The sequence below is a fragment of the Methylomonas lenta genome (genome assembly GCF_001644015.1).
Classification (GTDB): Bacteria; Pseudomonadota; Gammaproteobacteria; order Methylococcales; family Methylomonadaceae; genus Methylomonas; species Methylomonas lenta.
Genome location: NZ_LUUI01000022.1, coordinates 1 through 57671, shown reverse-complemented (window position 1 = coordinate 57671; position 57671 = coordinate 1). Strand labels below are relative to the sequence as shown.

The following is a 57671-nucleotide window of genomic DNA, read 5'->3' as shown; positions in this document are numbered from 1 at the left end:
TAGCTACGCTCACTCAGATCGGATGCAGCAATACTCAGCCGCAGGAAACTGACGCCGATACCGTCAGCAGCAGGCGCGAACAATTCCTGTAGTAGTGCATTTTTGACTGCGTCAGGCAAACGACTGATAAGCATGGCACTGCCGCCGGTCAAAGAAAAACCAAAGCCTTCCATAACTTGAAATGTCTGCTCAGCATCTACCATGATCGCCGGTAAATCATAGCTAATATTGCTGAAACGAAGATCCTGCGCTTGGCGTTGAAACAATGCACTTTGATCCGCGCAAGTTAACCAAACCGCCAAGGAATAAGCATCCTCAACAAGCGACTCAGCGGGCAGCAAAACATTCGATTTTTCCGACATAAAAGCACTCTTTACGAAATATTATTTAGCATGACTGCCAGAATCCATCTGCAGCAACACATCGACACGCCGAAAACAGCCGAGGCGAATCGCTTCCGCGGCTTGATCTTCCAGCTTGTTGGCTTCCACTGTCTGTTTACTGTCGTCCCGCCCATACAACTGATAGCGCCAGGGTTGCACGGCATTGTCGCCAAAAGTGTCCTGGCGTGTGGGGTTGAGGTAAACCAGTAACGTCGTGCCCAAAAAAGCACACGCAGCTGTGTTGGCTGGCAATAATTCTTTAACATCGAAAAAATCGACGTATTGCGCGTCCGTTGAGAAAAATGTCTTAGACAGCGCGGGCTGTGGTTTAAACACTAAGCGGCCAGCTTCTAATACGAAGGGCGCCGGTCCCAGGAATAAATGAATCCATAGGTGCAAAAATTCTACGGTAGCGCCGGAAAGTCGCGCAACACAACCCCGCCCGTGTTGTCGAGGGTCAACCGCAAATCCACTACTGACCAAAAAACTGCAGTTTTCGATGGGGTTACGCCCATACTCGTTGGGATCATGAAACGCCACCAGCAGTTTATCCATGTCGCGGTAAAACGCCTCGATTAGCCCGGCCCGCACCATTTCCAACACAAACTTATAATGCATATGCAAAAAAATTGAGCCATTCTCTAACCAGCCATAATTGAATACACCGATCCGCCCCAGTGCCAGGGCATTTTCGCCCAGCGGGACATTCAGGCGATACATGCCCAATTTCTGATCGAAGAGTTCGGAATTACGCACTGCAGCAAATAACGCCTGAACTTCCTGAGGTTTTGCAACGCGCAGGGCGTGCACAAAGCCTTCCAGAAATAACGCTAGCGGCTGTTGACGAAAGCTGACGACCTCAGCCCGGCCATCCTCAATTTCGTGATATTGCTCTGCCTGATAGGCAAAATAAGTCACGATCCCTTCTGGTGTGTAGGCCTTGGCAATGGCCGTATCCAGATAACTGGATACTTTTTCTAAAAAGCTCTGCACAGCGGTAAATGATAAGTCGCGCTCAGCCCCGGCAAAGCCCATGAATACTTTTTCCCGATAAGCCTGTTTCTGAAGCCCGCTTTGCTGCCAAAACAACTCTGGCGTCAGCTTAGGTTGCTGTAAAAGAGTATCCAAAACCGACACAAAATCCGCCAATTCCACCGGCAAGCACAATACACCCTCAATCTCGGCCAGGACGGTCCGGCTAAAATCCACCAAGCGTTTCAGCTCAATGGTTTCGTTCACGGAAGATCCCAAAATACCCGGCAAACCATTCAAAGCATCACACCAGCCCGGGCGATCCGCCTCCATTTCTATCCCTACCCCGAAGGGATCGAGTGTGGCCAGTTTATTAACCACCAGCGTAATGATTTTGCCCAGTAGCGTGGTATTGACAATCTCGCCTTGGCCAAATCCTGCTCTTACCTGGTAACGACGCCGAGACCGGGACTCGATCAAGGCTTGCTTTTCCGGCGATGCCTGCACTGCGCCGAACTGCCTGACGCCATCAGGCGTCAGCAGATATTTTCCGGATCGGGGCAGCACAAAATGGCTGGAATCAAAAAAACTGTAAGTATTTTCCTGAAACAAGCCTGCCAGCCGGTCTGGGTAAATTGCTGCATAGCTAATAAGTAAATCCACCAAATAAGTCCAGTGATCCGACCAATAGCCGCGGTCGAATTCGGCATCTTCCACTTCTTCGGCTTGCGCCAGAATGTCTGCAATAATGGATTCAGGATTTTCGTTTACAGATGCGAGCGCCAGCCATAATTCTGCGTATTTGAATTCACGCGTCAGCAAGGCTTCCAGGTCGGCAAAGCGGGGAAAATAATGCGCAAAGTCTGCAGGTGTGTCCACCACAAAACGTGAGTTTCTTAACAAGCAGGGGTTGTAGCCGTCCGGCTGAATCAGGTTGAAAAAATAGCGGATGTTTTTGCTATCCAGAGCAGGATCAAAGAACAAATCCAGCCGACGGTTTTGCAATACATCGCGAAAATCACCGTTACCTTCAGAGTAGGGAGAATCCTGTAATAGGAAATCGTTATAATCTCTTTCCAGATCGCCATGCTTGCGACCAAACAAATACAACAGCGGCCCGCCCGGCACACGGGTAGGAAATCCACCGCGCAAACCGTTGTCTAGATAACACTGCCTAACATGCGCGTCGAAAAGCGGTTGCGCCGTCGCGCTAAAAACCCGCTGCGTGATGCCTTCAATCAAGCCACGATTGTCCGCTCGTTTGGCCTCGAAATAAGCTTCCCAATCGGTATCCGAATCAGCCAGAAATTGTTCAAGTACCGCCCATGACTCTGCATGGCCGTATAAACCATAAAACACTTGGCTTTCGCCCGGTTGTAATGTCAGTGTCATAGCCTGAAAAGCCGAGGGAGTTTGATTAGCTGTCACCTGATGATCGAAATCCAACGCATCGGCGGAAAAAAATCTTTCCGGCCGTGAAAAATCACCTGCCAAACCAAAAACCCTTTCCGGGTCCACTAACACGCGGGTGCGCTGGCCGCGCAAAAATCCGGCAAAGAAATTGCCTGGAATTACCGGCTCTACTTGCGGGCTATCAGTTGGCCACACCTTCAAGCGGTAAAAGGCCAGATTTTGCTCAACAGCCTCGACCCGCATGAAGGCTTCCGAGGTTCGACTCATGAATTTCACCCCCCATTGATTTTGGCCATAGGGCAGCACTTGCGGCAAACCATCCACAATTTCTATCGTTTGGCTCTGGCCTGAGGTATTCACCAGTTCGACTCGACGTAGCAACCCAGCCACGGCAGCCTCGGGCAGCGTCAACATATCGGCCCGAATGCTCAGCCCCAAGCCTGGATTGATTTCTTCCACGCCAACCTCATGAGGCGAAACATACAGGCGTTGAGATACTGCTGAATCGGCTCCGCGCTGAAACGGTTCATGGCTGAGCAGGCTATCGCCGCTGGTGATTTTGAGAAAAGTGCGAAAACCACGCGCAGGCGTCAGCTGATAGGCTTTATCGGCAGGATAAAACTCCAAAAACGCCCCGTCTTTGTTACGCACGCCGAAACTGGCAATGGCCTGGCCGCGGTTGACATAAAAAACCCAGGCCGGGCGACCCTTGGTACCGGCAATACCGGGCAAAAAACTGGCGAAGGCCGCGCGGTCGTTATACTGCTCGATAATAAAGCGATTATCGCCATCGCTAAGATAATAGGGTTTAGTCATATCGTTACACCGTCATTTTGAATAGCCAGTAAGGCATCGTAAGGCCCCGAAACAGAATTACCCATGCTGATAAGAAGGTACGAAATATTATGTGTAATCCAGCAATTCGACGCCTATTTGGATTGGCTGCATCAGCAGTCTTCAAAAAGCAACGTCTTGATTCCACGAGCAGGTATTGAGGTCTTGGCCTCCAATCCCTGGACTTTTAGTAAAAAGTCGATTGCTTGCTCGCTGCGATTCAGCACTACCACGGCTACTGTGCCATCGGTATTCAAAAATGCGGTCGACTCCAGGCTATCGTGTGTTTTGGCGCAAGCCACTCGGCAGGCGCCGGGGCGAATAAATCGGCAGAAATGGCCTATGTAGTAATAAGAACTTTGATAGAGTATTTTTGCATTATGGGTGTCGGCAATGATGGGAGCGCTACATAAATTGTTCACATGATTGGGTCCGCCGGTTTCATCCAGCACCATATTCCAATCCACCCATGCCTCTGTCCAGCGATTCAGATCGTTAATGATGGAACGCGCATAACGCTCTCCGGTATCCCACGAACCCAGATGCGGCCCGCCTTCCTGGCATCCTTCGGTAAATATCAGGTGCTTGTCGGGATAGGCCTCATGCGTCATTTGCACATTATCGAAATGATCGCCGCAATACCAATGAAAACCGACACCCCATACATACTGGGCGGCATTTGGATCGTCCAGGACCAGCTTGGCTCGCTCAAACATTCGGTCTCGATTGTGATCCCAAATAATCACATTAATGCTGCCAAGTCCGGCCGACTGGAGCGTTGGGCCGAGATAGTCCCTGACAAAATCCCGCTCTTCTTCGCCGGTATACAGACAGGAATCCCAGGACTGAGCGGCCTCAGGTTCATTCTGCACCGTCAAACCCCAAATCGGTATCCCCTCCTCCGCATACGCTTCAATGTAGCGCACATAGTATTCGGCCCAGGTTTGCCGATATTCCGGTTTCAGCTTGCCACCACGATTCATCATGCCATTGGTTTTCATCCAGGCTGGCGGACTCCAGGGGGAAGCGAAAAGTTTTAATTGACCACCTGACAGCTTAATAGCCTGATGAATCATTGGAATCAGCGCTATTCTGTCACGATCAATGCTGAAATGTTTCAGATCAACATCACCCGCCCGCTCAGCATAGGCATAATTTCCCAGCGCAAAATCGCAGCTATTGATGTGGGTCCGGCACAAACTATAAGCGTGGCCATTGGTCGGCGAAAAATAGGCCTCCATTATTTCTTGCTGCAAGTGGCGAGGCAGATTGTCCAGCGTCACCGCCGCAGCTTCTGTAAAAGCGCCACCAAACCCTAGAAACTCCTGAAATCTAACCGTAGTATCAATGAATACTGCGGGGTCGGAAGCATTCGAGGCGGTCACAAACACTAGCGGCTTCTGCTCCGATAGCCGTTCGCTTGTGTCACGCGCCGTACAAAATTGCTTTAGCAGTCGTCGTTCCGTCATGCTGTTAACTCCGATTGAACTATTGAGTAATGAAGGCTAGTTCGAACATGTGTCCTTTCTATTATGAATTACAGTTTGATAAGATCAAATCAAGCCATATAGCTTACACTATTCACTTAAATGCAAGGCTTACTCCAACTTGTTTTCTACTGGCTGCGCTATGTTTTTTGGCTTCATAAGGAAACGATATGACAACTAAATACGGATTATTATTGAATCATGCCGACGATATTGACCTGGTTGACTTACATAAGCGGGTTTCGGTGAATGCTTACTACAGGGCGGAAAAAAGAAACTTTACCCCCGGTCATGACGAGGATGACTGGCAAGCAGCGGAACTGGAAATAGCCCGTCAGTTTCGCCGTGTCAGGCAGGGCACAAAAATGAATGGCAACTGATTAGCCCGGCATGTCTTGGACGATTATTGTTACAAACCCTGCAAAAAGACCCACGAATAACAACAGGATTTACTGAGATATAGATTTTATACATAATAATCTGCCTATAAGTTTCTGACATATCACCTCACCCAGCTCGTAGGCTCTTATGTTATAAAGCCTTTAACTATTCAGCAGATTTCACCGTATTTGCTCTTGGTTTATGGCAAGAGATGGCCCATATCTTGAATGCATTATTGTTCAACAACATTTAGAACTAGGGCTTGTAATGAACAATCGACAGCAAAACGCAGACCAAATAGACGCATTTAGCCGTTATCTTGCCGAACGCAAACCTATGCTGAAACAGCAGTACGAACAGCGACTGGCGCATGATCTGTCTCGACAGCAATGGCAGGGTTGTTTTCAACGCAATGTGTTAGCGGTATTGACGGCATTTTATGATGAGGCTTTTTATCAGTTACATGCCACACCGTTTGAGACTCGTCAATATCCGGTGAATAACGGCATGTCTGAGCTAACTCGGCAGTTGCTGACAGCATTTCAGGGCTTTATTGACGAATTTCTGCTGTTTGTGGTGGATAAACATCGCACGTCTTGCGCCTTATCCAACTTTCCCGACGAACATAAGCCAGATAAGGACTATATAAATGATGTTAAACGCGAGATTGCCGAGCTTTGGCGGACTTTTGCCCTCAAACTGAATACCCATTTTCTGGACCGCATATGATGAAGTTTTATTTCACGCCGGGCGCTTGTTCGATCGGCATTCATATTTTGCTGGAAGAATTGGAGCTAATTTTCGAAGCCTATGTTATCGATCTGTTAGCAGGCGACCAGCATAAACCCGAGTTTTTAGCTATCAACCCTAAAGCCAGCATTCCAACCCTGGTCCGAGATGACAACACAGCATTAACCGAATTTCAGGCGATAGCCTATTGGTTGGCACGCAGTCATCCCAAAGCTGACTTACTGCCCGGTGATGCTGACGGCGATACGCGGGCCATCGAACTGATGGATTTTGTGGTGGGCACCTTACATGGACAGGGTTTTATGCGTATCTTCGTACCGGAAAAGTTTGTCCCTAATACGATGGATTATGACTTCACCCAACAACAAGGGCGAGAAATAGTGCAAAATGGTTTGACTATTGTTAACCAGCAACTGCCGACAACCGGCTATGCCTTCGACAATTTTAGCATAGCCGATGCCGCGTTGTTTTACGTCGAGTTTTGGGCGGACAAAGCCGGTATCGAATTGCCAGTCAAATGCCGACAACACTATCAGTTGATGCTCATTCGACCGGCAGTCAGACGAGTATTGATGGAAGAAGGTTACAGAGTGAATGCGAACGTTTAGCGAGACATTATCATGAGTTTGACAGAAACAATACGACGTCTCAGCATCGACTATCAACCGATCGATCGGGATCATGCTGAATTCATCAATTTGCTGAATCAATTAGACGGTGCCAGCAATGCCGATTTTCCAGCTTTGTTCCAAGCCTTGTATCTACATACAGTAGAACATTTCGAGCAGGAAAATCAGTTAATGCAGCAATCGGCATTTCCTGCCTTCAGCGAACACAACGGTGAGCATCAGCGAGTTTTGAGCGAGTTTAAGCAATTCCAGTCCAGTGTCGATAAGGGGATGATCGCTTTTGGTCGCGGCTTTATCAAACAGCGCCTGCCGGCTTGGTTTGTGCTACATGTATCGACCATGGATAGCGCGCTGGCGGCACATATTAAAAGTGCTGGTTTAGCTCCTGAATAATGGCGACTAAGCCTGACATTGAACAGATTGCGGGCTTTTACCAACCGGCCGAAAGCGATCAAATTCTTCGATACTTTCAACAAGAACATGACTGGCCGGAGAATCGATACAGATACAGTGGCAGGCAGTTTGTGTTACCTCGCTTACAAACCTGGCATGCCGACGCCAATATTCGTTATAGCTACAGCAATAATCTGCTTGAAACCAGAGCGTGGACACCGTTGCTATTGGCTATTCGGACCAAAGTCGAGCTATTTCTGGCCAATTCTTTCAATGCGGTGCTGGTAAATTATTATCGCGATGGCGAAGATCATGTCGGCTGGCATGCCGACGACGAACCGGAACTGGGCAAGCAACCGCTCATCGTTTCGCTGAGTTTTGGCGCCGAGCGCCGCTTTGAATTCAAGCATAAACTGAGTTCGAAGACGGGCTCCGTTGTATTGAGTCAAGGTTCATTATTGATTATGCGGCCTTCATTTCAACACCTTTGGTTGCATCGGGTTCCTAAGACACATGATGTCTGTGCTGGCAGGATTAACTTAACCTTTAGGCAGGTGGTTATCTGAATAAAATCTGGATTTCAGTAAGCAAGCTGTATTGATTTTATTTGTCATTTAGCAGTAACGACTCAAATGAAAGTAATAGATTACCCCAAAGGAATAGTCACTGGCGAGAATACCAGGCGATACCAGAACAGCTGAGTGTTTTGCTCGAAAAGCAGACCATTGAGCTAGGGCATAAGTTGATTGTGCCTTGCTGTTGATACTGAAAGATACAGGAACCCAGCTAAGATGCGGCCGGCAGATATAAGGGGCAAAGCTAGCTTCAGCTAAGAGCTAACCAATGAACGTCATCCTTTGATAGCACAAAAAAAGCCACCATCCTGAGCATGGATGGTGGCCGTCGAGTGTGTACGTCCATTTACGGGGAGGAAACTACGCATAAAAATTAAGCCCGGACGGAACCTTTGAAATCCAAATTACTGGTCAGCGAGGCTGAGCCAAACAACAGTGTGGATAAAATAAATTCACCGGACATGAATCCGAAAATACCGAGCGTGAATAACAAACCGGTAACAACGTCTTTGTACAAATTGATGGGTTTTGACATGATAACCTCCTAGCGGAGTCGATTAAAAATGAAGTTGGCTTTACTATAAAGGATTTAATTTGCTTTACAATAGCCACTATTAAGCATTAATTGTTTCTTTATAGTTAACATATCCATCGACAGAAGCCAGGGAACATTATTAACTTCAAGAACCGGAGCGCTAGGCGCATTAGCATTTTAATAATACTTACAAACGTTACTCTCAAATGCACGCATAACTGACATTGATGCAGAAAAAACTGTAACGCGTACAATAAGCTCGTCCTGATTAGAAACCGGATTGCATTCATGAATAAGCAAAAAGACAGCAGCCAAACCTGGAAAGAGAACCTTACGCCGGAACAATTTCATGTCTGTCGCGAAAAAGGTACGGAACCGCCCTTCACCGGCAAATATACCGATTGCACCACAGCCGGCATTTATCATTGCATCTGCTGTGGACAAGCGTTATTCACGTCTGAGCAAAAATTCCACTCCGGCTGTGGCTGGCCCAGTTTTTGGGCACCTTTAACTGAAACTTGTCTAAATGAACATGAGGACAGCAGCCATGGCATGCATCGAACAGAAGTAACCTGCAGCGATTGCGGCGCACATTTAGGCCACGTATTTCCAGATGGCCCACCACCTACCGGCCTGCGTTATTGCATCAATTCCGTAGCATTAGAACTTAAAGACCAGACATGAACCCACAGCAAAACACTCAAGATTTACTGGACTTTATCGATGCCAGCCCTAGTCCCTGGCATGTCATCAGCAGCCTTGAACAATACTTAGCGACATTTTCTTTTCAACGACTGCAGGAAAATCAGGCTTGGTCGTTAAACAGCGGAGGTCGCTACTACGTAGTGCGCGATGATTCCTCCATCATCATATTTGTAGCCGGACAGAAAGATTTGACCGAAAACGGCTTTAAAATCCTCGGCGCGCATACCGATTCGCCGGGCTTACGACTAAAACCCAACCCCGTTATAAACAGCGATAAACTGCTACGTCTGGCGGTGGAAGTCTATGGCGGGCCGATATTAGCCACCTTCAGCGATCGTGATTTAAGCTTGGCCGGACGCATTGCCTATCAAACTGAAAATGGCGAAATTGCCAGCCGCTTGCTTAGATTTGAACAACCTCTGCTTAGATTGCCAAACTTGGCTATTCATATGAATCGAACGGTGAACGAAGACGGCCTGAAGCTGAATAAACAAACCGAATTACCATTGCTGTTTGCCACTACGGTTGAACAACAACTTGCCGCCGATCAATTTTCAAACTTAATTCAACAAGCATCCGGTTTAGCCGCTGAACAAATTTTAGGTTGGGAGTTTAATGTTTACGACACCCAGAAAGGCGTATTTTGGGGTGAGAACCAGGCGTTTTATGCGGATAGTCAATTGGATAATCTGGCGTCCTGTCATGCTGGCATTAAAGCGCTTTTAACTGCAGCAGCACTCGATAGCGGCAATACCTTGGTTTGTGCATTTTTCGACCATGAAGAAATCGGTAGCGAAAGCTGCAAAGGTGCCGCAGGTAGCTTTTTGCCGGACATTTTGGCGCGAATTGGCTTTAGCTTGTCTGTGGATACCCAAGGTTATCAACGAGCCCTAGCCAATAGCATGATGATCAGTGCCGACATGGCACATGCCTATCAGCCCAATTTCCCCAACGCTTACGAACCTGAACACAAAATTATCGTTAACCAAGGACCGGTTATTAAAATCAATGCCAATCATCGCTATGCCTCAAGCTGTTTATCAGAAGCCCGCTTTGTGCAATTGTGCCAGCAAGCTGAGGTGCCTTTTCAAAAATACGCCCATCGCGGCGACTTGCCTTGTGGCAGTACAATTGGACCTATTGCTTCAGCAAAACTGGGTATCCCGACTGTCGATGTTGGCAATCCCATGTGGGCTATGCATAGCGTTCGTGAAAGTGCAGGTACACTGGATCATGCCTATATGATCACAGTCTTGACTCAGTTTTTTTCCAGCCCATAGATTTAATAAAAATCTTCTACTATCCTTACTCGGCATCTTCATTTTATATAGGGAATAGTATTGCTATTAAGCTCGCAAGACGGTTTTTTCGCTAAACTTTTAGCCACCGTCGCCCATTTTTTTTTGCTAATTAGTCTAACGACTAGCTCAGTGTGCGCAGAAGAAAGCCTTGAATACAAAATTAAAGCAGCTTATCTATACAATTTCACCAAATTTATTAGCTGGCCTGAAACCACGGCTGCCACATTCAATATCTGCGTAGTGGGTGATGATCCTTTTAATGATCTGCTAAACGGTCTGGAATCAAAAAGTGCATTGGGCAAACCCATTCGTATCCTTCGTTATAGCAGCCTAGCCGAAGTCAAAAACTGTCAGATAGTCTATTTCGACAACACCGATAGGCTACCCAATATTGTTTTACCTAATGCCCTACTGGTAGGCAATTTACATAACAGCCTAACCGTCAGTGGCCAGCCTTTTTTTGCCGAATCCGGCGGCATGATCGGTTTTGTACTGGAAGAAGAAAAAGTCAAATTACACATTAATCTCAAGGCATTAAAACAAGGCGGCCTTGGGATTAGCGCCAAGTTGATCGAAGTTTCCACGCTGGTTGGGGAAGATTGATATGAGCAATTTATTTAAGCGCACATCCATCAAATCAAAATTATTTTACATTACGCTAGTTTCAGCTTTTTTTGCCCTGCTGGTTGCCTTCTTGATTCTATTGGCCGTTAACGTTGCCGAGGTTAAACGCAAAGCCCAGGATGACTACTCATCAGCGGCCAATTTAATTGCCACCCGCAGTATTGCAGCGGTGATGTTCGACGACCCCAATTTGGCAAAAGAAAACCTGAATTCGCTAACCAAGCTACCGGATTTTAAGATGGGCTGTGTTTATGGCAAACGGGGACAACTGTTTGCAGAGCTAGATGATAAAAATCTGAGCTGTCCCCATGATTCAAACAATCTTAATTCCCACGCAGACAAACTGACACTGTATGCCTACCAACCCATGTTAATGGAGCAGGATCAGGTTGGCAGCGTACTCATTGTGGCTGATTTGAGCATTGCTCTAATGAGGCAATTACAATTTATCGGCCTGGTTTTATTTGTGCTATTCATTGCCTTGCTAGTGTCTTTTCTATTGACCGTACCGTTATACCGTCGAGTAGCCAAACCTATAGCCCTGCTAGCGAAAACTGCAGAAAAAATCAGTCTGAATCACGATTATTCCCTACGAGCCAAAAAATACAGTCATGATGAAATTGGCATTCTGGTGGATTCATTTAACAGCATGCTGGAAACGGTTGAAAACAAAAACACGACCCTACTGGCCTTGAAGAATAATTATCAAGCCCTTTACGATAACAACCCAACCATGGTGTTTGATTTGAGCTTATTGGGTGTAATCCAGTCAGTTAATCAGTTCGGCGCCAAACAGATCGGCCTTGGGGTGGATCAGTTGCTTGGGGTTTCTATTTTAAATTTCACCCATCCTGAAGATTTAGTCGATAGCCGAGTGTTTTTTAAGTTGTGCAGGGATTATCCACATCGCGTACATAAACAGGAAAAGCGACTGATTTGCCAAAACGGCAATATCATCTGGGTGAGGGAAACCGCCAGAGTGGTGGAGACGGCCAAAAACAAACAACAGCTATTATTGGTTTGCGAAGATATTACCGAAACCCGCCGCTTGACCGATAAAATCGCTTATCAAGCCAGTCATGATGAATTAACAGGACTCACCAACCGCAGTCAGTTTGACGCCTACATTCAAAACTTGGTTGATCAAGCACAAACGGATAATAGCACTCATGTCATGTGTTATCTGGATCTGGATCAATTTAAAGTGGTAAATGATACCTGCGGCCATTTAGCAGGCGACGAATTGTTGCGTCAGCTAGGGGAATTATTGAAACAACAGGTGCGTAAAACAGATTTACTGGCCCGCCTGGGAGGTGATGAATTTGGCATTTTAATGTCGCATTGCAGCGTCGAACAAGCTACCAATACCTGCGACAAACTGCGCAATGCAATTTGTGACTTTCAGTTTGCCTGGGATAATCGTAGTTTCAGCGTCAGCGTCAGTATTGGCATAGCACCGATAAATCGCGCTAGCGGCAATGCCGTGAATATTTTGAAGGAGGCTGACGCCGCCTGTTATGCCGCCAAGGAAAAGGGCCGCAATCGAATTCATGTTTTCAGCTCCAGCGACGAAGCCTTAGCCGAACGCCAGGGTGAAATGCAATGGGTGGAAAAAATCCGCATCGGTATAGAGGAAAATCGTTTTCAATTGTACGGCCAGCTGATCGTACCTATCAGCCATCATGAAGAAGGTCTGCATTTTGAAACCCTCATACGCTATCGCGACGATCAGGGCAACATCATTCCGCCCGGCGCTTTTTTGCCTGCTGCTGAACGGTACAATATTGCACCTGCCTTGGATCGCTGGGTAATCAGTCACTTATTTGAATATTTGAGCACCACACCAGGCTTTATCGAGCGTTTGGAACTTTGCTCCGTTAATTTGTCCGGTCTATCTTTATCGGATGAAACCATGCTGGATTTTATCGGTGAAGAATTCCGCAAATGGCAGATTCCGACTTATAAAATCTGTTTTGAAATCACAGAAACGGCTGCTATCAGTAATTTGTCGTATGCCAAACAATTCATAGACTCTTTACGTAAAAAGGGCTGCATGTTCTCTTTGGACGATTTTGGCAGCGGCCTGTCTTCATTTGCCTATTTAAAAAACTTACCGGTGGACTTTTTAAAAATCGACGGCTTGTTCGTGAAAGATATTCTGGAAGATAAAATCGATTGGACTATGGTTAAAGCCATTAATGAAGTCGGTCATGTCATGAACAAAAAAACCATTGCTGAATTTGTTGAAAACCGAAACATCTTCGAATTATTGAAAACACTGGGCGTCAATTACGCCCAGGGCTACGGCATTGCCAAGCCAGTACCCTTGCGAGAACTTTGAGATACATCATGCATCACCGTCTGAATTTTAAGTTAATGCATTACCTGTTGCTCAGTTGCATAAGCCAGATTGCGCATGCTCAGCATGAGATGGACGATTTAATGGAGCTATCCCCGGCCGAGCTGGCGGATATTTCAGTCACTATTGCATCAGGCACCGCGAAATCGCTGGCACACTCGGCGGCCGTCACCAGTGTCATTACGGCCGAGCAAATTACCACCATGGGTGCCACCGATCTTCACGAGATACTGGAAACCGTCCCCGGCATTCACGTCACCATTCAACCAGTAACCAACGATTACAGCTACACTATGCGAGGCATACGTAACGATACTAATTCAGAAGTGTTATTGCTGATGAATGGCACTCGCTTTTCGGTGCCTTATCAAGGTACGCACATGGCGGGCATGATCATTCCCGTCGAAGACATTCAACGTGTTGAAGTCATCAGAGGCCCTGGTTCTGCTTTATATGGCGCCGATGCCTTTGCTGGCGTTATTAACATCGTCACCAAAAAAGCGACTGATCTGGATGGCACAACCCTAGGCGCTCGTGGTGGTAATGCCGACACAGAAAGCGCCTGGGGGCAATATGGCGGGCAATGGCAAGGCTGGGATGTAGCAACCAGTTTGCAGTATAGCCACAACGGGATAGATCCTGATCGCACCATCAGTGCTGACGCTCAAACTCAGTTTGATACTGCATTAGGAACCCAGGCCTCGCTCGCCCCCGGCCCCATACAAGCACAAAACCAGCGCTGGAATGGTCATCTAAATTTACAGCGTAAGCATTGGGATTTAGGTTTCTGGGCTTTCAATGAGACCGATATGGGCTATCGGGCAGGCACCACCGGCGCGCTGGACGACAATGCAACTCTTAATGGCAGCAACTATCTGGCTGACGCGCGTTATTCTACTGAAGACCTGCTTGATAATTGGGAACTTCAGGCCCATGCCAGCTTTTTGTACACCGATATTACAGCCGATATCTACAACTTCCCACCCGGGGCGATATTACCTATTGGTGCGGATGGGAATGTCAATATTCAAAGTCCCACAGGTTTGATGTTGTTTCCTGAGGGCATGCGGTTAAATACAGGCATCAAAAATATCGTGCCTAGCTTTGAATTTACCAGCATTTACAAAGGTTTTTCTAATCACTTACTGCGCACGGTCACGGGTTTTCGCTATGAAGAACTAAACACCCAGGAAGCAAGAAATTTCGGCGCGGGTGTTATCAATGGCAGCGACATACTCCCACCGCCTAATATCAATCAGGCTGGCGGTTTGCAAGACTTGACAGGCACGCCAGAGACTTTTATTGCTAACCATCATCGCGATATTTGGTCCATGGCGCTACAGGATGAATGGGACTTCGCCCAAGACTGGCAGCTAACCACAGGCTTACGTTACGATCATTATTCGGACTTTGGCGGCACTTGGAACCCACGTGCAGCGCTAATCTGGGACATCAATCCTGAGTTAACCAGCAAAATTCTCTACGGACAAGCCTACAGAGCACCCAGCTTTTTGGAACAATATCAACAAAACAGCCCATTATTCATAGGCAACCCTTCACTGAAGCCTGAGACCATACAAACAACCGAGCTTGCTTTCGATTACCGACCCGTTAAAAGCCTTAGAACCACACTGAATCTGTTTTATTACAAAATCGATGATTTGATAGGTGGCGAATTTGTTAGTCAAAACGACACGCTAACCGAAACCAATACCAGTGGCCAGGATGGCTATGGCAGCGAATTTGAATGGGATTGGAAGTTTCATCAAGATTGGAATTTGCGCGGCAACTATGCCTGGCAATATGCTCGTAATCAGAACACATCAACCCGCGTCAGCCTTGTGCCCGAACATCATGTATATAGCGCATTAGCCTGGAGTTTTATGCCTAAATGGCAGATTCAGACTCAAATCAACTGGATAGGCCATCGTATCAGCAGCCCGGGCGATACCCGTGTATTGCAGGATTACGAAACCGTAGACTTAACCTTAAATGCCAAGCGTTTGATGGGCTACCTGGATTTAACCGCGTCGGCACATAATCTGTTTGATTCAGCTGGCACAGAACCGGCAGTAAGCAGTTATCCGAATAATTTACCGATACCTGGACAAAGTTTCTACTTCGAAGCTTCTGTGCATTTTTAAACCGGCTTTAGTTGCTGGATTGCATCCAGCAACCGGGTGACCATCTTCCTAGTCACCCAAGCTTCACCTTGCATAACAACACGAACCAGCTTTTCGCTGTACTGCGCTAATCGCTGTAGATCCTGAAAGCCTTTAGCGCCGGATAATAGGCAACGAAACACATCATCTTCATGCACTTTATCCCCAACAACCAGCAAATTACTTCTTAACGAGGCGGCAAGTAGCAAACGAATATAATCCGGTGTTTGTTCATCCCGTATCGCATAGTTAAGCACAATGAGCTCCGGCTGTTGTTCCGCCGCATTTAAAGCCTGGATTTCATCCGAAAAACAGACCAATTTTGCCTCAATGGTGCCTAAAGCAGCAGCAATCTGTCCGCCGGTATCAATTACAAGGATTTTCATCTAGCTTAAGACTTACCCAATCGCGCTAAGGTTTAGCAAAAAAATCAAAAAATCCAGAGGTCTTGTTTATATAAAAACCAGCCTGGAAACCTTTTAACTAACCGGAGACCTCAACAAAACCGTGCAAACCCCGTTTTGATTCTGCCGCCAACCAGTCTTTTAAGTATTGCAGCTCTTTGGTTAATTGCAATTCATCCAAGCTTTTTTTATTTTTCAGTAGCCGAAACGCACTGGATAATACTTTGTAATCCGCCCCGACAATACCGGCTCGTCTTAAACCGACGATGTTAAGTCGATAATGTTTGGCTGGACGACCACCGATCAACATAAATGGCATCACATCCATATTGATGCCGGTTGTGCCTTGTACGATGGCATACGAACCGATGCGGCAAAATTGATGCACCACCACTGCTCCGCCCATGAAAACATTGCTACCAACCTCAACATGACCACCTATCGCCACATTATTAGCAAAAATGGTTTTATCACCGACGCTGCAATCATGCGCAACATGACTATTATTCATAAAATAACAGCCTGATGCTATTCTGGTTGAACCACCAGGCTTGGTAGCTCGATGTGCGGTAAAGCCTTCCCGAAACGCATTATTGTCGCCAATTTCCAGCCAGGATTCGGTTTGCGAATCAAAGCCTAGATCTTGCGGCAAACCACCCAATACCGCATGCGGATGCAGGATATTAGCCTGGCCCATTTTCACCCGTCCATGCACTACCGCATGAGCACCAATTTGACTATCGTTACCAATGACTGCCCCGGCTTCAATCACGGCAAACGGGCCAACGCTGACGTTTTCGCCTAGCATTGCTCCGGGTGCAATATATGCAGTTGGATGAATAAGATCTGACATAACTAGCCTCTTGGATGGAATTTTGAATGTATTTCTTTCAGCCTATGCTGAGCAATATGAGTATAAATCTGTGTGGTCGACAAATCGGAGTGTCCCAATAACAACTGCACTACCCGCAAGTCAGCACCATGATTAAGTAAATGGGTAGCAAAAGCATGCCTGAGCGTATGCGGCGACAAATCTTTATCAATGCCGGCCAGCTTGGCATAGCGTTTGATAATATGCCAAAAAGCCTGCCTTGTCATACAACTACCGCGCGCAGTAACAAATAGATAGTCACTTTGCCGGCTGCCTAAAATATCCTGCCGGGCCCCGGAAAGGTAGCGTTCCAGCCAGCTCGTGGCTTCTTCGCCAATGGGTACTAGGCGTTCTTTATCGCCTTTGCCGATAATTCTGACACAACCTTGCCTTAAATTGATTTGCTGAAAGGTTATTCCCACCAACTCGGATACACGCAAGCCGGCCGCATAGACCAACTCCAGCATAGTGCGATCTCTAAAACCCAAAGCATGTACCGTTTCCGGCGCCTGTAATAATTGCTCTACCTCAGATTCCGATAACGATCCGGGTAACGAGCGACCGATATGCGGTGCATCGATTAGGGAAGTAGGATCGACTGATAACCTATTTTCCCGCAGTAAATAACTATAAAATCGACGTAAACTGGACAACATTCGAGCCGCACTACGACTACTCTGACCTTGTTTTTGCCTATGCAGTAAAAAAAGCGAAATATCCGCCTCGGCAACATCCTCTAGGGTCAAATTCTTTAGCCATTTGTCAAATTGATTCAAATCGCTGCCGTATGCCGCTAAAGTGTTCTCGCTAAGACCAAACTCCAGCCACAGCGCATTTAAAAAAGTCTCGATAATTTTTGCCGAGCCGCTCATGGCTTAATCAATGCCGTGCGCAGTTCGTAATTGAGCAATTGTCGTTTTAACTCGACACAGGGACCTTTGGTTTGCCCCATGAAGCCCCCGATACCCGACGTGGAAACTACACGATGACAAGGAATCAGTCCCGGGTAAGGATTGTTACGGCAGGCTTGCGCTACTGCACGTGGACCGGAATCCAGCTGGGTGGCTAACTGCGAATAACTCATAACCTGTCCAAATGGAATGTCGACTAAAGCATTCCAGACTTTTTGACTATATTCCGTTCCCTGTAGCAATAGTTGCACCTCAAGATGATGATCAATTGGGTTCAACAAAAAATGGTAGATTTGTTTAGCAAATTCCGAATGGTTTTGTGCCTGAACAGTCTTAGATAATTGCCAATCAGTATCAATAATAACGTCGTCAACCAGCGTCAAGACCAATTCAGCATCCAAAAATGGCACTATTAGCCTGGCTGTTACTCCACTAACCTTGGCTTGCCAACAAAGTTTTAAGGACATATAAGACTCCCGAATAGCGGGCATAAAAAAGGCAGCCCAAAGCCGCCTTTTTTACCTGACTTATTCGCAAATTACACGAATAGACTAGATTTATATCAAGAGAGTTTTTCTTTGATACGAGCTGCTCTACCTGTCAGTTCACGCAAGTAATACAGTTTAGCGCGACGTACATCACCACGACGTTTAACTTCAATGTTGCCGATTGAAGGGCTGTGAGTTTGGAAAACACGCTCGACACCAACACCGTGAGAAATCTTTCTGACGGTAAATGCAGAATTCAAACCGCGGTTACGCTTCGCAATGACCACGCCTTCAAAAGCCTGCAAACGCTCTTTTGTGCCTTCAACAACGCGCACTTGCACAACTACGGTATCGCCAGGTCCAAATACCGGTACGTCTTGTTTCAGCTGTGCTGCTTCCAATTCTTCAATAATTTTACTCATTACCACACCCTAATTTATCAACTTCAGTTTTAAATTCACTCAGCAAAGCGACTTGCTCTGCGGTTAATTGTATTTTTTCCAGCAAATCCGGTCGTCTTAACCAAGTTCGACCTAGAGATTGCTTCATCCGCCAGCGCTTGATTTCAGCATGATTACCACCCAAAAGCACGCCAGGCACATGGCCTAAATCACTTTGCTCAGGCCGCGTATAGTGCGGACAATCCAGCAAGCCATCGTAATGGGAATCTTGCTTGGCTGAATCTTCATCACCCAATACGCCAGGTATCAAGCGAGTCACTGCGTCAATAATGATCAATGCTGCCAGCTCGCCACCGCTAATAACATAATCACCCAAAGACCACTCGTCATCACATGCGTGATCGATAAAGCGCTCGTCTATGCCCTCATAGCGACCGGCGATCAAAATCAATTGATCTGTTTCGCTGGCTTCCAGCAACATCTGCTGAGAAATCTTTTTACCCTGCGGGCTTAAACAGATCACCCGACGACGACCTGAATGTTGTTGCCGTTTGGCGGCATCGACTGCATCCAGCAAAGGCTGATATTTCATAACCATGCCAGGACCGCCACCGTAACATCTATCGTCAACGGTTTTGTGTTTGTCATGCGTGTAATCACGAGGATTCCATACCGACAAACCCACAATCTGTTTTTCTATCGCCTTACCGGTAACACCATAACTTGCAGCATCCAGCACCATTTCCGGAAAAAGGCTGACAACATCAAATCGCATCCTGATTCAGAAATCCGGATCCCAATCGACAATCATCAAACCTGCCGCTAAATCAATCTTCAACACGGTTTGCGGTTGCAGAAAGGGAATCAAGCGCTCAGTTTCGCCTTCTTTAACGACCAACACGTCATTAGCGCCTGTTTCCAGCAGATGATCCACAATACCAAGCTTGACGCCGGTTTCTGTTTCGACCGTCAGGCCCACTAAATCAGCCCAGTAATATTCACCTGGTTTTGGCTTGGGCAACAACTGCTTAAGAATCAGAATTTCCGATCCCATCAGCGCTAGCGCAGCATCTCGATCGGTTATTCCCTCAAGCTCAGCGACAACGTTATTACCTTGACGCTGACCGCCAACGACCTTGATCTCTTTAATCTGGTTGTTTTTCTGCAAAAACCACGGCGAATACCGCAGTATATTTTCGCGGGGATCAGTAAAAGAAAATATTTTTACCAAACCCTTAACACCAAAAACGCCGGATATATTTCCAGCGTTTAAATAATCACCGCTTGGCAAGTATTTTATGCAGCCGCTTTGCTGGCGTCTTTAATCAATCGAGCAACGCGATCAGACGCTTGAGCGCCGTTAGATTGCCAATATTGTATACGATCAGCATCCAACACCAATCTTTGCTCGTTACCACGCGCCAAGGGATTGAAGAAACCCAGACGTTCAATATAACGACCGTCACGGCTATTTCTGCTATCTGTAACAACTACGTGATAAAAGGGGCGATTTTTGGCGCCGCCTCTGGACAAACGAATGCTTACCATTTGAATACCTTAAAACATTGAATCGGAATTTAATTGAGCCATTTTACGCGTTTTTTCGCATATGGGAAGAAAAATTACAAAACTCACATTCTCATGCCGCGCATATTGCTCTTCAAGCCACGCACCATGTTAGTAATATTGCCTTTGCTGAATTTCTTCATCATTTTTTCCATCATCTTGTGTTGCTTCAAAATCCGGTTTACTTCCTGTAATTCCTGGCCGCAACCAGTCGCTATGCGCTGCTTACGACTGCCTTTGATTAAATCCGGAAACTTTCTTTCCTGCGGCGTCATGGAATTTATTACCGCAATCTGCCGAGCCAAATCTTTGTCGTTCACTTTAGCCTTAACTTCTTTTGGCACCGAGCCCATGCCCGGCAGTTTATCCATCATGGCGCCAATGCCACCCATATTCTGCATTTGCAGCAACTGCTCTCTAAGATCGTTAAGATCAAAGCTTTTACCTTTCTGGATTTTTTTCGCCAGTTGTTCGGCTTTTTTCTTATCGACTTTATCTTCGATATCCTCGATCAACGACAACACATCGCCCATTCCAAGAATACGCGACGCCAATCGATCAGGATAAAACGGTTCCAGGGCATCGGTTTTTTCACCCATACCAATAAACTTGATCGGCTTGCCGGTAATGTGACGAATGGATAACGCCGCACCACCGCGCGCATCGCCATCGGCTTTAGTCAGAATCACACCAGTCAGCGGCAATGCGTCATGAAAGGCTTTTGCGGTATTGGCCGCATCCTGACCCGTCATACTATCAACCACAAACAAGGTTTCAATTGGCTTAATTGCCGCATGTAGAGCCTTGATTTCGGTCATCATTTCGTCATCGACATGCAAACGACCAGCGGTATCGACAATCAGTACGTCGATAAATTGACGCTTGGCAGCATCTAGAGCGCGACTGACAATATCAATCGGATTCTCAGAGGCATCGCTTTCAAAAAACCTTAAACCGACATCATCAGCTAATGTTTGCAATTGCTTGATGGCAGCTGGACGATAGACGTCAGCACTAACCACACCAACTTTTTTCTTTTTCTTTTCTTTTAAGTAGCGGCCTAATTTTGCCACCGTAGTGGTTTTACCAGCACCCTGCAAACCAGCCATCAGAATAATAGCGGGTGGCTGAGTGCGTAAATTCAATTCTTCATTAGCAACCCCCATCACCTTGACCAATTCGGCCTGCACTACCTTAATCAGCGCCTGACCTGGTGATAAGCTGGTTTGTACCTCCTGCCCAAGTGCGCGTTCGGTCACCTGCTGAATAAAATCGGTCACCACAGGCAACGCAACATCAGCTTCCAGCAACGCCATACGCACTTCGCGCATCGTATCTTGGATATTTGCCTCGGTCAGACGACCTTGGCCTTTGATTTTTTTTAGGGTGCCGCTGAGGCGGTCGGTTAAATTGTCAAACATATCTGCGTCTTTGTTTTACTATGAATGAGGCTGACAGGGACTAACATGAATCAAGTTAGAACAATCCGGCCGCATAGTTTAACATAAGCTTTTCGTAACGCCTTTTGATTATTCCGAACCAATCAAACCATGAATAGCACTCTAGTCGGCATATTTTCTGTTTTAAGTTATGGTATTGCCTCGGCTTTGATTATCAAAGAACTGATGAGTCAATGCGAAAAACACCGCGCATCCATTCGATTAGCCTGGCTGGGCGCAATATTACATGCCGCTTACATCATTATTAATATTCAGCAATACAATGGCTTTAACTTCGGTTTTTTTAATGCCGCAGGACTGGTCGCCCTGTTTATAGTCTTACTATTACTGACTGCCGCCTTAGACAAGCCGGTCGAAAAACTGGGTGTAGCCATTTTCCCGCTAGCTGCCATATTGCTCAGCCTGGACATGATCTTTCCCGAACAAAATCATCGTTTGACTCCTAACAATTGGGAAATGAGCGTGCATGTTCTGTCATCCATTGTCGCCTTCAGCCTGCTTAATATTGCCGCCCTGCAAGCCTTAATGCTGGCCTTACAAGATCAACAACTAAGAAGTCACCACCCCAAGCGCCTGATATTGGCCTTACCGCCACTGCAAGCGATGGAAACCCTACTATTCCAAATGATAGCTGCCGGCCTGTTCTTCTTGACCGCTTCCCTACTCAGCGGCTTTATCTTTATTGAAGACTTATTTGCCCAGCATCTGGTACACAAAACAGTGCTGTCAATCATCGCCTGGATTATTTTTTCAGGATTGCTAATAGGAAGACTGCGCTATGGATGGCGAGGAAAAACAGCCATCCAATGGACATTGATAGGATTTATTTTGCTGCTACTGGCTTACTTTGGCAGCAAACTAGTCTTAGAATTAGTCTTGAAAAAAATCTGAATTTTTAGCTTAAGCATAAACATCTATCTTGCCAGGCTGCGAAACATTACCAGCCGTCTCTATTAACTTTAAAGCAGCCTCTCCCTGCATTTTTTGCACATCCTGAGCTTTCTTGACCACAGAAACTTCCAAATTCTGCTTCGCCGTCGCCTCTTTCATCAGCGCCGTCATTAACCCGGGCGCATTGCCACCGGAAATAAAACCCACCATAAACACCTCCAAACTGATTTGAATCAAATCTGGTATCGTCATTTTTGGAGCAAACTTAAAATATTAATTGTCCACACGCAACGATAATTGTCTTTTCATAGCAATTGCCACTTCGTGATCTGGCTTTTGCTGCAAGATAAAATCCAGCATCATCTCTGCACTATCATGGACTTTGCATTCCATATAAAGCATTGCCAATTTCAATTGCACTAAAGTATCCGATGGAAATTGATTGATATAGTCACTATAAGTATCGACAGCATCAAACAAATCACCTTTTAGCCGCTGTACCTCTGCATAAAAAGGCAAATATACTGGATTCAACTGTGACAGACACTGCAAGGCTAAACCAACATTTCCAGCATCATCATTCTCGATGCCGATGAAAGCAATTCTAATTAAAGCCTCTTCCAGCAAAACATCTCCACCTTTGATAATCTGGTGATAGGCATCCAGGGATTGATCTGGATTATTTTCAAGTTCAGCTAAATATCCATCAATCAAATACCGATAGGGTATCGCAGCATCCTGTTGAGCATGCTTATCCAAGCTAGCCAATAAATCGCGAAGCCCCTCTGTTTTTTTATGCTTAAACAGCAGGCTCGCTCGCTGCCTTACAATAGCCAAATTGCTGCGTTTTTTTATTATTGCGATATGTCGAGTATCTCTTTGACCCAGAACATCTAAAAACTTGGCTTCAAATTCGTCTAAGATCGCTATATTTTTTTGAGGAATAGCTACAAACTGATGCTTAGCGCGCCATAACCTGGCCCGCCCAAAACTTTTATCATTATTCCACTGCTCGAAAAGCATATCAAAATCAGGCACTGCAGCATTTTCTTGCTGACGAGCAATAACACGTTGAATCGCGTCTTCTATTAATTGTAAAAGTTTCTTTGCTCCCTCTTGATAAGATTCATAGTAGATATCACCTAATTTCTTTGCCTCTTCCGCAGTCCAGTCTTGGTCACTAAAAGGCTTTACAGCTTTCATAAACTGTCGAATACCAAACCTTTTCACCAACTTGGCAAAGCCTCGGTGTTCGCGTTTAAACTTCTTCTCGATGCGATCAAGTTGCTTCTTATCTTTGTAATTCTCCAGAACACCGGATATGCCGTACATAGCATCGTTGATGCGTCGTGCCTGTTGAGCAAGACGCCCAATGGCTTGAATCTGAAATTCGGCGCGTCTCAATTCGGTTAGCACAACTTTCAAGTAATGATCGACGTCAGTTAAACCATTAACTTTTGTGGCAACTACCGTAGCGGCATCCACATAAGTCTCTTCGAGCTGGATATCGTCCAAAGGAATATAGACAACACCATCAATTCTTGCCGCCCCTGGCGAACCATTAATCACTTTTGCCCCAGCTGCATTTAGCTTCTTTGCCTGTACACCCAGACTCTTGATAGCCTGAAAATAATCGTTACCGGTAGGCGCTAAAAACCCACCATTGGTCTCCACTTGCAGAGACGTTAGATTCAGCTTCGGTCCAGCCAATTGCTCATTACTGCCTTTTGCATGGGTAAATCCATCCCTTGTGTAACACAGATCCACACCTGCCAAAATCACACGATTAAACCCCAAATCATATGCCACATTCAAAGCTGTATTAGTTACAGTTGGTCCTGCACCACTCAAGTTTGCCACATTCGACTCCGAGTCCCACGGCAAGCGACTTCCTAAATAAAACATCAAACCAGCCCACTGGCTCACTAATGTCGATACAGCGTGATAGGAATAGATAAATACCGTCCGAGGACCAAAATTAAACATCTCCTTACCGATATCGAAGCTAATGTCTTGCGGATCCACTGAAAATATAAAATCGGGCTCGATACCTTCAGCTAGTAGATGCCGGGAAATTCTGGAGACTGCAAACACCACGAACTTACGCCTATGCAGCTTAACCCATGGCAAAGCATCATTGAGCGATGGCCCACCCGCCAATAAAACGACGGTTTGCCCGCGAAAAGCGTTTTGAAGCAATTTCGCCGGCAATCTGTTATCAGCAACATTTTTTATCTGTCGATCGATAAATGCTTCCTGACCAATTGCAGTATTATTTTCCCAATGCAGTTGCGACAAGGTCTCGACAATGTCCCAACTAAGCTCAGCATATTCATTAATGAAATCATCTTGAGCACAAATAGCATTGAACGAAGACACCGCATTGATATATAAGTAATCAGCTATCTTAAAATCCCGGATTGCTTTTGCCCAATCTTGCGGGCGGATGCAAGCAATACGCTCGTTCTGGTCACCAAGTAATTCATACTCTTGCAGAACTTGTAGAACTGATTCGGGTTCGATAAAAATATACCTCGCCCCATTCGGCAGTGATTTGCTTTGCACATAACGCAGCAATAATCCCGAGTCTGTGCCGATAATAATGTGCAAGGTATTTTCGTTGAACAACTTCTCGCCGAATCGTGCATCAAACAATGCTACAGCCCGCACCCTATCAAAACTATGACGATTCAGATTAAATAAAAATTTCTCACCCGCCTCGTTAACAGTCAGTGGACCGAGATTATGCTCACTTTCAAGTTTTATGCCTTGGTTCATTTCATTGTAATTTGAATTATGTGTTAACAGGACCCACCACAGATCCATTTAAATGATATTAGACCAATTATGGAGATACTTACTCAACACCCACTGTATTAAGCCAAATTAATTCTCAGAAAAATCATATTTTCGGTAAACTTGGTTAAAGCAATATACTTTGAATTTATTACGAAACAACCATCATCTTACCCTTAGATATAAAAATCCTATTGCAATAAACGCAACACGTTTTGGGTAGACTGATTAGCTTGTGCCAGCATTGCTGTACCGGCTTGCTGCAGAATCTGTGCTCGGCTCAACTGGGCAGTTTCGGTAGCAAAATCCGCATCCATAATCCGTGAACGAGCAGCGCTTTGATTTTCGATGGACGACTGCAAATTAGAAATAGTCACTGAAAAACGATTCTGAACCGCACCCAACGTAGCACGAAAGGTATCGATCTTCGAAATAGCAGTGTCAATATGCATTATCGCCGACATCACCATAGTAAACGATGCATTACTACCAATTGATGCTGCCGTCCCGAAAAGCTGATTCAGTCCTGACATCAGCTCCAAGTTGGACACAGTAATACTAATCTGATTGTTTGTACTTGTATTAGCACCGACTTGAAACACTGCATTTGACAATGATCCATTGAGAATCTTCTTGCCATTAAACTCAGTGTTTTCGACAATCCGCAACACCTCAGTTCCAAGCTGCTTAAATTCGGTCTGCAGCTTTTCTCTGTCTCCAGAACCAACTGCGCCAAAGTTAGCTGCTTGCACGGCAAGATCACGCATCCGTTGCAAGGTTTCGGTAATATTACCCATTCCAGCTTCGGCAGTCTGCGCCATAGAAATCCCGTCATTGGCGTTTCGCATTGCCACGGTCATGCCGCGAATTTGCGAAGTCATTCGGTCAGCGATAGCTAAACCCGCAGCATCGTCCTTAGCACTGTTAACCCGCATACCTGAGGACAACCTTTCCATCGAGGTTTGTAACGCATCATTAGATTTGCTTAGCATACGCTGACTATTTAACGAAGCCATATTGGTATTGATGACCATTGATGATGCCATGATAACTCTCCTGAAAAATTGAAATTGAATAGGCCGTATCGCCGACTATTCCATTAAAGCACTTTTCAGGCCATTTATTTTTTCGATAAAATTCAATAGATTAAAACAATAACACCAGTAATGCCGATTTTTTGACTACGATCACACCTTGTTTTTAGATCAAATTCTCACTCAGTCCGGCAAATATTTGCCGCACTCAAGCACTGATATTAGCCATGGTAAAAAATCACCTAAAGCAATCAACAAGAGTGCCGCTAAACACACCATAGTTATTCTTTTATGTAAATTGTTACCGCGCGTTTACAAATAAACGAATTCAATAGAGGCTCAAAAAACTAACGCACAAAGCCAAAATAATGGCACGAAACATGCTAAAACGTAGCAAATGCTTTCTGAGTCAAAAAATAATCATTTCAAGGTATGGGGATTGAGTTATGGCCACAATCACAGGATTAACAACAACGCAACTTGCGTCATACACCACTGAACAAATAAAAAATTTGACAGTGGCTGACTTCAAGGCTATCAGCGCAGAACAACTGCAAGCACTCTCAACCGAGCAATTTCAGGCGATTGAGGTCGCAGATCTGGTAGTTTTAAATGCAAGCCAAATTGAGGCTATAAATACCTACAACATTGCTGCAATGACTTCCGATCAAACAAAAGCTTTGACAGCCACCCAGATAAAAGCAATGTCAGTCGATCAAATCCAGTCACTGACTACTGAAAATTTTGAGGCACTTTCAAGCACCCAAATTAAGGCACTGGAAGTAGAGGATCTAGCCGCACTATCGACTGATCAGCTTAGGCAGATAAGCGGCTTGGAATTCTCCAAGCTATCATCAAGTCAAATTCAAGCGCTAAATACAAAAAGCATCGCAGCTCTGACATCTGACCAAGTTTCAAAGTTAACCACCACTCAAATCAGAGCGCTGGACAGCAATCAAATACAGGCGCTCACTACAGACAATATTTCAACGTTAACTGTCGCCCAAGTCAAGGCCATAGAGGCCGAAGACTTGGCTGCATTGAGTACCGACCAGATCGGCGCACTCACCTCAGACCACATAGCGGCACTTTCCACTAAACAATTTACAGCCCTAAATGCAGATCAAATTACGGCGCTTAGCACAGATGACATTGTTGCCATCACCGCGACACAAGCCAAATATTTGACGGCTGACCAAATCAACGCCATGTCCAGCGACCAACTCGCGGCACTGGAAACCCGCGATGTTGCCGCCATCAGTACGGCCCAAATTTCATCCCTGAGTGACGAAAGCATTGCTAATTTCTCAACCGACCAAATTGCCGCACTGACAACAAAGCAAGTTACCCTGCTCAGTGCCAGTCAAATTCAAGCATTATCCAGCGACCAAGTCACAGCAATGACTACCGCGCAAGTTCAAAAGCTAAGCTTTGATCAGCTTGGCGCCATGTCAACCACGCAAATAGCGGCCATCGAAAGCAAGGACTTGAAAACACTCTCATCCACCCAACTGAGCGCACTGGGTGTTGAAAGCATTGCCGCATTATCCACTGGCCAACTTCGTTCATTGACGAATACTCAAATCGCCTCACTAAGCACTGACCAAATTGGTGCCCTGTCCGCGACTCAAATCGAATCATTAACGACTGCTCAAGTCAAAGCATTGACTGCCGGCCAAATTAACTCCTTCACGCCTGATCAAATATCGGCGTTGACCACCGCGCAAATCAAGGTCGTCGAAAACAGCGAGTTGGCAGCCCTGAGCACGGATCAGATCGATGCACTCACTTCCGATCAGACAGCGGCACTAACGACAAAACAAATAGCCTCGCTTCGCACCGACCAAATTCAGGCATTCGATTCCGGCGATATTGCCGCGTTGACTTCAGCTCAAACCCGCGCACTGTTGATAGACCAGGTTGCTGCGCTAACAGTTGATCAGATGGCGGCTCTGCAAACTGATGATTTGTCCGCTATGAAAGACCAGCAAATCACTGCTCTCAGCACGGACAATATTGCAGCTTTATCGCCTGACCAACTCAAAGCTTTAACGACTGCCCAAATCAAAGCACTGAGCGGTGATCAGGTCAAAGCACTATCTGCCAGCAACATTAGCTTGCTGTCTGCCACCCAGGTAAAAGCATTCGATGCTGCCGATCTGGCTGCTATGTCTACAGACCAAATCGATGCTTTAACGTCAGACCAAACTAGCGCCCTGACAACCAAACAATTAACTGCTCTGAGTACCGATCAAATTCGCACCTTCGACTCCGAGGATATTAAGGCGCTGACGACAGCCCAAACAAAATCGCTGACTACCGACCAAATCAGTGCGTTAACTGTAGACCAATTGGCGGCCCTACAAACCGACGACTTAGCCGCATTATCTACCACACAGATCCAAGCCCTCAGCACAGACAACATTGCAGCCTTAGCCTCTGACCAAGCCCAAGCGCTAACCACAGCTCAAATTAAAGCTTTGACAACCGATCAAATCAAAGCATTGAATGCAGATAATGTAGCCGCACTAACCACAGATCAAGTTAAGGTACTTGAAACAGAAGACCTGGTTGCGATGTCGACTTCGCAAATAGACGCATTGAGTTCTGACCAAGTCAAGGTGCTATCCACACGCCAGTTAGTAGCTCTGACTACCGATCAAATTCGTACATTTGACTCGGGGGATATTGCAGCCTTAAGCCAAGCGCAGGCTAGAGCCCTAACCACTGAACAGATAGCCTCTCTTTCCAGTACCCAGGTCGCAGCCTTGGAAACCGCAGATTTAGCAAGTCTTACCAATGCTCAAATCGTTGCGCTGAGTACAGATAATATCGCCACATTGTCCTCTGATCAGACAGCAGCGCTGACCACCGCGCAAATCAAGGCCCTGACGACAGATCAAGTGCAGAGCTTATCAGTGGATAACATCTCTTCTTTAGCAACCAGTCAGATTAAAGCCCTTGAGGCTGACGATTTTGCAGCTATGTCGACCGATCAACTGGCCGCATTTACCTCAGAGCAAACTGCAGCACTGACAACCCAACAACTGGTCGCACTTGACCCGGCTAAACTTAAGGCCTTTGACTCTATAGATATTGCCGCACTAAGCGCGTTACAAGCAAGGGCATTGACTACAGCTCAAGTCGAGGCACTGACATCGACCCAACTCAGCGCGATGGAAACCGGCGACCTGGCAGCTTTATCCACCGCTCAAATCGCTGCAATTACCACAGACAACATCGCTGCTTTATCCTCTGATCAGGCCAAAGCCTTAACCACAGCTCAAGTCAAAGCCTTATCGAGCGATCAAATCCTTTCTCTATCCGCTGAAAACGTAGGTGCATTGACCAGCAACCAGGTTAGAGCGATCGAAACTAGCGACCTCGCTTTGATGTCCACCAGTCAGACCAGGGCATTGAGCTCAGATAACGTTGCAGCACTGACTACATCGCAATTGGCAGCTTTGAACACTGACCAAGTATCAACATTATCTACCCAACAAGCTCACGCGTTGACCACAGCTCAAATCAAAACACTCTCCAGCGATCAAATGCAGGCTTTCTCAGCTGACAACATTAGCGTATTGACCGCAGCACAGATTGCAGCAATCCAAACGGCAGACATTGTTGTGATGTCCAACGAGCAAATCGAAGCATTGACTTCAGATCAAACAGCAGCATTGACCACGCAACAATTAACCGCTCTCAGCACAGACCAAATTAGAACATTTAGTTCTGAGGATATTGCAGCGTTAACTGTTGCACAAGCCAAAGCACTGAAAGAGGAACAGATAACCGCCCTTTCTTCAAGCCAAGTTGAGGCATTACAAACCGATGATCTTGCTGCATTATCGACCAATCAGATTGCAGCCCTGAGTACCGATAACATCGCCGTCTTGTCATCTGATCAAGCCACGACCTTGAGTTCTTTGCAAATAAGAGCGTTAACCAGTGATCAAATCAAAGCAATATCTGCAGATAATGTCGGAACTCTCGGCACAGATCAGATCAAGGCAATCGAAGCCGCCGATATAGGCGCAATGACAACCCGACAAACCAATGCACTGACAACAGATCAGTTGGTTGCCATGACAACAGCACAGATTGGCGCACTTAGCACCGACAGCATTGCAGTGCTAACCTCAGCACAAATCAAAGCATTTGGTTCCGATCAAATAAAAGCATTGACCTCGGATCAAACCAAAGCACTGGCTGCCGATAAGATCACGACATTGACAACGGATCAGCTCAGAGCGCTCGAGGCGAGTGACTTAGGCGTCATGTCCAGCGATCAAATTGCAGCTTTAACCTCCGACCAAACAGCATCGCTCACCACGCAACAGCTTGCCGCACTGGGTAGCGATCAAATCCAAGGCTTTGCATTTGATGACATTCAAGCATTGACCACTAGCCAAATCGAATCTTTGTCTACCGATCAGATTGCAGCATTGAACGCCAACCAGATCAATGCCATGCAAACCGAAGATGTGGCTGCGCTAACTACTCAGCAGATTACCGCATTAGGCACAAACGTGGCAGAATTCTCTGCTGAACAAGTGAAAGCACTGTCTGCCACTCAATTGAAGGCATTTGCCAGCGATCAACTGCAAGCACTGGCACCTAGCAGAATTTCAGCACTAACTACAGATCAAATAGCAGCACTAAACACCGCCGATATCGCTGTGCTGACGTCGGATCAGATCGACGCCTTAAACACCGACCAACTAGCAGCTTTAACCACTCAACAGATTGCAGGATTATCATCCGATCAAATTAAAGTCCTTGCATTTGATGACATTCCAGCGCTATCAACCGCTCAAATGCGTGCATTGTCGACCGAGAACATTTCGGTTCTATCTGCTAACCAGTTAAGTGTGTTGAGTACCGAGAATCTGGCAGCACTTACCACATTACAAATCCAAGCGCTAAGCACAGACAATGTATCTACCTTGTCTTCCGCTCAATTGACATCTTTAACAACCGCGCAAATTGAAGCACTGACCACCGATCAATTCAAAGCATTTTCAACGGATCAGGTTACCCAGCTAAAAACCGATCAGGTTCAGGCTATCCAAACAACGGCACTGCAAACCATGTCCACAGATCAGGTTGCTGCGCTGACGTCGGATCAAACTGCATCGCTAACGACTTTGCAATTAGTCGCACTATCAAGCGACCAATTGAATGCCTTTACGACAGATGAAATCGTCGAACTGACAACCGCTCAGGTAAAAGCAATGACAACGTCGCAAATCGCCACGTTGAATTATCTAAAAATCGCAGCTTTCGCGACCGACGATCTCGCTGTATTAACCGATACTCAGATCAATGCTTTGACCACCGAACAAGTCAATTTGGGTCTGAGCACCGATCAAATCCAAGCCTTGAATACTACACAGCTGAATGCATTCACCACTGCTCAAATCGGCGCACTCAGCACCGACCAATTGGTTGCATTAAAAACAGACCAAGTGCGTTCACTCAACACAACACAAATTGCCGCCTTTACCCAAATCGCGGCTATGGCTACCGACGACCTCGTGGTGTTGACCAGCACACAAGTCAATGCATTGACTACCGATCAGCTGCAAAACATGCTGACCACCGATCAAATCAGAGCATTTACCAGCGATCAAATCGTAGCGCTAACAACGGCTCAACTGACCGCTCTGTCTACAACACAAATAGCCAACATGGAAACTGGCGACATAGCAGCATTGACCACACGCCAAATCAGCGCATTGACTACCGATCAGCTGGTCAGTGGATTGGGAACAACTAACATTGATATTCTGACCACAAACCAAATCCGCTCTCTGACCACAGACCAAGTAAGCGTATTGACCAACGGTCAAATCGGAGCATTAACCACGGATCAACTCGACGCATTGTTGCCTGGTCAAGTTAACACGCTAACGACTGACCAAACAGCAGGGCTGACAACAGACCAACTTGCACTGCTCAATAATTGATATAGTTACTAAAACTAGGCGTCCCTAACAATTTAGGGACGCCAGATTTTTTTATCATTATTCAGTCTCGGTCAGGGAGTAGAAATGTCGGCTATCGAAAGCCAGTTTGCAGCAACTATAGTCAACGCCTGGCAAGCTCAACTCGAGTTCAATCAATTGATTGGCGAAGCGGAAAAGCTAGAATCTAAAAAGTTGGCTCCACTGGCTGCCGTGCTGTATCAAACCTGGTTACAGCGCAATAAGACACCTTACAACCATGTTGTCTCCTTTAATCTCGGTACAATATTATTCAACCAAGGTGATCTAGCAGGCGCTAAAACTGCTTATCAAGACGCCATACAACTCGCACCGGCTTTCGTTCAACCTCGATTTAATCTTGGCCTCATCCACGAGCGCGAAGGGCTTATTGATGCCGCAGTCGCCGAATGGCGTTGGATAGATGATCATGTGCAACCTAATCAACCCGACTCCAGACATTTGTTGCTACTAGCCCTTAACAACCTGGGACGCGTGCAAGAAAACCGCAAACAATATGGTCAGGCACTTGACTATTTAACGCGCAGTCTCGTCATTGAGGCTAATCAGCCGGACGTCATCCATCACTGGGTTTATTTACGCGAGAAACAATGCTCTTGGCCGGTCTATTCAACAATCACCGGCCTGAGCCTTGAAAATATGCAACGATCCACTTCTGCATTGGCGATGCTAAGTCTTTCTGATGACCCGGAAGCACAATTGACAGCGGCCCGCCACTTTGCAAAACACAAGCTGCTCCAGAACGCACCCAAGCTATCGCCAGATACTGGATATGAACATAAAAAGTTAAGGATTGCCTACTGTTCATCAGACTTTTGCCTTCACCCGGTAGCCATGCTGACCGTGCAATTGTTCGAACTTCATGATCGTGAGCAATTTGAAATTTACGGTTACTGTTGGACTCAACAAGGGCATTCAGAGCTGCGCCAGCGCGTCATAGACGCGATGGACCATTTTGAACGCATCGATACACTGACAGACGAAGCCGCAGCAAACCTGATACGTGAGCACGAAATCGATATCTTGGTGGATTTACACGGCCAGACGCTAGGAGCACGAGCGAATATTCTTGCTTACCGCCCCGCGCCTATCCAAATTACTTATCTCGGACTCCCCGCAACCACGGGATTACCATCCATTGACTACGTCATTGCGGACCGCTTTCTTATCCCTGAGGAATATGCTTGTTACTATTCCGAAAAACCCTTGTACATGCCCGACATTTATCAAGTCAGCGACCAGAAGAGGAAGAGTTCTGCCCCCCCCAAGCGAGAAGCTTGCAACCTACCATCGCAAGGTTTCGTATTCTGTTCTTTCAACAATAACTATAAATTCACACCCGAAGTTTTTTCTACATGGATGAATATACTTAACCGGGTGCCAGGCAGTGTTTTATGGCTGCTGGCGGACAATGCTTGGTCTGAGATTAATTTAAAAAAACAGGCTGAAATCCATAATATTGACCCTTCTAGATTGATTTTTGCGCCCCGCGTATCGCCGGAAGATTATCTAGCGCGATACGCTGTTGCTGATTTATTTCTTGACTCGTTCCCATTCAATGCTGGCACGACAGCAAATGACGCCTTATGGATGGGCTTACCCGTTTTAACGATGTGTGGACGCACTTTTGCATCGAGGATGGCGGGGGCATTATTGACAGCAGCGGAACTACCGGAACTGATTACCTACGACTTAGATACCTATGAAAATAAGGCAGTAGAGCTGGCCCAATCAACCAATGATTGCCAGCGCCTGCGCACCCACCTGCAACAGGTTCGGAGAGACGGTATTTTGTTCGACACCCCTCGTTTTGTTCGAAATCTGGAAGAACAGTTCAAAAAATTGGCTCAAGATATTTCAACCATCCAATAGCAAATGTCTCTCGAAATCCCTAACAAACCTCGAGAGCGCCTGGTTGTCTATACGGTTTTGCTCGGAAGCAAAGAAGCTCTGGGGTCGCCGTTATCCGACCTTCTCGATGAATCCGATTCTGACATCGACATCGATTTTATCTGTTTCACCGACAACAAAGACTTGCAATCGGACACTTGGAGCTTCATTTACATTGAGGACAAGAATCTACCGCCGGAAAAACTGTCCCGCCGCCCAAAAACCCTGCCGCATTTATATCTGGCTGAATGGTCTTACAGCCTTTACATAGACAATATTGTCACTTTCAAAAGACTACCTAACAGTAGCGACCTATCGACGACTCACCCCTATCTATTCAAAGCCTATCGGCATGCGTATAGAAACAATTTACAGCAGGAAGCCGATGTTATTGCGATGCTGGGCTACGATGATATCGACACCATCCATAAGCAGTTAAAGTATTACGCGGAGCTTATGCCACTGGAGTCCATTTCCCCATTCCACACCTGTACCGTGATTTTCCGCAACCACAATCACTCGATGGTTCAGCAACATGGACAACTCTGGTGGGAACAATTTTTGTGTTATTCCAAGCGAGATCAAATGTCATTTGATTTTGCTATTAAACGATCAGGATGTATGGTCGAACCGCTACCAGGACTAAAACATGACAATAATTTGATCCATAACCCACTGAATACGGGTAAAGGACGCGTTAAAGCAAATTTCGACGATGTAAAGTATGGCTGGCTGCATAGACATATTCCTGAGGCAAAAAGCAATCCAAAAGCCCACTTCTTAACCTCTCAACCTACACAAAGTAGTATCTATGACAAAAAGCCACGAATCCTTGAGTACATTTGTCGTCGAAGCTTCAGCAGCTTGGGTCAAACCGTCGCACCACGTCGTTCTATAGCCGACACCTTAGGCGACCAACTTAGCAAAATGCGTGGTACGAACGGCAATACGCTTTTGGTTCACGTTAAAAATGAGTCAGATCCTCTAGCCTTTTTACCTGAGGAGTTTTCCCCTGCTGCCAATTCGATTGCGCAATTCTTACCCCAGCATTCAAGTCACACCTTGGAAGTGTCAGTCGAAACACTAAAAAATGGACACATTTTTTCGAACCTAGAACATTTATATAACGTCACAATCCTGCTGGGTGTGCCACCAGAGAATATTCGCATGGCTTTTCAAGCATTTGTTCCGTCGTGGCATCCGGGCAAAGGTATATGCGCTATACTCACTAGCGGATCAAACGAACTTGAGCAAGTCGAATCGATCAGAAAGCGAATAGCCGATCATTTTGCGGTGAACTGTGATGTTTCAGTCAATCAGTCGCTTCATGACAACCTCAGTTGCCCCATCCCTAATAGCCTGATTTTTTTTGAATGGTCAGCCAAGATGCATTCCATTCGCTAATCAGGCAGGTTTTAACTCTAAAAAACTCCATCGATATGTGTGGCATAGCTGGAATTTACTTCAAACAGGACGTACCTGCGGACACGTTAGAAAAAATCAGTGATTTTTTTTCTACTTCGCTGAGGCACCGAGGTCCAGATCATTATGGATGCCATATCGGTGAGCGCTTTGTTTTTGCCAATTTGCGCTTAGCTATTGTCGACCGAGCAGGTGGCAACCAGCCAATATACTCACCCGACGGACAAAGCGGGATAGCCTATAACGGCGAAGTGTACAATTGGGAAACGTTACGCACGACCCTGGAAACCCAAGGGTATCCATTCAAAACACATACGGATACCGAAAGCATTCTGGCAGCTTATCTCTCTGATGGGGATACGGTTTTCGAAAGATTGAACGGTATGTTTGCTGCTTGTCTCTGGCGCAACGGTGGCAATGATTTCGTTCTGGTGCGAGATCGATTTGGTAGCAAACCTCTTTACTTTTATGACGATGACAATTTCTTTGCCTATGCTTCCGAAATCAAAACCCTACTAGGACTACCAAACATCGATACGACGCTGAATCCTTTTGCCTTCCAGGATTACTTGACGTACCGTTATACGCTGGCACCACACACTTTTTTTCAACGAATTGAAAAACTCCCAGCCGGTCATATGCTGTCGTTTGACGGTAAGCAAATCCAAAAACGAGCGTATGCCAAGCTAAAATTAGAAGAACCTGTCAGTCCGCGCAGTGCCGAAAGCTATTTGGAAGAACTTGATAGCCGCCTGAACCATGCCGTTCAATCTCAATTGATGGGTGAAGCACCAATAGGCTTATTACTAAGTGGCGGGCTAGATTCCAGCACAATCGCCTATTATCTAAATCGTAATAACGTCAAACTAAAGGCATATAGCATAGGTTTTCCCGAAATCAATGAGTTTAGCTTTTCACGGGAAGTCGCTCAGCATTTCGATCTCGATTATCAGGAAGTTTGTCTCAGTCAACATGAGCTGTTTAACCAGATGGATGACAACATTCTCAGACTGGACGAACCTATTGCGGATCCTGCGTGCTTTGCGCTGTCCAGACTTTGTGCCGATATTCGCAAAGATGTTACCGTAGTACTTTCTGGCGAAGGCGGTGATGAGTTGTTCGCCGGATATAACCAATATCTGAACGTACTGAATCCAGAATACGACAGCAATACCTGCTTTGCCTATTACTTTTATCAAAGTTCAAACTATGACGATGCGAGCGCTTACCTAAAAAACAAAGCGCTGCCTGCTCAGCATTTGCGTTACAGAGAATGTTACGACTCGGCGGATACAAGACTTAACGGTATGCAGAGTTTTGATCTGCATACCTGGCTGCCTGAAAATCTGATGATGAAGGCGGATAAAATTTTAATGTCGCATTCGCTAGAAGGACGCTATCCCTTTCTCGACCTGGATTTGTTCAATTTTGCAGCCCAACTGCCGCAGGCCATGAAACTACCGGCAACAGATTCCAGGAAGTATATTCTCAACGAGTTGATGAGAACAAAATTACCCAACTCTGTTGTAACACGACAAAAAATGGGATTCGCAGTACCACCTGTCTTTTTTCTGCGATCATTGCAAAGTCGCTTTTTAGAGACATTAGACATTCTGCGCGATCAACCTGTAGCCGATATTCTTGACTTGGAAGCAATCAAGGCATTAGTGAATGATTACTACAACGGCAAACCCATACAACCCTTTAAAGTTTGGAACATTTACGTGCTTATTGACTGGTTTGCTAGAGCTTACCCACAATTTAAACAACAATTTTCAAACCTTTCCGGCGAAGACATGCAAGAGTTAAATACAAACACCAATAACGAAGCCGGCGAAAAATCGACATCCGAGCAGACTTTTAACTTTAATGAGGTCGATGAAAATGAGCATTTGGTTCCTCGCCCCTTTGGAACGCTACAAACCTTAAACATCGATCATCTGCATCGTTATGCCTTTGCTAAAAGCTTTTGTCATAATGCGCTCGTTTTAGATGCCGCCATGGGTTGCGGTTATGCCTCGTTAATTCTAAATTGCAAACATTACACGGGCATCGACATCGACCCCAATATGGTTGCCTTTGCCAAGCAACATTACAGACCCCTGATACCCAATGCGACTTACTTACAAGGAAGTGTTCTATCCCTTCCATTAGAAAACAGCAGTGTCGACACCTTCATATCCTTTGAAACGATTGAGCACATCAAGCCGACCGAACTGGGCGATTATCTAGCAGAAGCCAAGCGGGTTTTAAAACCCGGCGGTACATTCCTATGCTCCACACCTATCTATCGCGGAGACAGCTACGGTCTTCTGGCTAAATATCACCCTTATGAGTTCCAATACAACCATTTTTTGACCGTTATGATCAATAATGGCTTTTTACTGTATGAAACTTGGTACCAGTGGCCGCCTTATTACACCATCCAAAGTATCGTACCTCGATTTGAGCAAACCCAGCAGCTGGCGCCCTTCATCGTAGTGGGTGTTTTTAAACGTCCTGAATAATATCTGATTATGAAAGTAGTTTTTTGCGATGGTGGTTTATCTAACCGACTTAATGCGCTTGTTTTTGCACTTATTTTAAGACAACGTTACGGACACGAATGGAGAATTTGTTGGCCAATCAATAACTGGTGTGGCGCAAAGCTTGAAACGCTATTCAAAATTGATTTACCAATTGACAATGATTCCATTGAATTTTTTAAACAAAACGAACATAAATATAAATTGTTGCTGCATGAAAACCAATGTAACTTTGCTGAAGACCTCGTCGTTTATCAGCAGCAGCTGAAAGATTACTCAGATTACGAAACAATCCTGAACGCTCATGAGAATGTTTTGTACTTTAACAATTCCATACCCGCATTCGTAGATATCCAAGATATACGGGATGCAATACAGGACTTATTTTTATCCGATGGAATCAGACGCACAGTCATAGAAATTTGTGAACAAAACTGCATTGATGACTCTGTGCTTGGCCTACACATCAGAAAGACAGATTTTGGCGACACTGTTGACGATCAGGCCTTATTTGAGATGGTAAAAACCCACTCGGCGAAATTTTTTGTATGTTCCGATTCACAAGAAGTCAGCGATCGGTTTTCTGAATTAAATAATTGCTTCATATTCCCAAAAACCAGTTACCCGGAAAAGCTCAATAGCGACAATGCATGGCAAGCTTGGACAACCGACCCAGAAGGTCGACAGTTTCCTTTTAATATTCTGCGGTCCGAAGGCTCAATTGTTGAAGCGCTTGTCGACTTGCTTATTTTGTCTAAAACAAAATTAGTCAAAACATCCAATTCAACGTTTTTTACCATGGCGCAGATCATTAAACATACAGAGGCTTTTTCTGCCCAGTTATCTCCAATAAAAGCAACGATGAACAACGACTCTGTCACACAGGGTGAAATTCTGAACTTATTGAATCTAATTCGACCTTGGCATATGGCAGATGAAACCAAAATACGTATCGGCGCCGATGCGGATGGCGGTTACGTTTTACCCAGCCGTGCGCAACATTCAAACCTAGTATTGTCTATAGGTATCGGTGATGAAGTAAGTTTTGATAAGGCATTGGCCAAATGTGGTGCAAAGATTTTTCAATTTGATCACACAATATCGGATACACCTTCCGATCATCCGAATATCAAATTTTTCGCAAAAGGCTGGGGTGTCCACGATACGCCGCCATTATTATCGCTGCAATCCATGATAAATATCGCCGATTGGAGTCAAGCTGTGTATCCAATTTTAAAGTTCGATACTGAGGGCGCCGAATGGGATTGCTTAAATGAAGTGAACGAGGAAGATTTGGCTCGTTTCGAAATCATCACTGGCGAGTTCCATGGATTTCAAAATCTACTCAATCGCGACTTTTTTGAAAAAGTGAAGTCCGTTTGGTCAAAGCTGGCGAAAACTCATTACGTCGTTCACCTGCACGCCAATAATGCTGGCGGACTCATTTTAATTGGCGGAATACCTATGCCCCGCTTATTAGAACTGACCTTTTTGCGTAAAGAATCTGCCACATTTACCGGGCATTCGCGTGAACCTATACCCGGCCCGCTGGATCGACCGAACCTTGCCGGTTTCAGTGATTTGTATTTAAGAGCTTTCTGAAAAAACTTGACTTCGGTCTCAGGAGGCAACGCATTTCGACCAATTTAAAGTCTGGCTGAACAAATTAATAGCTATTGTCTTGATCGTATTTTGAAAGAGCCCGTTTATTTCTGCCAAATGCAAGTTGCTTTTGGCGAACGATATTTTTTTGCGTCTCTACAATTTCATTCAAGAGCTTGTCCTGTCCAAGGATCTCTTCCGCCAACACTGTCATTTCAGGCTTAAATTGCGCTGCAATAGTTCCTGAATATAAATCACGTAAATAACATTCGCGGGAACGCAAAACAAATGCCAGCATTTGCCACGCCCCCCCCTCAATGCACGATTCGATCTTCGCAGAATATTGACTTATTACCGCGCGTTGACTACTAATCCAGGTTTGTTCACTAGTCAACGAAGACCTGTCCAGATCAGGCGATGGCATCCCAAGCTTCCTTAATTTCTTTCATCAAAACTGCAACTTCATTCAGCTTCTCTTCGCTATTTTCACGACTAGCCTGTAATAAGCAGCTATTAATATAGCCATATAATTGACGCAAATTGGCAGCCAATTCTCCACCTTGCTCAAGATTCAGGGCTTCGTTTAGCCCACCAGTAATTCCTATCGCCTTGGAAATATAAATGCTTTTAGACTCCATATCACCATGCACGATAGCACCCTTCGCCGAATTAACTCTAGCCAGAAAACCTTCCATCAATAACTGTATCAAGCGATGAGGTGATTCCTCACCAAGCCCTCCTGAGCTATGCACATCGGCATATTGTCTTGCACCTTTCTTGTATGCAGCAGCGTTCATAAAAACCCCTTAATTACAAGCTATTAATCCAATTGGTTAAAAAACTACCGGTCGAATTAAACGTACCTACCGTTACATCCATGGCAGTAAATTGTTTCAACAACATCGCCTGTACATTGCTTTGTCTTTCTTGGATATCAAGTTTTCGATCATCAAAATCAGCTATTTTTTTTGTTAGCGTGCTCTGCCGGCTATCTAAAGGGCCTCCAGACTGCAAAAAATAGCTCAATCGATCAGACGTTCGATTGGCCACACCATCGGTAGACGAAAATATATCGCTGACGGACTGTAGATCCGTACTTAAAGCGGTATTTAACTTAGCACTATCCAATGACATAACACCATCTTTGATACTAAGGCCAATCATTGCCAACGAGTTGTAATTGCTAGTGGCTGAAGAAACAGTGTTAGTGAGATTTTGCCGGAGTTGACTGCTTATACTTCGCAAAGTTGAATCACCAATCAATGCACCATTGCCAGTTCCATCTGTAGACCCACCGTACTTCCCCAGGCTTTTGGTCGTCGAACTTAATTTATTATAAGCGGCAACAAAACCGTTAACCGCGGTATTAATGGCATCATTATCGAGACTAACATCAATATTGACTGTCGTACCTTCACTCACATTCTGCAAATCAAGCGTCACACCCGTTAAAACATCAGTCATGCTGTTGCTGCTTCGAGTTGCGGTTTGACCATCCACGCTGATGATGGCATCCAACGCTAAAGTCTGCGCGTTGAGGTTGGCTGAAAAAAACCGGGATAAGCCCGGCGCATCGACATTCTCACTTCCACTGACAGTGAAGGCATTTTCGCCTCCGGTTTTTTTGGCCGTTAGAACCAGCTTTGAAACCGTGCTGCCATTTTCAGGATCATTAGGACCAGTAGAAACATGATCCACATTGACGATACTAGCAGTCACTACACTATTACCCGTAGCACTATTAATCGCATCCCGTAGGCCTGACAAAGTGGTTGTGTTACCTACGGTCACACTGAAAGATTCGCCAGCTCCTGTTTCAAAAGCTAGAGTGCCTCCACCAACCAAAGCCGAAAAATTGGAGAACTCCGATGTTGCAATGGATTTTTGAGCTTTTGCCAACTGTGTAACTTCAACCGCATAAGAACCGGCAACAGAATTGGCACCTGCACTTGCTTTTACAATGGATTCATCCGAGGAACTGGTTTTATGAGTTTTAAAAAGACTGCCATCTTTCAAACCAGCAACAGCTGTTTGAAAACCAGACAATGCGCTTTTCAAAGTGCCTAGCCCACTAAGCGTAGTACTGGCAACACTTTTCTGGCGACTGATAGCATTCAACGCGGGCTGAGTTTCAGCTTGCGCTAATTGGGTAACCAGCGACTGAATATCAATCCCGCTACCCAGGCCTACTGAAGATACAATGCCCATGACAATCTCCTCATTTGATCAACTTGCTCAAGCTCGATCCTGAAGCACAGAACCTTGCTGTCCATCCATTTCCTTCATGCGGCGTATAAACATCAACATCTCTTCGGTCGGAATTTGCCGAACTAACTCACCACTTTCACTATCGACAATCTTAACCACAAGCTCTTTGCTTGCGTCGTCTACTGTAAACTGTAAATTACGATTGATTGACTGTAACAAACTGTTGCCTTCATCTACTGCCTTCTTTACTACACCCAAAGTATATTCCGGCTTAGCCTGTTTAGAGTCTGATGTTTTGTCTACACTTTCCTTATTGGAGGAATCGACACCCTCCGCTTGCTTGTTGACAGCTTTTACAGCCGCTAATGGAGTAAGCTTTAACACATTGGGAATTTCGCTACTCATGACGATCACCTTAATAAATTTGAATTCAAATTGGAGGCTACACCCATGCAACCTCCCAATTCAAACTACCTAAGTAAACTAAGCACCGATTGCGATGACTGATTGGCCTGTGCCAACATCGCCGTACCCGCTTGCTGAAGAATCTGCGACCGACTTAAGTTGGAGGTTTCAACTGCAAAATCGGTATCCATGATCCGAGAGCGCGCAGCACTTTGGTTTTCTATTGAGGACTGTAAATTACCGATTGTAGTGGTAAACCGATTTTGTACCGCACCTAATTTAGAGCGAAAATCATCAATTTTAGCAATTGCGGCATCGATGGTGTCGATAGCGCTTAATACATTGTTTGACGTTGCAGCGCTACCAATAGAAACACCAGCGTTAACGATCGTACCAATTCCAGAAGCACCACTTAGATTTTCAACAGTAATGGATATCTGGTTGTTAGCCGAGGTCCCTGCTCCAACCTGAAATATAGCGTTGGACAATCCACCGTTCAAAATTTTCTTTCCATTAAACTCAGTATTACCAACAATCCGGGTGATTTCATCGCCGAGTTGCTTAAATTCTGTCTGTAACTTTGCTCTATCAGTATCTGAAACTGCCCCTCTGTTGGCAGCCTGCACCCCAAGATCACGCATACGTTGCAAAGTTTCGGTGATCGCCCCCATCGCACTTTCCGCAGTTTGCGCCATGGATATGCCATCATTGGCATTACGCATAGCCACAGTCATACCGCGAATCTGCGAGGTCATTCTATCGGCAATCGCCAAACCTGCTGCGTCATCTTTTGCAGAATTAACTCGAAGACCGGAAGACAACCGCTCCATCGACGTTTGCAAAGACATATTAGTTCTATCCAGCATCCGTTGGCTGTTCAAGGATGCGACGTTTGTATTAATGACCATTGCCATGATTTTACCCTCCGCCCTGCTTTAGAATATTACCGACCTAAACAGTGCTTTCTTGATTGATTGAAATGAAACTTCTAACTCACAGGATTTATCGTCCGAAACACAAATTACTTTAATCTTTTTTACGACTTCAACTGAACTGGAAAAGCCTTGCATACCCTCAGAGTCAATTGGGGGCAAAATATCCCGGAATTGCTTTATCGCAGCAAGAAGCAATGGATCAACTATTGAACAATCGCCCAGGTTAGCGGCGTACCTTTCTTAACCGTTTTTGCAATCTTCCGACCTAGAAGTACATCATAAAACTTAGGTGGTAGCCCATATCCTGGACGAATGCTTCTGAGATTTCTCGACGTCAACACATCGCCAGCCTTTAAGTCTTCCACTATATAAAGAGAACGCCGACGAAGTCGTGCTTTTTCTTCAAATACAGTTGACCCATATTGAACGCTACCGAGCGCTTGCCAAGCACGTTCCGACTCTAAAACTAGACTTGAAAGCTCATCAGGCTCAAGCGAAAAAGCCGAATCAACACCACCATCCGCTCGGGAGAGCGTGAAATGTTTTTCGATCACAGTAGCACCGAAAGCAACTGCCGCCAATGCAGCACCAATACCTAGAGTATGATCAGAAAGACCGACTTCGCAACCGAACAATTCACGCATATGGGCAATAGTACGTAAATTAGTGTTTTCTGGGGATGCAGGATAAGTACTGGTACATTTGAACAAAACAAGATCCTTACACCCAGCCAGACGAGCCGTATCGACTGCTTCAGCAATCTCAGAGATTGTCGCCATGCCGGTCGAAATTAAAAGCGGCTTTCCGGTACTGGCCGCTTTACGAATCAACGGCAAGTCCACGCATTCGAAAGAGGCAATCTTGTAACAAGGCACATTTAAAGTCTCGAGGAAATCCACCGCTGTTTCATCAAAAGGTGAGCTAAAACAATGCAGACCATGCTCCCTTGCTCTGTCCATGATAGATTTATGCCATTCCCAAGGGGTATAAGCTTGCTGATAAAGCGAATGCAGTGCTTGCCCCTTCCAGAGAGATTTTGCATCGTTGATTACAAACTCTCCCTCAGCTATATCCAGCGTCATGGTATCAGCCGTATAAGTCTGCAGCTTAATCGCATGGGCGCCGGCTTTAGCTGCCGCATCGACAATAGCCAATGCGCGTTCAAGAGATTGATTATGATTACCGGACATCTCCGCAATAATATAGGGTGGCTGTTCTATACCAATCACTTGATTAGAAATTTGCATTCAATATTCCATACGAGTGTTTTGTTCATTAAAATTAAAGACTACCAACTATTAGTTGTCATTAAAATCGCTGCTTAATCGGCTCACTCATCAACAAATTTAATGTCGATTTTAGCCAAGGCGAGATGACTATTTTTACGCGCTTCTTCTCTATCTTTACCTTTAGCTATTATTGCGCCAAATCGTGCTGCCGAACTATTAAGGATTGGCAAAAGCCGGCCGATTTCAGCATTAATTTCCACTGACAATATCCCTTGTGTTTTTTTTGCATCATCCACCCCCTCAATCTTGGCTATGGGTTTATTAATCGTCGGATAATCCAATTCAGTCATAAACCGTACAGACAAGGCAGGAACAACCTCAATCGCTATATAGTCATCAAGCAAGAACGAACAACCCATAGCCAGCTTAATGGCCACGTCTATCATATCGATACCAGACATATACAGCCCCACCTCCCGCATAAAGCCACCAGGTATTCTTGCGGCAATTTCGATCACTTGCGGCCCCTTTTCACCCACTACTACCTGAGGATAGGCAATACCGTTCTCAAGACCAATTGCCTTAATAGCTAAAACTGATGCAGCTTTGACTGCACTGGCTTGCTCATCCGTTATTGCGGGAGGAAATACATGTTCTATTGCTATGCCAAAATGAGGCGAAGCAGCCGTAATACGATCCGATAACGATAAAATGGTTACCTGACCTTGCACAACAGCGGCAGTGACGTTGACTTCCGGCCCGGCATAAAATGTTTCGACGATGGCATAACCATCCGTAGAGTATTTAATCGCCTCAGCAAAGCAATGACAGAGCGCATCCAAATCGTTTACTTTTTCAATGCCTCTCTGGCCAGATGAGTTACTGGGCTTGATAACCACCGGGTAGCCATGTTTACTGGCAAAACTTTCGGCATCGGTCAAGGTTTTAACCGGTTCACTACTGGGACTGGGCACATAAAATGCCTCAAAAGCCGAACGCATGGCATTTTTGTTGGTCGCTTTCAACGCAGTTTCCTCCGAAAAACCCGGCAAACCTAGGATGCTGGCTATCTTAGCAACAACAGGCACAGCCACTTCGGAACCCAATGTCATAACACCATCAACTTGATATTGCCTGGCAACGCTTAAATTGCCATCAAAATCGGCCGTGCTCACTACCTCAGAGTAATCTGCATAAGCAAATCCAGGGGCATGTTCATTAATATCCGTCGCAACCGTCTCATAACCCAATTTTCGAGCATTTATTATTGCAGGCACTTGCTCACGGCCAGCGCCTATAATCATTAACTTTTGTTTCATTGAAACATTTCAGGGTTATATTTGATAAGTCGCTTGCCATCGAAAATAGGTACAGCCTCAGATATATCAATTCTAGAACAAAAAACCACGTCTTCCATATACCCCAAAGACACCAGATTGATTCCACTATCACTTTCGAGAAAATCTTTTTCCAACTCGCTACTATAAAAAGGCTCTAAAACACCTCGCGGGGTCACATTTCCGATCTTTTTCATTATTTCCGTTACCGCCGCCCTATCTTCAATCGCCGGCTGGTTGTTTCTACCGGCGGCAAGTAGCGTGATGCTTTTTCCCAATTTAGCCGCAATCTCAATCGCCGCTTGCGCCACGGCAGAACAATTGGTCAGCGCGCCAACCAAAACCACACTATCTTTTCCCGTGGCACTCATGATGCACTCGGTACCGTTGGTGGTGGATATGACAACCGACATACCATTCACATTTTCGGCACCGATTAAAACCGGACTATTACCGTAGTCCGCATTGGGTAACTTGGAACCGCCACGCTCACCAATCGTGACTTCGCCAACCAAATCGGTGGCGCTGATGACGGGAATGACTTCTTTAGCGCCCTTGGCAATGCACTGCTCAATGGTGGTGCTTGCCCGCAATGCATCCACCACCACCACCACATCGCCTCTTCTTTGCGCCCTAATCGCCCCACCGACACCCAATTCCAGAAACACCCTGCGACTGTCCTTACAAAAGTCTCTAAAGGTATCCGCTCTTAGGCCTCGCCGCATGGATTCCAGGCTCAACACATCAAGTGGCGATACGTTGCCGATATTGACGTTGGAACCAATGTTCTGCAGCAACCAGACTTGCTGCTCCTTGGTGGGCGCTTCCCACAAAACGCTATCTGGATCGACGTTCCGGAACAACTCATACGCCAACTCGGAATTGATGCGACCGTCCGCGTTGAATATTCCCACCGTGCCGGACTCCCGGGCTTCCATAATGACCTTGCTGACACCGCTTTCAATATCCTGCTTGATTTCTTCGACCCTATGCCTGTATGTCATTTTCCGGTCTTCTTCAGGCAATTTTTTCCCTACTTCCGAGATCGTGTAAAACCCTTTGGCAACCGCCTTTTTGATAATAGCCTGCTTGTCGCTTAGCGTCATGGACGGGTGTATACCGTTGGAAACCTCTATCGCATTAAAACCCAAATCCTTCAGCAAATCCAACATCGTATCGACATCGGCAAATTCGAATATCGACTCTATAAACGTCCCACCGGGACACACGTTAATGCCCGCATCCCGATAAATTTTTATTTTCTTGGTCAACACATCGCCAGGATATAAGGCGCACGTACCCCAACCAAACTTAATAGTATCTATATAATCAGCCCCAGTTTCGACCAGATCAATGGCGCCGTGGATGCCTAACGATTTATCCAAAACCATCGTCAACCCGGTGCTTCTTGGTTTTGAAGAGCCTTGAGGCAGCCCCAGCTTATTTAAGATTTCATTCATGGAATATGCCTTTTTATAAATCTGACTTTTTATGGAAAAACCCAATTAAGTTACGTCCCAGCCCAAGCTCGGCAAACGACTCATAAAACTTAAGAGCTTTATCGATCGATATATCATGAATAAGATTTTCAACCCGCATTCTGGCTTTATGGACAGACTTGCCTGCACCAGGGTGCATCACGTAATTTGTGTTTTCATTGAAAAGCGCCAAATCGATGGGATAATCGCAAATAAGCTTAAACTGCTTATACCCCGCTTCGTCGCATAAATTCACCAGCCCTTCGGCATTAAAGTAGGAAATATGATCCGGCTTAACCACCCAAAAGGGTTTATCTATGCAGTCCAAACGCATCAATTCCAGCTGCAGTAATGAAAAATCGTTAGGAACTTCAATAATTAATACGCCCTTCTCCGCCAATAAATGATGCATTTTTTGCAGAATATCCAATGGGTCGAGCACATGCTCCAAAATATTGTCCAGCAAGATCAACTCAAAACTTGCCCCATCCACAACTAATCTGTCGATAGAAGCTCCGATGTCACCGATAAGCAGTTTTTCCAGCATATCAGGATTATGCACTGAGCATCCGTAACTGCTGTAATCCAGACCCGAGGCACCCCAACCGATCTGGGCAAAGTAACTCATGGCAAAACCTTCGCCCGCACCGACGTCCAGAAATTTCTTCGTCCCATTTCCAGTTGAATTTTCTATAAATTGCCTGACAACGCTGGCCTTTTGTTCTAGTTTTTTCCGTTTCCAGAGCAAGTCATCAGCACTGTATTCATGCTGATGCATCTGAATCGATTGTTGATAATATTTATTAGCGTAATAATCTTTTAGCTCAGCTTCAGAGGGCTTTGAAACCAACTCATGGAAACCATATTTATTTTTTTCAATGCCGCATGCACTTAAATTAAAATTAGTCATGATTAAAATTTACTGAGTTAAAAAATTTATTCGCCCACGCTCACTTAGAAAACACAACGCGTCGTTTTCTGCGAAAGCTGCGGCTTTTTTCAGCAAACCGTAAAAACGTTTACTTCCCGGCCATCTCGATAATTTTGCTCGCCAAACGTTGCGCACCTTTACCATCAACCAAATCGCCTGCCTTCACGGCCATGTCACGCCTAAGCGCATCGGCACCAGCCAATTTCGATACCGCATACATCAGCTGGCCGACATCGACCCCGTGTAAGATACCCAGGAAAAGCGCCGCACCGGCATTTGCCCAAGCCTCGGCCTGTCGAATCTGGTTATCAGCAATGGCGATTAAAACCATAGGCAACCGACAACTGGCCGCTTCGTAAATACTGGTTCCACCCGCCATAACCGCCAGATCGCAACTAGCCATTATTGCCGCGACGTTATCGGGATTAATTAATAACGACACCCGCCCCTGACCATGCGCCTCAATCCAAACTGCCAATTGCGGATTACGTGGATTATGACTGCCGGAAATCACCACAAAGCGCCAATTAACCGGCGCATTTTCGATTAATGTCGATAAAGCAAATTCAATGCCACCCCTATCATCACCGCCGCCGAACGCCACTAAAACCCGTTCGATAGCACGACTCGTCGCGCGCAATGCTGCTGGCGGAAATTCGGCACGCATAACGGCATACCCTGGACCCAGCAACAATTGAGCGGCTGGCTTATTAAGTACCTCGGCATAATCCTCTGCGCGTGCGGCCGGATTGGCATTGACCACTAAATCGGCCCATAATGGTTTTTTGGCGGTCCCGTCGAACTGCAGCCAATGTAGGCAAGAAGTATTCAGAACATGTTGATAGTCTGCATCGACACGGTAATCATCCAACACCACAAAGTTGCCCTGTTTTTCCCTGGCAATCGCTACCAGTTGGGCCGCATCCTGCTCTGCAGAGATCCATATTCCAACCTCAATCCAATCCTCAATAAATACCGCATCTTGCGCATTGGCATAAGATTTTGGAGGGCCTACCATCACACAAGCCTCGCCTTGCCTTTTCAGCTCTTGAGCCAAAGCCCGGCAGCGAGCAAGATGTCCCAGACCAACCTCAGGGCTGGCGTTACAGCGAAAGACTATCATTAATTATCCGTTTTATTCCTGAGTGGCGGACGGACTCCCCCAGGCTCGATACATCAGCTCAGCACGCAGCCAGTCGTCTTCGGTATCGATATCCTGCACCTGAAAATGCGGCAGAACCAGCGGTGCGGCATGTTCCGAAAAAGTCGGAATACCTTCCATAATCGCCCCGGCTTTCGCCCAATAAAACTGTCCAGCATCGTGATAGGCGGGTAACAAATCTTGTGAACGCGTTATTAAATGCTCTGGCTGAAACATGGCCACTCCATTGGTTTCCGTTATGCGTAGCGCCCGCTGAATCGGATAAGGAAAACTGGTCACCGTGAAGGCTATCGCCTTTTGGCTTTCGTTTATTAAAGCCAAACCATTGCACAAATCCATGGCTTTAATAAACGGCGCCGTGGCATAAATCGTACAGATGAAAGCTATGTTGCCGTACTCGGCCATTGCCCATTCCAAAGCATGTTTGGTAACCGCGCGGGTGCCAACATAATCGTTTGACAACTCCGTCGGCCGCATGAAAGGGACTTCCGCACCCCATGTTTTGGCCACCTCGGCGATTTCGGCATCATCGGTGGAAACGATAATGTGGTCGAACAATCCGGAAGCGTGCGCCGCATCTATCGACCAAGCCATCATAGGCTTTCCACAAAAATCCTTGATGTTTTTACGCGGGATGCGTTTGCTGCCGCCGCGGGCAGGAATTACGGCTATTTTCACTCATACTCCTTTGTGGCTAATATTTTGCGAAACATGCATCCCGCAAAGCTGCGACGACCTGCATCTGCTGCGACTCGGATAAATCCGGATACAGTGGCAAGGTAATGGCCTCGGCATAATAGTGTTCGGCTTGCGGGTAATCGCCTGGCTTAAAACCGAATTTTTGGTAAAAGGGCTGTAAATGTACCGGTATATAGTGCAAGTTGACGCCAATCCCGTCCTCGCGCAATCGGCAAAAAACCTCGCGATGCGACTTTTCACACTCGCCGAGCTGCAAACGAATTACAAATAGATGCAGCGCCGAATAACAATCCCCTGGCTGATTTTGCACAGTCACCGGCAAACCAGACAAATTTTGTCGGTAAAACTCGGCCAATTGCTGACGGCGAGCGACAAAAGCATCCATCCTACTCAGCTGGCTTAAACCCAGTGAGGCCTGAATATCGGTCATACGATAATTGAAGCCCAGTTCGATTTGCTGATAATACCAGGGGCCATCGGCCTCACGAGTCATTTCCGCCGCTTCACGGGTAATACCGTGACTGCGCAACAAAGCCATGCGCCTGGCCAGATCAGGATCGTTAGTCAACGCCAGGCCGCCTTCGCCCGTGGTGATGATCTTAACCGGATGAAAACTGAATACGCTAATGTCGGAATAGCGGCAATTGCCGATCGGCTGACCGCGGTATTTACCGCCGATGGCGTGAGAAGCGTCTTCTATGATGCGAAAACCGTAGCGTTTACTCAGCCGGTGTATCGCCTGCATATCGCAGGACAGGCCGCACAAATGCACCGGAATAATCACCTTGGGCAAGCGACTGCTTTGCTCGGCGCGATGCAATTTTTCCTCTAAGGCCTGCACACTGAGATTGAAAGTCAGGGGATCGATATCGACAAAATCGATTTCTGCACCACAATACAAGGCACAATTGGCACTGGCCACGAAAGTAATAGGGCTGGTCCAGACATAATCCCCTGCATGCACGCCCAAGGCTAGACAAGCCAAATGCAGTGCGGAAGTAGCACTATTGACCGCCATGGCATAATCGGCGCCGCAATAAGCGGAAACGGCATTTTCGAATGCCGGCACAGCGGGCCCCTGAGTCAGAAAATCGGACTTTAATACCTCGACGACGGCCTGAATATCGGCTTCGGAAATCTGTTGCCGTCCGTAAGGAATCATGACGGTCTCCGCGGTTTATGCATCAGCCACAAAGCTATCTATCAAGGTGCGTAATTCATCCACGCTGAGAAAATGCTCATTACTGCCGCTATCGTAGCGAAAACCTGGCTCGACTTTTTGCGCGTTGGTGCGGGCGCAATAATTTTTCATATTATATTTGGCACCCGCCGGTAAAATCGCGAAATAAGGACCTAAATCCACCGTATTGAAACTGTCGCTTTCGGTGATCATTTCCTCATGAATTTTTTCGCCGGGGCGCACCCCAATGATTTTATGTTCACATTCCGGGCCTATGGCCATGGCCAGATCGATAATCCGGTAAGAAGGAATTTTGGGCACCAACACTTCGCCGCCCCAGGCATTCTCTATCGCCCAAAGCACCATTTCCACCCCTTCCCGCAGACTGATATTGAAGCGGGTCATTTCCGGATCGGTGATAGGCAAAATCCCTATTTTACGCTGTCCCAGAAAAAATGGGATCACCGAACCGCGACTTCCCATCACATTGCCGTAGCGCACCACGCTAAAACGAATGTCGCGCGAACCGGCAATATTATTGGCCGCCACGAAAAGCTTGTCCGAACATAATTTGGTGGCGCCATACAGATTGATAGGCGCGGCCGCCTTATCTGTAGATAAGGCCACCACCCGCTGCACGCCGGTATCCAGGCAGGCCTCTATCAGATTTTGCGCACCCAGCACATTAGTTTTGATGCATTCGAACGGATTGTATTCAGCCGCCGGCACCTGCTTGAGCGCAGCGGCATGTATGACAACATCGATATCTTCCAAGCCACGCTTCAGTCGACTCTGGTCCCTGACATCGCCCAAAAAATAGCGCATACACTTTTGATTAAACACCTGACGCATTTCATATTGCTTAAGTTCGTCTCTGGAAAAAATCACCAGTCTTTTCGGGCTATAGCGTTCCAGTATCAACTTGGTGCATTTTTTGCCGAACGACCCGGTGCCGCCGGTTATCAATATGTTTTTTCCGTTTAACATGCGCTGGATTGTACCTTTTCGTTTTCAAACATTTAAACAAGCGACCGTCCAAACCCAACACGACTTACAAACATAAGGCAGGAATACGCAAACCAAGCTTCTTTTACAAATATGTTAACACCTGAAGTCGATAAAATAGCTTTGTCCGACCTAACAAACATTCAGGGAATCAACACCCGAGTTTCCGGAAAAAGTCCAACCAAAGACTGCTGCAAAGCCTTCTTCGCCCCATCATCGCCATGTATCAACCTGATTTGCTTAGGTTTCTTACGCATACCTTTGACAAAACGCAGCAAAGCATCTTTATCGGCATGGGCCGAGTAGCCGCTTAAGGTATAAACACCGGCTTTGATGGTGTAACGTCGATGGTCAAATTCCACATACCCGTGTTTTGGCCCGTATTGTTGAATATCTCGCCCTGGCGTACCTGCTGCCTGATAGCCCACCAGCAAAATGTCGCTACGCTCGTCTTCTATCAAGGCTTTTAAATAGTTGACCATGCGTCCACCCGCACACATACCGCTGGCTGCAATGACGATACAGGGCTTGGCCGTGCGTTTCAGGTAGGCAACAGCGGCCAAATGATCTTGATGATTATTCACAGTGGTCAGCTGTTCGAAAGCCAGTGGATGGCGGCCTCTGCGCAACTTGGCCTTGGCCTCGGCATCCCAATAGGGCGCGAGCTGCTGATACACTTCGGTAAAGCGATTGGCCAACGGCGAATCCACGATGATTTCCATATCCTGCCACTGCAAGCCTTTCGCCACGGCCTGGGTTTTGTGCTGATGAATGATATCTTCCAGTTCATACAGCAATTCCTGGGTGCGGCCTATACTGAAGGCCGGAATCAGAATCACCCCGCTATTTTGCAAACAACGACCGATCAATTGCCTGAGCTGTTCCTTGCGCTGCTTACGCCCCTCATGGATGCGATTACCGTAGGTACTCTCCAGCACCAAAACGTCCGCTTGATAGGGAGATTTCGGCGCCGGCAATAATGGCGTATGCGGCCCACCCAAGTCACCCGAAAACACGATGCGCTGTTTATTGGGATGGTTGAGCACCTCGCATTCGATATAGGCAGAACCCAGAATATGCCCGGCCGGCTGAAACTTAACCCGCAACAGACTGGCGCAATCCAGCGCCAAAGGCACCACTTGCCATTGCCCATAAGGCAACGGCACGATGCGGGTTTTGATCAAATCGATAAACGGTTCGATCAGCTGCCGATCTTTACTGATACCCACCGCCACCGCATCTTCCAATACCAGTGGCAACAGTTTTGCAGTCGGTTCGGAACAATAAATCGGCCCTTTAAAGCCGGCGGCGATCAGATAGGGAATACGACCCACATGGTCGATATGGCAATGCGTGACCAGCAAGGCCCGCACCTTATCCAGCGCAAAATCCATCGTCAGTTGGTTGGCGTCGGCACCCGCTCCCGACACTTCGGCACCCTGAAACAAGCCGCAGTCGATCAATACCGAATTTTTTGCATCGACAATCAACTCGTGACATGAGCCGGTGACGCCATCAATAGCGCCATGGTGTTTAATAGTTGGGTAAGTTGAATCGACCATGCGCGGCCTTCAGGCTTGGGCTTGATTGGCTTGCAAAAAAGCCTGCATATCGTCGTTGTCCACTTGGTAATAAATGTCTTCCACCGCCACGATCACATCTATCGATTGAAAATTAATGCTATCGCCGGGGTAAAAATATTCGGCCTGCCAGCCACTTTGGCGGTTGAATACCTCGATTTCGGCTCGCTCCTGATCAACCAAGACATATGCCTGCAAGCTTTCCAGTGTTTGATACATCTGTCGCTTATGGGTTTTGTCAAAACGCCGGGTAGAGGGTGACAGCACTTCAACAATCACCGTAGCTTGTGTCTTGTAATAATTGTTGACCTTGTCATTAGGGTTGCAGACCACCATCACATCGGGATAGTAGAAATTCTGTTTCACTTTGACTTTCATGTCGTTGATGTAAATGCTGCAAGGCGAATTACCTGGCTTTAACGCATTTCTCAATTCCGCAAACAAATTACCACTCAATTTATTGTGATAATCACTCGCGCCGGTCATGGCATAGGCCTGACCATCGATCAATTCATGTCGAATCTCGCCGTCCTGTTCACCCGCCAGATAATCGGCCTCGCTTAAATAGCTTTCGGCTGTATTCAGTGCCATATTGCCTCCTGTTCCTATCTGTTCTTCATCAAACCATAAGTGCAAACAACTGCTCCACATCGCTCGCCGCTTGCCGAATCAACATCTCCGGCAAACTGCTGCCCAAACTCAAGGATACCACTTGCAGCACTTGCGCGGCCTGTTCCGGCGTCAACAAGCCACTTGGCACGATATCGGCATACAACCACACGGCTGCATCCGTGACGGACGGCGCCTGAGTTTTCCTGGCCAGTGCCGCCAGCTTTAGTAGCAACGCCGAGGCCAGTAAATCCATCACGCCCGCTGTACATTGCTGTGCCAGCAACACTTCGGCCGAACGCAATTTTTGCTCAGCTAGCACGATCAACGGGTTGTGTTGTGGTTGCTCAGGGACAGTCGTTTCAAAAATCGTTTCCGCTTCCGCCAGCGGCGAGGCCTTACCCAATCTTTGCAAGCTGCGCCAAGTACGACCGTCAATCACGGCGACAGGCAAACCTTGCTCCGATAAATTCTGCCCAATCTGCTCATCGTCATCTTGCCAATGTTCAACCACGACCAGCAAGCCGCCGGATTTAGCCAACACGCGCTCGATACGCGAACCAAATGCCGCTTGAATAGCTTCAACCACTTGCCTGGCTATTTTTTCGTCTTCACTCAGACCGGCAGAATCCAACTTAACGGAAACAACCGCCTCATCCGTTTCCGCGTGCTCGTCTTTAATTACTTCGCCTTTCGGCACTGCAGCCACATCTTCATCTACGGAAGCACCAGATAAATCTTCCATAAGCGTTTGCAGCATTTTCTTGGAGACACCGACGGCATCTTCTGTGGCAGCCGGATCGATGACGTTGTCGAATAAATCGCGCTTGCCTTTCACCAACTGCGCCACACGTTGTTCGTAGGAATCTTCGGCCAGCAGGATAAATATCTGCACCTTATGTTTTTGCCCCAAACGATGAATGCGAGCGATGCGCTGATCTAAAATAGCCGGGTTCCAAGGCATATCCAGATTGATTAGCGCCGTGGCAGCTTGCAGATTCAAGCCAGTACCGCCGGCATCGGTAGAAATAAATACCTGCACCGCATCGTCATTTTGGAAGCGCTCCATCAGCTCGCCACGTTTTGGGCTGGGCACGCCGCCATGCAGGCGCACACAACCCAAACCCATGCCCCGCACCAGTGTTTCCACCATCTCGGTCATCAACGCCCATTGTGAAAACACCACCACCTTGCGATTGCTTTGCAGACACAATTCTTCCAGCAAGCGCCCCAACTCATCCAGTTTCGGCGAGCCCACAGTTTCTTTATCGACTAACCCCGCCGCATTGCAAGCCATGCGTGCCTGCTGCAAAGCCGCCAAGAAGCGATTGTGTTCACTGGGCGTCAACGGCCTGCGCTTGGCAATTTGCGCCAATTGACCCGCCGCCTTTAGCGCATGACCGTGTAATTCTTCCTGCTTGTCATCCATGGCAATATCAAGCGTGACTTCGGTACGATCCGGCAATTGATCAGCCACCAGACTGCGGTCACGGCGTAACAGTACCGGAACAATACGCTTGCGCAATTCCGATAAGTTACGATAACCAATCACTTTACCGCGCTCGTCGGTAATATGAAAATCCAGCAAACAGCGCCATAACGGGCCCAACACCCGAGCATCAACCAGTTGCAACAAACTGTATAAGTCTTCCAGCCGGTTTTCCAATGGCGTGCCGCTCAGTACAAACACGTAACGCGAAGGAATCATTTTTACCGTGGACGCTAATTTTGTGCGCCAGTTTTTGATGCGCTGTGCCTCGTCCAGTATCAACAAGTCAGGCTTGAGTTGTTCGCTGATGACAGATAAATCGCGCAGCACCAGCTCGTAATTGACGATAAAGAACAAGGCATTGGCGCGATACTGCACACCGCGCTGCTCCGGACCACCCGACAAAATCTGTACCTGCCTGCCGGTAAATTTGGCTATCTCCCGCGCCCATTGATGTTTCAATGAGGCTGGACAAACAATTAAAACGCGTTCGACTTCTGCATTGTCCGCCAGCCAGCTACTGGCCGCGATAGCCTGCAAGGTTTTGCCCAAACCCATATCGTCGGCCAGCAAGGCTCGTCCGCGCGAGGCCAGAAAAGCCACGCCGTCCACTTGGTAGGGAAACAGTTTGACCTTTAATCCCGGCAACACGCCGTTGCTTTGCTTGATAGCCTGCTGAATATCCTGGCCTCGCAGCGATTGAGCTGCGTCTTCGGCGCATTGCTGAGCATAACGCGTGGCATCATCGCCTAGCAGAAAATCATCCCGCCCATACACCCGTTGCGAAAAACGGTAAAAGTCTTCCGGCAAACGCCCTATAAACTGATCTTGCGGATTAAAAAATTCAGCTAACAAAGCCGCCAAATCGTCCGCCATGTCCGTTGCACGCTGCAAACGAAGCACCGGTCGGGTAGCCGACTCCCAGGCCAGATAGACAAACGAAACCGGACAACCCGCCGCCTTTAGCTGCTTATAATCCGTCTGTTTTTTGGCGTAATGCAACACGGCTTCGATATGCTTGCAGGTACCGAGCCGGTTGCTGGCCAAATCCGGACAGGTGCAATAATTCACGCGCTTATCCAGCGAACGGATTTGTACTTGATAGGAACGCTGCCAGTGCGTCGCAGACACCAAAGACGTCGCCTGCCAAGTGCCGAAACCAAGATTGCCACTCAACAATTTGACTCTTACCTCATTGCGGCCTTTCTTGACCCGCTCTTGTATTGCTTCATGTTGCGCGCTGCCTAAATCGGCTGTTTCTAACGGCGCGCATTGATCCGCATAAGCATATAAGGCGGCGACTGCATGTATGCAAACTGTCGGTTCGGCATGACAATCGCAAGCCACAACCAGGTTGTCATCATCAAGTGTCAGTTCCAACCAATACTGTTCGTCATTGACATCCTCAACTTGCGCCACCACACAGCCGTTTTCTAAGGCCACGCCAATGACCCGATTGTCGGTGAAATAGTGCAAGCCCTTCTTAACCAAATCATCGGAAGCGATGCCATGCAGGCGTTCGGTGTCGTAAAGATAGATATCGTCGTTGTCCATGATGCGGATGGCGGTTACTTTAAAAATTGGAATTTTAACCGGATAGCAGCGCATAGCGCCAAAAACTCATTGAAGTGAATTTATCTCGTTCCCACGCG

The 57671-nt window shown here is 46.5% G+C and carries 48 protein-coding genes (1 of these 48 running past the window's edge); 16 read left to right on the top strand and 32 right to left on the bottom strand.

Translation table 11 applies throughout. The features are described from left to right. From A1359_RS01545 to A1359_RS01535, 3 genes are all read right to left on the bottom strand, one after another. On the bottom strand, window positions 1-362 hold the 5' end (the start) of the coding sequence (locus A1359_RS01545; protein WP_066977001.1) for a glycoside hydrolase family 30 protein. It extends 1027 nt beyond the left edge of the window; only the first 362 of its 1389 coding nucleotides appear in the window; the start codon lies at window positions 360-362; its stop codon lies off the left edge, out of view. Window positions 363-383: 21 nt separating this feature from the next. Then, window positions 384-3584 carry a hypothetical protein gene (locus A1359_RS01540; protein ID WP_066976998.1) on the bottom strand — a complete coding sequence of 1067 codons (3201 nt, stop codon included), beginning with the start codon at window positions 3582-3584 and terminating at the stop codon, window positions 384-386. A gap of 131 nt (window positions 3585-3715) precedes the next feature. After that, entirely contained in the window at window positions 3716-5071 is a 1356-nt protein-coding gene (locus A1359_RS01535; protein ID WP_066976995.1) for a glycoside hydrolase family 30 protein, read from the bottom strand. A gap of 188 nt (window positions 5072-5259) precedes the next feature. Between A1359_RS01535 and A1359_RS01530 the strand changes: the two genes are divergently transcribed. From A1359_RS01530 to A1359_RS01510, 5 genes are all read left to right on the top strand, one after another. Beyond that, a complete protein-coding gene (locus A1359_RS01530; protein WP_066976993.1) occupies window positions 5260-5469 on the top strand; it encodes a DUF2934 domain-containing protein in 210 nt (69 codons plus the stop codon). 268 nt (window positions 5470-5737) lie between these two features. Next, window positions 5738-6199: an amine oxidase gene (locus tag A1359_RS01525; RefSeq protein WP_066977060.1), complete on the top strand. Its 462-nt coding sequence runs from the start codon at window positions 5738-5740 to the stop codon at window positions 6197-6199. Next, window positions 6196-6828: a glutathione S-transferase family protein gene (locus tag A1359_RS01520; RefSeq protein WP_066976990.1), complete on the top strand. Its 633-nt coding sequence runs from the start codon at window positions 6196-6198 to the stop codon at window positions 6826-6828. Before A1359_RS01525 ends, A1359_RS01520 begins: the two co-directional genes overlap by 4 nt. Window positions 6829-6840: 12 nt before the next feature. Then, window positions 6841-7242 carry a bacteriohemerythrin gene (locus A1359_RS01515; RefSeq protein ID WP_066976987.1) on the top strand — a complete coding sequence of 134 codons (402 nt, stop codon included), beginning with the start codon at window positions 6841-6843 and terminating at the stop codon, window positions 7240-7242. Then, window positions 7242-7808 (top strand): alpha-ketoglutarate-dependent dioxygenase AlkB family protein, encoded by a 567-nt coding sequence (locus A1359_RS01510; RefSeq protein WP_066976984.1) that lies wholly within the window; start codon window positions 7242-7244, stop codon window positions 7806-7808. The genes A1359_RS01515 and A1359_RS01510 overlap by 1 nt, the downstream gene beginning before the upstream one ends. A 382-nt stretch (window positions 7809-8190) precedes the next feature. Here A1359_RS01510 and A1359_RS22625 read toward each other — a convergent pair whose 3' ends face one another. Next, window positions 8191-8352 carry a hypothetical protein gene (locus A1359_RS22625; RefSeq protein ID WP_198159228.1) on the bottom strand — a complete coding sequence of 54 codons (162 nt, stop codon included), beginning with the start codon at window positions 8350-8352 and terminating at the stop codon, window positions 8191-8193. A gap of 288 nt (window positions 8353-8640) precedes the next feature. On the opposite strand from A1359_RS22625, the gene msrB reads away from it, so the two are divergent. From msrB to A1359_RS01485, 5 genes are read left to right on the top strand one after another with little or no spacing between them, the layout of a single operon-like run. Beyond that, on the top strand, window positions 8641-9036 hold the full coding sequence (msrB, locus tag A1359_RS01505) for a peptide-methionine (R)-S-oxide reductase MsrB (RefSeq protein ID WP_066976981.1): 396 nt from the start codon (window positions 8641-8643) through the stop codon (window positions 9034-9036). After that, a complete protein-coding gene (locus A1359_RS01500; protein ID WP_066976978.1) occupies window positions 9033-10337 on the top strand; it encodes a M18 family aminopeptidase in 1305 nt (434 codons plus the stop codon). The genes msrB and A1359_RS01500 overlap by 4 nt, the downstream gene beginning before the upstream one ends. A gap of 60 nt (window positions 10338-10397) precedes the next feature. Beyond that, window positions 10398-10961 carry a YfiR family protein gene (locus A1359_RS01495; protein ID WP_066976977.1) on the top strand — a complete coding sequence of 188 codons (564 nt, stop codon included), beginning with the start codon at window positions 10398-10400 and terminating at the stop codon, window positions 10959-10961. Between the two features lies 1 nt (window position 10962). Further along, window positions 10963-13323: an EAL domain-containing protein gene (locus A1359_RS01490; protein WP_066976974.1), complete on the top strand. Its 2361-nt coding sequence runs from the start codon at window positions 10963-10965 to the stop codon at window positions 13321-13323. A gap of 8 nt (window positions 13324-13331) precedes the next feature. Beyond that, window positions 13332-15485, top strand: coding sequence for a TonB-dependent receptor plug domain-containing protein (locus A1359_RS01485; protein ID WP_066976971.1), 2154 nt, complete (start codon window positions 13332-13334; stop codon window positions 15483-15485). Here A1359_RS01485 and A1359_RS01480 read toward each other — a convergent pair. The 9 genes from A1359_RS01480 to ffh all read right to left on the bottom strand — a co-directional run bounded on the left by A1359_RS01480 (window position 15482) and on the right by ffh (window position 21565). After that, complete coding sequence (locus tag A1359_RS01480; RefSeq protein WP_066976968.1) at window positions 15482-15889, bottom strand: response regulator transcription factor; 408 nt, start codon at window positions 15887-15889, stop codon at window positions 15482-15484. The genes A1359_RS01485 and A1359_RS01480 overlap by 4 nt on opposite strands. A 97-nt stretch (window positions 15890-15986) precedes the next feature. Further along, window positions 15987-16760, bottom strand: a complete 774-nt coding sequence (lpxA, locus tag A1359_RS01475) for an acyl-ACP--UDP-N-acetylglucosamine O-acyltransferase (protein WP_066976965.1) — start codon at window positions 16758-16760, stop codon at window positions 15987-15989. Between the two features lie 2 nt (window positions 16761-16762). After that, window positions 16763-17650, bottom strand: coding sequence for a site-specific tyrosine recombinase XerD (gene xerD / locus A1359_RS01470; RefSeq protein WP_066976963.1), 888 nt, complete (start codon window positions 17648-17650; stop codon window positions 16763-16765). Next, the gene (locus A1359_RS01465) at window positions 17647-18156 is read right to left on the bottom strand and encodes a methylated-DNA--[protein]-cysteine S-methyltransferase (protein WP_066976960.1); all 510 of its coding nucleotides are present in this window, start codon (window positions 18154-18156) and stop codon (window positions 17647-17649) included. Before A1359_RS01465 ends, xerD begins: the two co-directional genes overlap by 4 nt. Window positions 18157-18251: 95 nt before the next feature. Further along, window positions 18252-18599, bottom strand: coding sequence for a 50S ribosomal protein L19 (gene rplS, locus A1359_RS01460; RefSeq protein WP_066976957.1), 348 nt, complete (start codon window positions 18597-18599; stop codon window positions 18252-18254). After that, window positions 18592-19353, bottom strand: a complete 762-nt coding sequence (gene trmD / locus A1359_RS01455) for a tRNA (guanosine(37)-N1)-methyltransferase TrmD (protein WP_066976955.1) — start codon at window positions 19351-19353, stop codon at window positions 18592-18594. Before trmD ends, rplS begins: the two co-directional genes overlap by 8 nt. Window positions 19354-19359: 6 nt before the next feature. Continuing rightward, on the bottom strand, window positions 19360-19869 hold the full coding sequence (gene rimM / locus A1359_RS01450) for a ribosome maturation factor RimM (RefSeq protein WP_066976952.1): 510 nt from the start codon (window positions 19867-19869) through the stop codon (window positions 19360-19362). A gap of 5 nt (window positions 19870-19874) precedes the next feature. Continuing rightward, window positions 19875-20126 (bottom strand): 30S ribosomal protein S16, encoded by a 252-nt coding sequence (rpsP, locus tag A1359_RS01445; RefSeq protein WP_066976947.1) that lies wholly within the window; start codon window positions 20124-20126, stop codon window positions 19875-19877. An 83-nt stretch (window positions 20127-20209) separates the two neighbouring features. Next, window positions 20210-21565, bottom strand: a complete 1356-nt coding sequence (ffh, locus tag A1359_RS01440) for a signal recognition particle protein (RefSeq protein ID WP_066976945.1) — start codon at window positions 21563-21565, stop codon at window positions 20210-20212. Between the two features lie 129 nt (window positions 21566-21694). Between ffh and A1359_RS01435 the strand changes: the two genes are divergently transcribed. Further along, window positions 21695-22495 (top strand): cytochrome C assembly family protein, encoded by an 801-nt coding sequence (locus A1359_RS01435; protein WP_066976944.1) that lies wholly within the window; start codon window positions 21695-21697, stop codon window positions 22493-22495. 9 nt (window positions 22496-22504) lie between these two features. Here A1359_RS01435 and A1359_RS01430 read toward each other — a convergent pair whose 3' ends face one another. The 3 genes from A1359_RS01430 to A1359_RS01420 all read right to left on the bottom strand — a co-directional run bounded on the left by A1359_RS01430 (window position 22505) and on the right by A1359_RS01420 (window position 26337). After that, window positions 22505-22705 carry a hypothetical protein gene (locus A1359_RS01430; protein ID WP_066976941.1) on the bottom strand — a complete coding sequence of 67 codons (201 nt, stop codon included), beginning with the start codon at window positions 22703-22705 and terminating at the stop codon, window positions 22505-22507. A gap of 63 nt (window positions 22706-22768) precedes the next feature. Beyond that, on the bottom strand, window positions 22769-25273 hold the full coding sequence (locus tag A1359_RS01425; protein ID WP_066977057.1) for a motility associated factor glycosyltransferase family protein: 2505 nt from the start codon (window positions 25271-25273) through the stop codon (window positions 22769-22771). Window positions 25274-25482: 209 nt separating this feature from the next. Next, window positions 25483-26337: a flagellin N-terminal helical domain-containing protein gene (locus A1359_RS01420; RefSeq protein WP_066976937.1), complete on the bottom strand. Its 855-nt coding sequence runs from the start codon at window positions 26335-26337 to the stop codon at window positions 25483-25485. Window positions 26338-26771: 434 nt separating this feature from the next. On the opposite strand from A1359_RS01420, the gene A1359_RS01415 reads away from it, so the two are divergent. The 5 genes from A1359_RS01415 (at window position 26772) to A1359_RS01395 (ending at window position 39772) form a co-directional block, all read left to right on the top strand. Beyond that, the gene (locus A1359_RS01415) at window positions 26772-32297 is read left to right on the top strand and encodes a beta strand repeat-containing protein (protein WP_066976933.1); all 5526 of its coding nucleotides are present in this window, start codon (window positions 26772-26774) and stop codon (window positions 32295-32297) included. Between the two features lie 84 nt (window positions 32298-32381). Then, window positions 32382-34205, top strand: coding sequence for an O-linked N-acetylglucosamine transferase, SPINDLY family protein (locus tag A1359_RS01410; RefSeq protein WP_066976930.1), 1824 nt, complete (start codon window positions 32382-32384; stop codon window positions 34203-34205). A gap of 3 nt (window positions 34206-34208) precedes the next feature. Next, window positions 34209-35627, top strand: a complete 1419-nt coding sequence (locus tag A1359_RS01405; protein WP_066976927.1) for a glycosyltransferase domain-containing protein — start codon at window positions 34209-34211, stop codon at window positions 35625-35627. Next, entirely contained in the window at window positions 35597-38152 is a 2556-nt protein-coding gene (asnB, locus tag A1359_RS01400) for an asparagine synthase (glutamine-hydrolyzing) (RefSeq protein WP_083960436.1), read from the top strand. Before A1359_RS01405 ends, asnB begins: the two co-directional genes overlap by 31 nt. Window positions 38153-38161: 9 nt before the next feature. After that, window positions 38162-39772 carry an O-fucosyltransferase family protein gene (locus A1359_RS01395; protein ID WP_066976921.1) on the top strand — a complete coding sequence of 537 codons (1611 nt, stop codon included), beginning with the start codon at window positions 38162-38164 and terminating at the stop codon, window positions 39770-39772. 64 nt (window positions 39773-39836) lie between these two features. On the opposite strand, the gene A1359_RS01390 is transcribed toward A1359_RS01395, so the two are convergent. The 16 genes from A1359_RS01390 to A1359_RS01315 form a co-directional block, all read right to left on the bottom strand. Further along, window positions 39837-40166, bottom strand: coding sequence for a hypothetical protein (locus A1359_RS01390; RefSeq protein WP_157200428.1), 330 nt, complete (start codon window positions 40164-40166; stop codon window positions 39837-39839). Between the two features lie 16 nt (window positions 40167-40182). After that, window positions 40183-40569, bottom strand: a complete 387-nt coding sequence (gene fliS / locus A1359_RS01385; protein WP_083960435.1) for a flagellar export chaperone FliS — start codon at window positions 40567-40569, stop codon at window positions 40183-40185. A 13-nt stretch (window positions 40570-40582) separates the two neighbouring features. Then, window positions 40583-41980: a flagellar filament capping protein FliD gene (gene fliD / locus A1359_RS01380; RefSeq protein ID WP_066976915.1), complete on the bottom strand. Its 1398-nt coding sequence runs from the start codon at window positions 41978-41980 to the stop codon at window positions 40583-40585. Window positions 41981-42007: 27 nt separating this feature from the next. Further along, window positions 42008-42385, bottom strand: coding sequence for a flagellar protein FlaG (locus A1359_RS01375; RefSeq protein ID WP_066976912.1), 378 nt, complete (start codon window positions 42383-42385; stop codon window positions 42008-42010). A gap of 65 nt (window positions 42386-42450) precedes the next feature. Then, window positions 42451-43299: a flagellin N-terminal helical domain-containing protein gene (locus A1359_RS01370; protein WP_066976909.1), complete on the bottom strand. Its 849-nt coding sequence runs from the start codon at window positions 43297-43299 to the stop codon at window positions 42451-42453. Window positions 43300-43523: 224 nt separating this feature from the next. After that, window positions 43524-44567, bottom strand: a complete 1044-nt coding sequence (pseI, locus tag A1359_RS01365; protein ID WP_066976906.1) for a pseudaminic acid synthase — start codon at window positions 44565-44567, stop codon at window positions 43524-43526. An 83-nt stretch (window positions 44568-44650) separates the two neighbouring features. After that, window positions 44651-45868 (bottom strand): ATP-binding protein, encoded by a 1218-nt coding sequence (locus tag A1359_RS01360; RefSeq protein WP_066976904.1) that lies wholly within the window; start codon window positions 45866-45868, stop codon window positions 44651-44653. Beyond that, the gene (locus A1359_RS01355; RefSeq protein WP_066976901.1) at window positions 45865-47346 is read right to left on the bottom strand and encodes a phosphosulfolactate synthase; all 1482 of its coding nucleotides are present in this window, start codon (window positions 47344-47346) and stop codon (window positions 45865-45867) included. Before A1359_RS01355 ends, A1359_RS01360 begins: the two co-directional genes overlap by 4 nt. Window positions 47347-47359: 13 nt before the next feature. After that, complete coding sequence (locus A1359_RS01350; RefSeq protein WP_066976898.1) at window positions 47360-48274, bottom strand: class I SAM-dependent methyltransferase; 915 nt, start codon at window positions 48272-48274, stop codon at window positions 47360-47362. A gap of 109 nt (window positions 48275-48383) precedes the next feature. Continuing rightward, a complete protein-coding gene (gene pseG / locus A1359_RS01345) occupies window positions 48384-49418 on the bottom strand; it encodes a UDP-2,4-diacetamido-2,4,6-trideoxy-beta-L-altropyranose hydrolase (protein ID WP_066976895.1) in 1035 nt (344 codons plus the stop codon). A gap of 12 nt (window positions 49419-49430) precedes the next feature. Then, a complete protein-coding gene (gene pseF, locus A1359_RS01340) occupies window positions 49431-50135 on the bottom strand; it encodes a pseudaminic acid cytidylyltransferase (protein WP_066976892.1) in 705 nt (234 codons plus the stop codon). 16 nt (window positions 50136-50151) lie between these two features. Continuing rightward, complete coding sequence (gene pseC / locus A1359_RS01335; protein WP_066976889.1) at window positions 50152-51318, bottom strand: UDP-4-amino-4,6-dideoxy-N-acetyl-beta-L-altrosamine transaminase; 1167 nt, start codon at window positions 51316-51318, stop codon at window positions 50152-50154. 15 nt (window positions 51319-51333) lie between these two features. Beyond that, the gene (gene pseB / locus A1359_RS01330; protein ID WP_066976885.1) at window positions 51334-52323 is read right to left on the bottom strand and encodes a UDP-N-acetylglucosamine 4,6-dehydratase (inverting); all 990 of its coding nucleotides are present in this window, start codon (window positions 52321-52323) and stop codon (window positions 51334-51336) included. Between the two features lie 161 nt (window positions 52324-52484). Next, window positions 52485-53903, bottom strand: a complete 1419-nt coding sequence (locus A1359_RS01325) for an MBL fold metallo-hydrolase RNA specificity domain-containing protein (RefSeq protein WP_066976882.1) — start codon at window positions 53901-53903, stop codon at window positions 52485-52487. Between the two features lie 9 nt (window positions 53904-53912). After that, a complete protein-coding gene (locus A1359_RS01320; RefSeq protein WP_066976879.1) occupies window positions 53913-54512 on the bottom strand; it encodes a Uma2 family endonuclease in 600 nt (199 codons plus the stop codon). A 28-nt stretch (window positions 54513-54540) separates the two neighbouring features. Beyond that, window positions 54541-57627: a DEAD/DEAH box helicase gene (locus A1359_RS01315; protein ID WP_232322070.1), complete on the bottom strand. Its 3087-nt coding sequence runs from the start codon at window positions 57625-57627 to the stop codon at window positions 54541-54543. Between the last annotated feature and the right edge of the window lie 44 nt (window positions 57628-57671).

What these genes read in the sequence shown, in the direction of transcription:
- A1359_RS01540 (WP_066976998.1), bottom strand. Translation starts at nt 3,584, where the DNA reads ATGACTAAACCCTATTATCTTAGCGATGGCGATAATCGCTTTATTATC.
- A1359_RS01535 (WP_066976995.1), bottom strand. Translation starts at nt 5,071, where the DNA reads ATGACGGAACGACGACTGCTAAAGCAATTTTGTACGGCGCGTGACACA.
- A1359_RS01530 (WP_066976993.1), top strand. Translation starts at nt 5,260, where the DNA reads ATGACAACTAAATACGGATTATTATTGAATCATGCCGACGATATTGAC.
- A1359_RS01525 (WP_066977060.1), top strand. Translation starts at nt 5,738, where the DNA reads ATGAACAATCGACAGCAAAACGCAGACCAAATAGACGCATTTAGCCGT.
- A1359_RS01520 (WP_066976990.1), top strand. Translation starts at nt 6,196, where the DNA reads ATGATGAAGTTTTATTTCACGCCGGGCGCTTGTTCGATCGGCATTCAT.
- A1359_RS01515 (WP_066976987.1), top strand. Translation starts at nt 6,841, where the DNA reads ATGAGTTTGACAGAAACAATACGACGTCTCAGCATCGACTATCAACCG.
- A1359_RS01510 (WP_066976984.1), top strand. Translation starts at nt 7,242, where the DNA reads ATGGCGACTAAGCCTGACATTGAACAGATTGCGGGCTTTTACCAACCG.
- A1359_RS22625 (WP_198159228.1), bottom strand. Translation starts at nt 8,352, where the DNA reads ATGTCAAAACCCATCAATTTGTACAAAGACGTTGTTACCGGTTTGTTA.
- msrB (WP_066976981.1), top strand. Translation starts at nt 8,641, where the DNA reads ATGAATAAGCAAAAAGACAGCAGCCAAACCTGGAAAGAGAACCTTACG.
- A1359_RS01500 (WP_066976978.1), top strand. Translation starts at nt 9,033, where the DNA reads ATGAACCCACAGCAAAACACTCAAGATTTACTGGACTTTATCGATGCC.
- A1359_RS01490 (WP_066976974.1), top strand. Translation starts at nt 10,963, where the DNA reads ATGAGCAATTTATTTAAGCGCACATCCATCAAATCAAAATTATTTTAC.
- A1359_RS01485 (WP_066976971.1), top strand. Translation starts at nt 13,332, where the DNA reads ATGCATCACCGTCTGAATTTTAAGTTAATGCATTACCTGTTGCTCAGT.
- A1359_RS01480 (WP_066976968.1), bottom strand. Translation starts at nt 15,889, where the DNA reads ATGAAAATCCTTGTAATTGATACCGGCGGACAGATTGCTGCTGCTTTA.
- lpxA (WP_066976965.1), bottom strand. Translation starts at nt 16,760, where the DNA reads ATGTCAGATCTTATTCATCCAACTGCATATATTGCACCCGGAGCAATG.
- xerD (WP_066976963.1), bottom strand. Translation starts at nt 17,650, where the DNA reads ATGAGCGGCTCGGCAAAAATTATCGAGACTTTTTTAAATGCGCTGTGG.
- A1359_RS01465 (WP_066976960.1), bottom strand. Translation starts at nt 18,156, where the DNA reads ATGTCCTTAAAACTTTGTTGGCAAGCCAAGGTTAGTGGAGTAACAGCC.
- rplS (WP_066976957.1), bottom strand. Translation starts at nt 18,599, where the DNA reads ATGAGTAAAATTATTGAAGAATTGGAAGCAGCACAGCTGAAACAAGAC.
- trmD (WP_066976955.1), bottom strand. Translation starts at nt 19,353, where the DNA reads ATGCGATTTGATGTTGTCAGCCTTTTTCCGGAAATGGTGCTGGATGCT.
- rpsP (WP_066976947.1), bottom strand. Translation starts at nt 20,126, where the DNA reads ATGGTAAGCATTCGTTTGTCCAGAGGCGGCGCCAAAAATCGCCCCTTT.
- ffh (WP_066976945.1), bottom strand. Translation starts at nt 21,565, where the DNA reads ATGTTTGACAATTTAACCGACCGCCTCAGCGGCACCCTAAAAAAAATC.
- A1359_RS01435 (WP_066976944.1), top strand. Translation starts at nt 21,695, where the DNA reads ATGAATAGCACTCTAGTCGGCATATTTTCTGTTTTAAGTTATGGTATT.
- A1359_RS01430 (WP_066976941.1), bottom strand. Translation starts at nt 22,705, where the DNA reads ATGGTGGGTTTTATTTCCGGTGGCAATGCGCCCGGGTTAATGACGGCG.
- A1359_RS01425 (WP_066977057.1), bottom strand. Translation starts at nt 25,273, where the DNA reads ATGAACCAAGGCATAAAACTTGAAAGTGAGCATAATCTCGGTCCACTG.
- A1359_RS01420 (WP_066976937.1), bottom strand. Translation starts at nt 26,337, where the DNA reads ATGGCATCATCAATGGTCATCAATACCAATATGGCTTCGTTAAATAGT.
- A1359_RS01415 (WP_066976933.1), top strand. Translation starts at nt 26,772, where the DNA reads ATGGCCACAATCACAGGATTAACAACAACGCAACTTGCGTCATACACC.
- A1359_RS01410 (WP_066976930.1), top strand. Translation starts at nt 32,382, where the DNA reads ATGTCGGCTATCGAAAGCCAGTTTGCAGCAACTATAGTCAACGCCTGG.
- A1359_RS01405 (WP_066976927.1), top strand. Translation starts at nt 34,209, where the DNA reads ATGTCTCTCGAAATCCCTAACAAACCTCGAGAGCGCCTGGTTGTCTAT.
- asnB (WP_083960436.1), top strand. Translation starts at nt 35,597, where the DNA reads ATGGTCAGCCAAGATGCATTCCATTCGCTAATCAGGCAGGTTTTAACT.
- A1359_RS01395 (WP_066976921.1), top strand. Translation starts at nt 38,162, where the DNA reads ATGAAAGTAGTTTTTTGCGATGGTGGTTTATCTAACCGACTTAATGCG.
- fliS (WP_083960435.1), bottom strand. Translation starts at nt 40,569, where the DNA reads ATGAACGCTGCTGCATACAAGAAAGGTGCAAGACAATATGCCGATGTG.
- fliD (WP_066976915.1), bottom strand. Translation starts at nt 41,980, where the DNA reads ATGGGCATTGTATCTTCAGTAGGCCTGGGTAGCGGGATTGATATTCAG.
- A1359_RS01375 (WP_066976912.1), bottom strand. Translation starts at nt 42,385, where the DNA reads ATGAGTAGCGAAATTCCCAATGTGTTAAAGCTTACTCCATTAGCGGCT.
- A1359_RS01370 (WP_066976909.1), bottom strand. Translation starts at nt 43,299, where the DNA reads ATGGCAATGGTCATTAATACAAACGTCGCATCCTTGAACAGCCAACGG.
- pseI (WP_066976906.1), bottom strand. Translation starts at nt 44,567, where the DNA reads ATGCAAATTTCTAATCAAGTGATTGGTATAGAACAGCCACCCTATATT.
- A1359_RS01360 (WP_066976904.1), bottom strand. Translation starts at nt 45,868, where the DNA reads ATGAAACAAAAGTTAATGATTATAGGCGCTGGCCGTGAGCAAGTGCCT.
- A1359_RS01355 (WP_066976901.1), bottom strand. Translation starts at nt 47,346, where the DNA reads ATGAATGAAATCTTAAATAAGCTGGGGCTGCCTCAAGGCTCTTCAAAA.
- A1359_RS01350 (WP_066976898.1), bottom strand. Translation starts at nt 48,274, where the DNA reads ATGACTAATTTTAATTTAAGTGCATGCGGCATTGAAAAAAATAAATAT.
- pseG (WP_066976895.1), bottom strand. Translation starts at nt 49,418, where the DNA reads ATGATAGTCTTTCGCTGTAACGCCAGCCCTGAGGTTGGTCTGGGACAT.
- pseC (WP_066976889.1), bottom strand. Translation starts at nt 51,318, where the DNA reads ATGATTCCTTACGGACGGCAACAGATTTCCGAAGCCGATATTCAGGCC.
- pseB (WP_066976885.1), bottom strand. Translation starts at nt 52,323, where the DNA reads ATGTTAAACGGAAAAAACATATTGATAACCGGCGGCACCGGGTCGTTC.
- A1359_RS01325 (WP_066976882.1), bottom strand. Translation starts at nt 53,903, where the DNA reads ATGGTCGATTCAACTTACCCAACTATTAAACACCATGGCGCTATTGAT.
- A1359_RS01320 (WP_066976879.1), bottom strand. Translation starts at nt 54,512, where the DNA reads ATGGCACTGAATACAGCCGAAAGCTATTTAAGCGAGGCCGATTATCTG.
- A1359_RS01315 (WP_232322070.1), bottom strand. Translation starts at nt 57,627, where the DNA reads ATGCGCTGCTATCCGGTTAAAATTCCAATTTTTAAAGTAACCGCCATC.